The organism is Nostoc sp. MS1 (assembly GCF_019976755.1).
Taxonomy (GTDB): domain Bacteria; phylum Cyanobacteriota; class Cyanobacteriia; order Cyanobacteriales; family Nostocaceae; genus Trichormus.
Genome location: NZ_AP023443.1, coordinates 173015 through 230685, shown reverse-complemented (window position 1 = coordinate 230685; position 57671 = coordinate 173015). Strand labels below are relative to the sequence as shown.

The window sequence follows — 57671 nt, the reverse complement described above, 5'->3', positions numbered from 1 at the left end:
AAAAGACTCAGTTTTGAAAAATAGGCAAAAAAATACACAAAAAAGCCGTAATAGCAGAGTAGAAAGATTCATAACTAAAAAAGTTATGGCAATAGCGGTGAAAGAAGTATGAGGAAGTTTAGCCATAACTCTACCAAGGCTAAATCTTCGTTTACCTTGTCCAAACTTGCCCTCAATACAATTACGAATCCTTTCGTCATAAGCGGCTTGTTTCTTCTTTTCAGGGCTGACATTTTGGGGGGGTCTACCTAGTGGTGGGCCACTAATTCTAATTCCCCTTTCTTGACACCAAGCTCGATTCTCCCTCGTCCGATAAATCTTATCAACATGAACTGATTCAGGATAATATCCGGTGTAGTTTTTGTATGCTTCTACTTGTGATTTTAAGTCTCCTGATTCGTTAAAGTTGTCCCAACTAATATGGTCTAAAAATACATAGCCATCATAGTAACTAGCTGAAAACTTAGCCCCAAACTCTACTGTTCTCCCGGCTTTACCTCGGATAATCGGACGAATGTGTGGTTGGTTTAAACTGACAATGCGGTCTTGTATACTAATTTTTTGATTTTCATATAACCATAACTGTTGACGATAAACTTCTGCTACTACTAGCAACATCTTATATTGACTGTTGCTCAGTTTTAATAGTGACGCACCTAAATTTATTAGCTGCTGAATATGAGTTAAATTTCTGTTGATATATTGCAGTTGCTTTCTGATAGCTTTCCTTCTTTCTTTAACTGTTGGTTTTCTTTTCTTGGCTACTGCTAAATAATCCTTTCTTGCTTTGTTTCTGTAGGTTCTTGGTTTGTTGATATTTCTTACTAATAAGGACTTATATAATGTATCTATGATTGTTTCTGTTTGCTTTCTGGCTTGATTTAATAATCCTAAATCTGTCGGATAACTTATGTCTGCTGGCGCACAACTAGCATCTAATATTAATTTTCCTCTATTGGCTGGCTTACTTTTTGAATCCTCGACCTCTGGCTTTTTTGCTCTTACTTCTACCTCCTGTTTATTTTCTAACATCTTCCTGACTATTTCTTGATTGATTTTATTGACTAATTCTATATCTATCCTTTCTCTAAAATGAACTAGCATTGACGGGTCAAATGCAGATTCATTACTATATGCTGACATTCCTATAAAGTATTGCAGATACGGGTTCTCCCGAATTTGTTCTACTGTCTCTCTGTCACTTATTCCTAATTTTTCTTTAATTATTAATGCTCCCAACGCCATTCTAAATGTTTTGGCTGGCGCTCCCATTCTTGCTGAAAATATTTCTGCGTACTCTGCTTCAAATTTTGACCAAGGTATCATGTTCGCCATGATTACCCATCGGTTATCTGACGCTAGTTTTCCCCCAAAGGGTAGTTCAAAGTTTTCTGCTGCTTTTTCTTGCTTTTGCGCTCTTCGATACATTTTAACGCAACTTGCTACAAGGATTTTTACTTATCTTACCCTTTTTCTTTTCACCTTATTTTTCTTTCCTGACCCTGAAACTCTTCATTCTGCTATCTTTCGCCCTTATTCAGCCAGCCCTATTTAGTACAGCATTTGGTAACGTAGCAACAAGGGTTTCAGGCTGCAAAATTCAGTGAAGTTTAAATGGTACAGCTTTAGTCTGATTTATTGTGTTCCTCTGTTCAGTACGATTGTCGAGAGGGGTTTATACATCCTTAGTTTTGTTGCTGGAGGGAACCCACACTATGGTGAGCGCTGCCGCAGCAACGCACACTTTCTGTTCAGGCTGCTCTAGTGTCCCAACGCGCCTAAAGGACGCAGCGAGTACCGTCTGCGGGGATTTTGAGACCGATGAGGTAGTCGGCGACGATGTTGTTGACACACGCATTGTCGGCGGTGAGGGCTACACCGTGCTGTTCGCCCTCGACGGTCAACAGGCTCGCGCCGAGCGTCTTGGCGAGGCTGATGCCGCCCTCGTGCGGGGTGGCCGGATCGCGAGTGACCGACACGACCAAGGTTTTAGGGAGTCCTTTGATGTTCTGAGCGTAGGGGTAGCTGAGGGTGGGTTTCACGCGCCAATGCTCACAGAGGTCACGGGCGTTGACGGGCCTGCCAGTGTCTAGGAAGGGTGCAATCTTGAAAATGTCGCGCGTCATCGCGCTCTCCTGCTCAGGCGTGTGGCGTTCCTCGTCGAGGCAGTTAATGGCCAGCAGGGACTCTGTGCCATTGCCGTAGCTACCGTCGGCACTGCGCTGGCTGAGGATGTCGCGCAAGAACAGCAGGGTTTTACCGTTTCCGGCCTTGAGTTCGGTGATGGCTTTGATCACCGCAGGCCAGAGCGTCTCGCCGTAAAGTCCACTGGTCACGCCGTCAATTACGGCGGTGTAAGTGATCTTGCGTCCGTCTGCGGTGATGATCGGTTTATCAATCAGTGGCTGCACGATCTGCTGGAAGGCGGCGCTAGCTTGCTTGGGATCGGTGCCTAGCGGACAAGTCGGGTTTTTAGCGCAGAAGGCCGCCATGTTGTCGAAGGCACGCTGGAAACCCGCGAACTGGACGAGGCGACGCTCGGTGGTGCCGGTAGTGGGGTCGATCGCGGCATCGAGTACCATAGCCCGCACGTTCTGTGGGAAGGTTTCAGCGTAAATCGTGCCGAGCCGGGTACCGTAGCTGGTGCCGAAAAAGGAGAGCTTGTCATCGCCGAGTACCGCGCGGAGTACGTCCATGTCGCGGGCGACATCGCGCGTGCCGACGTGAGCCAGCACGTCCTCACCGCCGGAATGCTCGGCGCATTTTTGGTACAATTGACGGGTCTCGTGGTCGGTGTAGTCCTTGCCCCCAGAGTTGATCGAGTTGACCAACAAGTCGGCCTCTCGTTCGGCATCGGTGAAGCAGTCTAGGGCTGGTGTCGAGGCCGCAACCCCGCGTGGGTCGAACCCGATCAGGTCAAACTGCTTGGTGATCGGACTGTCGGCCAAGTCCTTTGCCACCATAGCCGCGTAGCTCATCCCGGAGTAGCCGGGGCCGCCTGGGTTGAGCAGCAGGGAGCCGATTCGTTTGCTCGGCTTGCCCTTCGCCGGTACGCGCAGCAGTGCAATCTGCGCGGTTCGCCCGCCGGGGTTCTGGTAGTCGAGCGGCACCTCAAGCCGGGCGCATTTGAAAGTGTCGTTGGCGAAAGCCTTAGCGTCGGCATCCGTGGTGGCGTAGCCCTCGCACGAGCCTAAGGTTAGCTTCTGGTCGTAGAAGCGTTTCAGATCCGTAGGGACTTTTCCTCCTGGCTCTGAGTGGTACCCGAATGTGGGCTGGCCGCAGGCACTAAAAACCAGTATCACTGCCCCAATCATTAGCGAGCTTAGGACGTGGGGCTTTTGAGCAAGCATGGTTCTCCTCTTAGCGGGAACTGTTGGCTCTAAGGCGTGCGTGGGTAGGTCACGATCTTGCTTGTGGTTAGAGAAAATGTGAGACATAGGGATAAACTCCTTCGAGCTAGTTATTGATGGGTTCAGGTATCAACGGGGTCATCGATGACCCCACCAAAACGCGGACTGTAAATTAGTTTGTTAGGACTTACGCATTGGCGGAAATAGAGTGGTGTGAGGCGTTACGCTTCCTCGATTAGTTCGATGTATATATGTTGATTTGTTTGACGCGATCACTTCGATCTAGCGTTAACTTCCGGGTATTGAGCAACCCTTCGATCTGCCAACCTTCGTCGCATTTAGTTACATTGATTCAACTTTTTCTACAAGCTTGCTTCATCAAGATACGGTTGTTTTTATACACCTCTAAAGTTCCAGACTGCGGGTTATCCAACGTGCCATCCCATACCCAATATTCATAAATTCCATTCCGAAACTTATACACTCGAACACCTTCTGTTGCTTGGCTAGTTCCTTTACCCAAACTTAAATTACCGTTGGCACTGGTTGCGCGATAAAGCAGTTCACCGTTCGTATAATTCTGCCAAATATTGATGTTGTACCCACCCTGGCATTGTGTACTCAGGATGATGCCAGCAGTAGAATCAGCAGAAGCTCTTAAGGAAAAATTAGCTAAGATACTGATTGGCAGAGCCAAGAGGAAAGCAAATGTTTTCATGAGTGTTGTAAAATTAATGAGTTTGACATTAAGCTAATCGTCATTCATTTTTTTAGACTGGTTAGCTTGTAGTAAGGGCTTCAGCCCTGTGTTTATGCAACTTAAATGCTGATTAGCTTACTTGATTGCTACTACAATGCTGTTTCAAAAACGCCAAGGTGCGATCGCCTTTTGGGCGGGCGCTTTGCGCCATCGCGTGCTAATTCTGCAACTTATTTGTGATCGACGTAACTAAGTGCTTCATTGATTAAAGGTGCAATGATAGCGATATTTTTCACCAACTCATCCGAGAGAGAAAATCGCTGTTTTAAGTAATTAGGATCGTTGTAACTCACCCACACCTTGCCGTTAGTCGCTTCCCATGCCAGTACTTTCAGGGGTAAATCCAGGGCGATCATTGGTTGTGCCACCATGAGGGAAGAGGCAGAGCCTCCCAGCCTGGGCAAGGGCTGTGTCTTAACGAGCGTGCCATTCGATTTAGACACTAATGTTCAGGGTTCACTCGCCATGTAATCACAATGATTTCTGCAAATATTAAGACGACTAATAGCCGCGAAAACGCTCCTAAAATGGCTTCCATTGTCCAGTTCTGACTCTGAAGCTCCCAGATCGTCACAATAATGTTCACTCCAATCACCAACCAGGGTAGAATTACCGCTGAATTCCGTCTGCGATAGACGCGGAGCGTCGCCTCCCGCCAAAAAGGGAAGGTACTGAAGAGACAAACAAGGTAGGAAGCTCCTGCACTGGCGAACAAGCTTGTTTGAAGACGCGAAGGCAGGTTTGGGTATCCAAGCGCGATCGCCGTCAAACAAACTCCGAGCGCAAGATACAGGAAAGTAAACAAAGTAAATCGTTTCATTTTTTCTCTTTCCAATAAAGCTTATTCTCTGTACCACACACGCACACATTGAAAGCAATTGATTGCCCCTGACTGATCATCACTGGGTGGAAAGCATTACTAGTCGTCACTCCGTAGACATCATCACTTGTGCCTTCAATCCGATCGGGTAAAACAACGGTTTCAACATTGATTACCTGTATCGTTGTACTTTCGATCCACTGATTTACAGTACTAACAACATCAGAGAAGGATTCGTAATCGGAAGCTCCGCCGAAGGGCCCCCGCTCAGTAATCCGAGGCGCAAAATCTTTGCACTGAATCATTTGATTTACCACCTGAAAACTGTAAAGTTGAGCATCAATTCCAGTAGTGGGCATCGCCCACCATTTTCAAAACCTTTCTTTTTAAAACCTTTCACCGTAAGGCTTTGTGGGCAGTGCTAGCCCTATGATATCTATTCCAAAACTTAAGCCAACCTTACCAGTAAACCACTAAGAACAAAGGCAAAAGCATGAAAGCTGATATGGGCTAACATTGCAGCATTAGTGCGAATATTGCCAAAAGAGCCAGCCAAACGCAGTCCCCGCAATTCCATTCAGTAACAACGCCCGAATAATCACAACTGGAGTGAGGGGAACGATCGCGGCAGTCGATGGCAGGTGTAGTAGTCCGAATACCAATGCGGCTAGAACGATCGCACCTTGATAAATTCCTTGGCTCGGCAACGTAACGCCTTGTTTTAGTCCTTTCCACGCTATCCAAACCAGCAGCGACATTAATCCCCAACGCATCAGAATTTCCTCAGTGATGCCGCCATAAAGCATTGCTGTAAGTGAACTCAGCCAATTCGGTTCTGTATGACTGGATGCCTGTAGCGCTTCAGGTAGAGCAGGTTTCATGAACCGATCAAGCAACAGGACAGTGATTGTTGTCGCTGCACCAACACCCAAGCTCCATTTCATCTCAATGACAGAATATGGAATCTTAGGGGTATGAAGTACCCAGTAGTCAATCAAATGTGAGCGTAATCCAACGCGATAGGCACAGCCAATTCCGATCAGAATGCTGATTGCCAGTAGAACTGTAGGCTGTAGTCCTTGTAGCAGTATTAAAACCCTCAGTGGCGGAACTTTTGCCAGTCTTTCTGGAGACAGTTTCGCTAACTGTTGCTCAACTACTGGAACCGACGTAATCGCAAGCATCACAATTCCCACACTGCCCAATACAAATAAAATCCCAAATTGTTTCAGAATTGCCATTGGTTTAACCTCCAGATGATCCGTCCTATTGGCCCATGCCAATCCTGGACATTATTGGTGTTTCCGGTGAGCTGAATCCAGCCCAGAACTGCTAGTCTGATGGCTTTGGGAAACGGGTTCAGATGCCTCGTCGCGTTTGAACACCCAGAAAACGATCGCCAAGAAAACGGGAATCAGCACGAGAGAGATGATGTCGTAGAATCTCGCATGGTACTCGCTGATGCTGAACAAGGCTGGCGCGGCAAAGAAGCTTCCAGACCAGTTGAACAAGAGAAAGTACGCGATGTTGTTGGCGAAGTGCGCGCCGATGGCAAGTTCGGTAGTGCCGTCGATCAATGAAACGATTGCATACAGCAGACCCGTGCCGACGAAGATTCCGAGGAACATCCCGATCCAGCCGCCCTCCTGTGACTCTGGATTAGTGGCGTGCGGCAGCGTGAAGATCACAGCCGACACGATTGCCAGAAAGACGCGGTTAGACCAGATCAGGCTCGCGCCCTGCACGATGTACCCACGAAAAAAAAGCTCCTCGGTGGTCGTCTGGATTACAGTGAGGATTAGTGCGATTGGCACGAAGAGCGCGAACGTCTTGAGGTCGGAGTTGAAGGAGAAGCTATCGGGGTAGAGGAGGTACTGCCCCAGTCCGGCTAGCAGCACCCACGGCACAAACCCAGCCACAAAGCCGTGACCGACGCGAGTCCAACTGATCTTCTCCCGCGCCGTGATGAGCGTTCGGGGATGACGCTGGTGGATGAGGGTGACGGCGATGAGAATTCCTGCGAGGAACACCGGAAAACCCGCCATGCTCACGACAAAGCCCCCCACCCGACCGAATGCGGCATAATCCAGCCGACCGAAAGCCGCGACCCCCTCTTTGCCGCCGAGCGCAAGCGCGACGAGCGCACTGGCGAAGTTGGCAACGACCATCCAGGCAAAGAGGATGATCATCAGCCCCAGAACATACCGCCACCACCGATACTTCCCCCACCCAGCAGCCTCGACGTAAGTCGCGTCTTTCACTTCTGTTCCGATTCCCTGATGTCTTTTAATTGCTTTAATCTTCATCTTTGTCTCCTTTACTCGTAAATATATGTAGTACTTGGAAGTTAGCGAACCTGTTTTGCGGTCATTCCAGTGAGGCGTTTAAATTCAACAAAACAGGCAAAAACTAGCGATCAAATGCGCGATCGCCGACTAGCACTCACAAACAAGTCAGGTATAAATAGAGCTTAGTGACTTGCTGCAACAATGGCTGTCATCAACTCTGTCATTCTCCAGCGTGCGGCATATCGAATGGTATTGATAAATAGGACTGGGGCAGTTGTTACTCCACTGTATATTCCACTTTCGATATCTTCGTGGATGCGATCGACATATACTTGTTTAGATAAGTCTTTGAGAAACTGAGGAATATCAAGCCCCAAATCATTGGCGTACTCTACAAGATAACCGTTCTCTAACTTCTGTTGATAAACAAATAAAGTATCGTGCATTGACCAAAATTGCCCTTGGGCAGCGGCGGCTTCAGCGACTTCGGCGGCTCGTTGAGCATGAGGATGAATCTGTGTTTGCGGAAAATGACGGAAGATAAAGCATAAATAATCTTCTCCAAAAGAAGCACTCAGCTCTTGTTTGATTCCTTGAATCATCCTGTAAACGTCCGCACTTCTAGAGCATTGATAGTCTCCATACATCACCAGCACGACCTTGGCACTCAGCACACCTTGCATCCAATCTTGAGTTGAAGGGGGTACAAGTAAGGAACTGTAGCTGCGATCATCGTTCATTTTTTTTACGTTTGCAGTAAGTATGGAACTTTGCAATTGACTTGCTCAATCCATTGACTGCATCTCTATTTGCATACATTCAATATAGGAAATTGCCTTCAAGCTGTCTTCTATAGCGAGTTAAAATTTTTACAGTATAAATTGATAGAGAAACCATGCCATCGTGAAGTAGAAGGCTAGTTATAACTCAAGTTAGAATCCCAATTCTATCGAAAGTACGCCTCATAAATTAACAATGCCGCGTTTAACGGCAACAATTACAGCTTGGGTGCGATCGCTAACATCTAGTTTATTCAAAATCCGATTAACATGAGATTTGACAGTGCCTTCACCAATACTGGGGTATAAGTATCATCGGAACAGAAAACCGAGTTAAGCTTAAAAGCCTTGTTAGATAAGGATTCTCATGATAACGAAGGTCATTGACGCTTTGCTGATCATCGAGTCACTACTCAACGAGAAAGTAAGGGTTTCAGCTTTTTAAAATGCTTGTATTACTCATGTAATATCTCTTAAACCAGTTTTCTGCGCGAATGCTACTCATAGAATGGCGCTAAGAAATGCTTTTTGTTTGGCATAAGCGATAACTTCTCTACGAGACGCTACGCGAACGTTAAGCTTCGCTAACGCGGTTGCTCGACCGATGCCCGATGTTCCGCCAGTCACCAAAGCAACCTTGTCTTTCAGCATTATGATAGTTACCTCTTGTTGTGAATGGCTGTGTCACTTTGTCAAAAACTCAATGAGCAATACGTGTAGGAGCCAGCAATAGGAAGCGCCTCCTACAACCAGGATGAGTACGATCCTGGTTGCAAAATGGCGGGTTTAAGCATTGATATTTGCCGGCTCCTGCACTTAGTTGCGATCGCTGGCACGATCGATCAGTGCGTTTGAGGGCAAGCTCGGATCAAGTACCTTGCGCGCACTGTCAACCCCTACAACAGGCAGTGTACCCGGATCAAGCATACCGAGTTGAACCAATATACTCGCCTGATCCCAGTAGAGATGTTCGTGGGCTAGCTTGTTGTCACGAAACTGAACAATTGCTACCAATGCCACTTCAACCCGTTTAAGAGTCGGAGCAATGCCAGGTAGCATCCAGTCCATCTGGATGGTATGAGTGAACTTAACTAGCATTTCATCGACTAGTTGATTAGTGCCGATTGTGCGCGAGACCGGAGTCAGCTCCATGTCCGGCGGCATCTGTGGAATGAAGTACTTGGAATAAAACTCGCGCAGTGCCGGTTTCCCTACTCCCCCAATCATTACCGGAATGCCGTTAACGTAAGCATCCTCAACCATCGTGGCGAGGGTATCTTCAGTGTTGTGAGCGTCAAACTCAAGCCGCAGATGCTCATCCCAGAGTTCTTGCAAAAACTCCTGGGCTGGTGTCAGGTTGCTAGTTGCCTTTCCATTTGCTTGTTCGTCTACAGATTGCTGTTTGACCATAATTGGATTCTCCTAGTTCTATTTATTTAAAAAGTGTATTGAGTTCCAAGGCTCGACTTCTTTCAAATTCTTACAATGATTTGTCAGATTCTTGTGGAATTAACGAACCTGCTTTGTTGTCATTCCAGTAATTCGCTTAAACTAAGGATTTGAGCGTTTGCGATCGCCCGCTTCCGTCCCCTTTACATTTCTTTAGAGACAGCCTCTTACCGCTCTCAAGGAGCATGATTTGCCTGATTGGATGCACTTCTATTTGCATAAACTCAATATAGGAAATTGCCTTCAAGCTGTCGTCTATAGCAAGTTAAAATTTTTACAGTATAAATTGATAGAGCAACTATGCCATCGTGGAGTAGAAGTGTGATTTGAATCATAAAATAAACTTTTAGCTCATGATATGCTTCAAAAAATATTAACCATTTTATGCTTCAAAAATTAGCGCCAAAGTAGAATACATCTTGCATGTAATACACGGTTAGGACTAGACTAACGCTGTATTACATGGGAAGGTTTATGCTGAAACGGGATATACAAGGGAAGTTTGCTTTTCAAACGATGATTAACATCAAGTGCGCTCTTTGAGGTTGATCTCGGAAACCTGTAACTTTTTACTGATTTTTAATTGTCTTCTTAAGTAAGGGTTTGCAAAGTATGAAAGATATTTTAAGAGAAAAACTATTTAATCAAGGAGTTGAGCCAATATTCCAAGCCAACAATTTAACTAAATATTCAGCACTTAAACAAAGAGAAGATGAATTTAAGTCGTTGTTTAAGATTGAACTAGCAGAATATATTGACTCAAAGAGAGGATTTAACTTCCCTCTATTTATCCGCGATTTTTTGAGTGAAGATAGCTTGCCATATAAGGATGCAATTTTGCAAAAATATGGAGAGCGTGCAGCACATTTGATTGGAGAATTAATTTGTATTTGAAATACTGACTTTTTCAAGTTCAAAATGATTTGAAATGTAATCTTCAAATTGGGAAGTGCTGTTGTAAGATTGGGTACAAAGAAGCTGCGATTGCCTCGAATTTATCACCATCTGGATAGGGACGAGAAATTTCTTCACCGTCTTCGTTCAACCATTCTTGCCGTATTGGAGTATACTCAAGCGATAGAATAGCATTTCTCCACCAGCCCGATAATGCTAGATGTTCACTCCCCCAAAATAGCCGAAAATCAACCTTATTATTTCGATAAAATTCATTAACAGGATTAGCATAAGGACGGTTTTTCGGATCAAAAGTTTCGGTAAAATAGCCTTGAAAATCAATTGCTAAAAACCCTTTTTCAATTTCTGCTGTCAATTTAAAGCGAGAGTGTAGATAATGAGTAGATAAGATTTTGGCAGATGCTAATTCAAATTCTATAGGTAAAGTAGACAAATTCATTAATTAATAATTTCCTTGAATAACAATGCGAAGATTATTGAAAAACTGAGGACTTGGATAAAAACTGTTTATTACTGAATTTTTTAATGTTCATTCAAGTCCGACAGTATCTCGTTTGGGTTTGCGTTGCCCAACACGCCCCGAAGACTTTTTAGGGGTTTTAGGCATTTCCTGTTGAGTTGCTTTTTCATCTAGTGTCTTCTCTTCTAATGTGGGAGTGTCGATAATATTTGTCTTTAGTGGTGCTTCACTAATTGAAGAATCAGCAAGTTTTGTTTTCTTACGAGTTTGTTTTTTCTTGGGTGCTGGCTCTATAGACGTTTCATCTGGTGTTGTAGAAGCCGTTTCATCATCGCTCTCCCTGACAGGCTTTTTACGAGTTCGTTTCGCTGGAGACGCGGGTTTGTCAGATTTTGGGAGCGATGCAGCCGTAGTCTCCCCGCCCTTGGATAAATCCACCGCCGCTTTTGGTACAGAGGTCGAACCCATGCCCATCTGTAGCAAATGCCATAAGTGTTCACGCCGGCTTTCCATGTAAGAGAGTTTTTGTTCACCCTCAGTGGTATCCAAAGCCATACGTTCACATTGGGCTAGTGTGAGCGTATGTTCATGCAGTCGTTCTAAACTCAAAGTATCGTGACCATCATGCAAAGCTGCTGCCACAGCCCGGATGAGCCAGTCCTTGAGTACCCCAACACAACCAATGGAACGCTCATAAAAGTAAAGCCAATGCTGCATTAGCTCTTTGACATCCACATTCAGAGGTACTTGCATCAGCAGTGCCAATAATGCAGCTTGAAAATCCTGGCGGTCAAGTTCATTCTGATACAAATAGCGCGGAAAATGGATATCCAGTCCCCTTCGGGATGCTTGACCACTTAAATTACGAAAATTCAACAGTTCGTAAGTCCCAATCAGAATGTGTAGCACTCCCGTAACATTGGTCATGGACTTAATCCAGTCCAACTGGTCTAAAAGTTTACCAGCACTTGCACCAGTTCCAATCTTCATTAAGTGCTGTGCTTCATCCAAAATCACTGCCCGTACACCACGCTTGGTCATCGCTTCTTCTAATGCGTGGCGCAGTTCAGGCGAATCATTAAACTGAGCTGTTTTAGTCCGCCCACGCCCTTTCTTCTCCCAAGTTTGTTCCGCATCAATATCTATCAGCATCCGCCGCTCATAGAATGGTTCTCCCAAAAGTTTCAGCGCAGTGCGGTAATAATCTGCCCGATTAAACACCCCACCATCCGGTGGTCGTGTTTCTAACAGCAATAACGGCATCGGGGGCTGAGTGCCGTTACGATAGCTTAAGGAATTGGATACACTGGGTAACTGTTCGGCTACATTTTCATTTAACCGTTTAGCAATCTGCCGAATCATCGTTGTCTTACCCACACCGCTTGGCCCATAAACCAACACATGAGCAAATCCGGCGGGTTCTCGAATCGCACGCATCAACAGCATATCTACCCGTGCTAACTGGGGATGTAAAACTGCATACTCCTTAAACTGAGTAAGTTTGAGGTGTATTTCGCCGTTTTGATTGCCGGTTAAAAATTTGTCCATTAACGGTATTCCCCTAGTATTGGCAGTCGCGTGAGATCCAACAGTTCAACGTTGTTTTGCAGTGGTGGCAATTGTTCGTCATCTTGACTGTGTGCTGACATCTCTGGCTCAAGAGTGCTGACTCTTGGGAACTGGGGTATACCTTCGGTATTGGGTGTTACATTCTCTAGTACCCCAACCGCTTCCAAATCCCGTAACCGTTGCAAGAGCAAGGTTTCATGCTCTTGCACTGCCGCAATGAAGTCAGCAAGGCGTTTGGCAGAGATATTTGTACTCACAGCATTACGCTTATCTTGTTGTCTAATTTCTTGGGCAGCTAATAGCACTTCTTTCTCTGTGCGTCCAGCAAAGGTGCTGTAATACTGGGAGATACATTTGACCCATCTTCCCTCCAGGTACGCATAAGCTACACCCATATCAAAAGGGTCATAACGCACACTGACTTTGGTTTTTTCGACAACCGGATTGCGGAAAGCATCGTTCCAGTAATAAAGATAATTGACTTTAATTCCCTGTCCTGGCTGGACTTTAGCGTTACCTTTGGGTGTACTAGGGCGTGTTGCCATGAGGAAGTCTTCGTTGTATGCAATGCGGCGGTGTTCCCTCTCCCCTGTAGCAACGATTGCGTCGGTATAAACTTGTAATGGTGTCTCACCCAAGGAATCATGTACGCTCGTGTCATAAATGGTGTATGCCCACTCACACAGGTAGGTATATAAATCTGCCAATGTCCAAACGGCAAGTTGTTTGGGGTCAACAAATGAAGTCAATTGGCGCGGTTGTTTACTGGCTTGAGTGTTGCCCAGTAAGTTAAAGATAAATTCCGTATTGGTTGTACCGAATAATCGCTCAACTACTGAGCCAAAACGAGGTTTACCACCAGGACGAGTCTTTTTGATGCAGTGGTAACGTGCTAATAAGGTATCAAAGTAAACGCTATGAAATTCCTTGCCACCATCTACAACTACAGATTGGGGAAAACGACCCTCACGCTGAACACACAACCGTAGTGCCATCATGCAAGACCTGTAAGAAGGTGGGTCAAAGGTGAGATAAACTGCTAGGATGCGTCGGGAGTAGGCATCAATCAGTAATGTCAGCCAAGGTCGTCCTAAGTTCCGACCAGTCACTTGGGAGCGTAACTCGATGTCGAGTTGGGTGTGGTCAAGATGACAGATAGCAAAGGGGCGGTCTCCGTGCCGGGGTGTAGTTTTAGCTAGTTCTAAAACAATCGGTTCGGTTGCGTATGCGGCTTTTGCCCCCTGACGTTTTAAAGTCTGCTCATGGATGGGACGCTTTTTTAGACGAGTATAAAATGTACGCTGACTCAGTGGTGTGATGTTGGCAGCACAGCAGGCTCTTGTATAGGCGCGATAAACGGAAGCGGCGGGAGCTTGTCTTGGTGTCTCGAAGTGTTCGGTAATAAATTGATCTAATAATTTGCTTGCATCTATTGGTGCTTGGGAGCAACGCGATTTGGTGAGGTGGGATCAAAAACCAGCGATCGCTAACAACTTTCTTCAGTACTAAAAAATATTTCTTATATTAGAAGCCGTATTAATACGTAAGCTATCAACCAATTTCAAGTCTGGTGATGTGTGCAAAAATTTATAAAGGTCAAAAACAAGGTAGGATTCCGGTTAAGTAATCTTTCCAGAGTTTTAACGTCTACCTTTTATGGCAAAAAATATAAGTGCAACTCTTGATTTAAACAAGTCAGTTAAAAGTTTTCACTTACAGGTCACAAAACTTTTAGAATTTACAAATATCACAGAGTGGGATGGAAAAAAGCTGAGAGAACGAGAAAAAGAAATTAGAGAACAGGCAATGATTTTAGCAGGTCAATGTATAGCTGTTTTATTATATAATCTTTCCGTATCCCCAAAAATCCTAAACTATTCTGTTAGTCAAACACAGGGATGGAGAAATTTAAATACACAAAAACATGGTTCTAAAAAGCGAAAAATAGTAACAATTGGAAACGTCGAAGTAACTTTAACTTTACCTTATGTACTTGAACGGAATCCCACAAGTAAAGAATCTGATAATCCTCTGCTCAATGAGCCAAAAATAAAAACTTCAAATCAAGGATTTTGTCCGTTTTTAAAGTGGCTAGGGATGTCTGAAGGTATTACCCCTCTAGTCTGGTCAATAATCGCAAAATATGGTGCGATCGCTAGTTCTTTCGATGCAGCACGTTCGACGCTAACGGATTGGGGAATAAATGTTAGTTTAAAACGAATCGAACGCCTGACTTACCTTTTTGGTGAAATTGGTATTAATCTACGCCAATCAAAAATATTAAATCTGGAGATGAACCACTTATCTAATAGTAATGTTCTCAAAGGCCAACGAGTTGTAATCGCTGTAGATGGTGGAAGAACTAAAATTAGGTTTAATAAAAAAGGTAGACGCAGTAAGAAAACAAACCGTCATGGCTTTGTTGGTGAATGGATGGAGCCAAAGTTACTAACAATTTATGTAGTAAATGAAGAAGGTAAAAAAATTAGGACATCGACAATACCTATTACGAATGATGGCACATATTCAGGTTATAAAGAATTCCTCAAAATTTTAGAGATGTATTTAGTAAATTTGGGTATAAGTGAAGCCAAGCAGGTGTTATTGATTGCTGATGGTGCAGAGTGGATATGGATACACATTCCTCTTTTACTAAAAAAATTAAAATGCCCACTTGAAACTTATCAATTATTAGACTTTTATCACGCAGCATCACATTTACAAGATTTTGCTGATGCCGCTTTTAGTACAGATAATGAGCGTCAATCCTGGTTTAAAAAATCTCGGAAAATTTTAAAGAAAGGTCAGGCACTAGATTTAATGAGAAATATGGGTGAATTTATTTCCGAGGCAACAGGAGAGCGCTGTAAAATTATGGTAAGAGAGCGAAATTATATTTTAAAAGCGTATAGAAGGAGGCTTTTAAAATATAACGAAGTTGCAGCTCGAAAATTACCTCTCGGTAGTGGTGCAGTTGAAAGTTTAATTCGTCAAGTTGTTAATTTACGCATGAAAGGAAACAGTAAGTTTTGGTTACAAAATAATGCAGAAATTATGTTACATCTGCGTTGTCAATGGATAGCTAAAAGTTGGGATAATTTTTGTGATTCTATCTTTAATTCTTTTATCAAACCCCAAACTGGTTGATAAATTTTATACTTTAATTCTGCCTTCAATTTATTTTCTGCCGTAATTGATACTAAGTATCAAAGACTTGTTGCAGAGATTTTTGGAAATAATCCTCAAATGACTTGCTAGCAATCTTTTTGAGATATCTCATCAAGATGATTTTTCGTGTAAATCAATATTTTATTTGTAAATAAAATCACTATTAAATTAAGTATGATTTTTAGCGATCGCTTGATTTTGATCCGACTTCACAAAATCGCGTTGCTCCCTTGGTGCTTTGGGTTGGCGATTTCCTCTACTAGCGGTACGTGGCAGTAACCCAACATAACCGCAACCAAAAGTGGCTTCGGCTTCTCGAAACTGTTTGACCCATCGAGACAAGGTGCTTTGAGGTATGTCCTTATATATGTCTGTGCGGTGCTGGAAATATGCTTGTACTAGATGAAATCTGTGATTGGCTCTTTGTAGATCCGTAGGCGAGGCGGCATCCATCAATTCATGCACTTTTTCATTGATGGTTGCGTGTGTTTCTGAAGTATGAATGTTGATAGTGCCGCTATCAAATAATGAATGAAAAAATGCTGTGGGCAATTGCATTGGTTGCCCGACTTCGGGTAAAAGTGTGGTTGTCTTCTCGCCCAAGTTAACTAAAGTCCAAAGTTGTGCGTCCCAGACTAATAAGGTATTGGGCAAAAGTGTTGTGGGCGAGATGATTTGTTGATGATGCCCAGTTGTCCCTATGGCTAAATGTGTATGAGCAGTATGAGTTTGTTGGTCTGCCCATAGCTGTACTCGCCAATGCTCGACTAAGGGAACTGCATACAAGTCTACGTAGAGTTGCTCAGTAGCAATCATGGCGTAAATATCGTTAGCACGTACTCCCCCGATGGTTGCAAGTGTAGTGGCTATGGTTGTTCCTGGACTGGCTTGAACTGACGACAGTATTTGTTCTGTAATGGAGTGGGGGATATTGGCACTGAACCTAAAGTAGTCTTCTAAAAACATTAGGTTCTGAGTGAATATGGGATTTAGTTCGGTATCGGTGCGAACATGGTATGTGAGTCCAAATGATGCGGCGTAAGCTTCTCCTGGGGGGCAATGCCAATGACCAGTTTCAGTTTTTTGGTAGCGTGAAGGGTATTTTTGGGCTAGTCGTTTTAATTCGGTTTCGGTTTTCCATTCTTCCCAGGCTGCACCCGTCGTCCGCAGCACGAAGAAGTCTGGGGTATGGTAATGACCTATTTTCCGTCCGTTTTGGTTTTGGTAATGAATTTTAAATGGCGGTGGTTGGTCGTAGAACTCTAACACAATAGGGTCATGTTCCATTTGATAAATCGCCCACAGTTCTACTGTGTGGCTCTCAAATTGAATGGTTTGACCCATTTTGCGGCTAGGGTAAACTCCACTGACGTTCTTGGCGCGTCCTTGTACTCTGCGAGAAGGTGGCGCAGCGCGAATTGCGGCGATTAAGTCTTTGCAGGATACCGTTAGTTGCTGTTGCCTACACCAATAATCAAATTCGTCGTCTGTCATGAGAGTTTCTCATCCAAGAAAAGAGTGTTTCTCTTTGCCAGGAGGCAGTTTTAGGATTTCAGTACGCCAGAAAAAACTACGGAGTCATGGTTTTAAGTGAAGCATATCTTGGAATTTTGAACCATATTTTGAATTAAAAGTTCAAGTTAGAGCAATTTTTTCTGAGATTTTTTGTCCAAGTTTTGTCTCTTTATGTTTTTTCAACTCATTCTTTAATTATGCTTTATAACTTCAACTTTATCTCATGATTTGATTCAAAGTTTGATGTTGTGATTGGTGAGAAAGCCTGAAATTGCGTTAACTTTTTTTCGCTTTATGGTTCAAAATTTTTCCCAAATTATGATTCAAAGCATAAGAAGGCTGGTTCTAACTCAAGTTAGAATCCCAATTCTATCGAAAGTACATCCTATAAATTAACAATGCCGCGTTTAACGGCAACAATTACAGCTTGGGTGCGATCGCTAACATCTAACTTATTCAAAATCCGATTGACATGAGATTTGACAGTGCCTTCACCGATACTCAAAGCAGCTGCAATATCGGCATTGCTCATTCCCTGAGCCAGTGAACGGAGTACTTCTAGTTCTCGTTCACTCAGTTCAGGATTGCTGAGGCGCTGTACCAACTTTGCTCCTACATCAGGCGGAATATACTTCTGACCCCGATGAACAGTACGAATAGCATTCAGAAGCTCGTCAGGTTCAGTTTCTTTCAACAGATATCCTTTTGCGCCTGCCTGCAATCCCCGATAAATATCTTCGTCACTATCATACGTGGTCAGTACAATAATCCGAGCAGATTTAGCAGTAGCACAAATTGCACCGATGGCGGCAACTCCTTCCACTTCAGGCATTCGCAGATCCATGAGCGTGACATCCGGTTGGTGTTCCCCAAATAGAGCGATCGCTTGTTCCCCATTTTCGGCTTGGGCAATTACCTGCATATCTGGGTCACGGTTAATAATGGTGGCTAATCCTTGCCGAAAAATAGCATGATCGTCTGCAATGAGAACCCGAATGCTTTGGCTCATTGTGATGCCTCCTGATCGACGGTAACAATCATCTCTGTTCCTTCTCCAGGTTGACTCCGAATCGTGAGTTGTGCGCCGATGCGCTCTGCCCGTTCGCTCATGCCTAGTAAGCCAAAACCCTCAGAGGCTGGAATACTTCCAACTCCAAAGCCCTGTCCATTGTCTTGCACGCGCAAGCAAACCTGATCGCGATCGTAGATTAGCTCCACTCGAATTTCATCAGCATTGGCGTGTCTAATCGCATTGGTTAAGGCTTCCTGCCCAATCCGCAGTAGATTACTCTCGACTTCAGTCGGCAGAGAATATACTGCACCCTCAATCTCATAATATAAAGTGGTATCCATTGCGGCAGTTCTGAGTTGAGCGACGAGACGATGTAGAGCGCTCTGTAGACTGCCTTCCTCCAAAAGCTGAGGACGGAGCGCTACTACCGATCGCCGCGCTTCAACCAGTCCAGTTCGCGCCAATTCTTTGATCAGGTCTATGTGTGCCTCAGTTGCTTCTAAATCATCCGTTAACACCTGTTTTGCCGCTCCTACCTGAGCCAGAATGCCTGTAAACGCCTGAGCGAGTGTGTCGTGAATTTCACGCGCCATGCGGTTGCGTTCTTCCAAAATTGAGGCTGCTTCTGCTCGCTTTTGCAGCGTAATATCTCGCGCTATCCAAATCACCTGTTCGTGCCGAATCGGTGCAATGCGCGCTGAAAACCAGATTTCTCGTTCAGCTATCCACTGGCTGTATTCAACTGTGAGTACTTGTTGGGTTCTCAGCACCTGCTGAATGTAACTCAGGAATTCATCAGCTTGTTTTGTAGCATAGATTTGATGCAGTGTTTTACCAAAATACTCCTCCCTATGCAACTCTCCATATGACGGATTCCCTTTGATTGCACAGATCAATTGTCCCTCACCATTGAAGATATACATTGGATCGGGAATAGCTGAAAAGAGCGCCCGTAGCTCTGCTTCAGAGGCTTGTAATGCTACTTCTGCCTGTTTGCGATCGCTAATATCCGCAAGCACCCCTTCGATGTAGTCATCGTCTGCATTCAGATAAGAAGAGAAAAGCCCCCAAAACACTGTCCCATCTCGTTTTCGCATCTGTGCTTCAAAGCTTCGCACTTCCCCATCCCGCTTCATCACCTCAATGCCTTGTTGGCGATCACTGGGATTGACCCAATAGCCTATAGTGTGTTCAATCCCAATCATCTCTTGGGGTGAATCAAAACCAAACAGATCGGCAAAGCGTTGATTGGCATTGAGAATTAATCCATCACAGGTGCGGGTGCGGTAGATACCAACCTGCGAGTTTTCAAAGATAGCTCGGAACTTGGCTTCACTGCGTTGTAATGCCTCTTCTGCTTGTCTACGCTGGGTGGTGTCATTGCCAACTGATAAAATTTCAATGACATCTCCCTGTTCATTGAAGATGGCTTGATTTGACCAAACAACCCAAACTCGCCGACCGTCTCGACACAAGTTTTCACCCTCGCCTTGCGGGTACGATTGAGGATTACGAAGTAAATCATGGACAAAGGGTTTGACATCGCGTCCAGAGATTTCGATGTCTGGAATGATTGTTTCAAATAAGGTTCGCCCTAAAATCTGATGTTCTTCATAGCCAAGAAGCTTTACCCCATAATCGTTAATGTAGTGAATCCGTCCTTGCGGATCATAGCGAATGATAACGGAATTTGCGGTTTGTAGCAGGTTGCGGTAGTTCGCTTCACTTTGTCTCAATGCGGCTTCGGTTTGTTGACGTTCCGCGATCTCCTGCTGCAAAGCTTGAGTTTGCTCTTCTACCTTCCTTTCCAGTGTTTTGGAATAATCCGATAATCGTTCATATAACCGAGCATTCTCCAGTGAAATTGCTGCCTGAGCAATCAACAGTTTAAGGACTTGCAAGCGATCGCTAGTAAACACTCCGGTACTGAAATTGTTCTCCAGATAAAGTATGCCCATCAGATGATTTTGCTTGAGAATGGGCATACACAGGAGCGATCGCGTCTGTTGATGTTGAATATAAGGATCAGTTGAAAAAGACGATTCGCTGATTGCATCATCAAGCACCAGAGTTTCAGATGTGCGTTCTACTGATTGGATGACGGAGACAGGAATTGTTGCACAGTCAGCAACAGCGATCTTTTCTAGGTTACACTGTCTACTCCCACTGCACTGAGCCACAACAGTGAGCCGATCATCTTCCAGGAGAACCAGAGCGCCAGTTTCGGCTCCTGCATTTTTTATCACCACCTGCATCAATGTTGCAGTTAATTGATCGAGATGAATCATTTCTGAGATGGCTTGAGCCGCTTTCATCGCCGCAGCCAAATCGATCGCCGCAGTTGGATGACGGATCGTTTCATCAGTCACGATTGAATGTGATTGCCGAACTAGGTTGGTGTTGAGGAGTTGTGGATAGCGTTTTTCTAAATCTTTAACTTTAGCGGTTGCGCCCCAGCGATCGTAGCAATAGTGTGCCTCTTTCATGTAAGTTTGAGCAATTTTTGACCGCCCTCGCGCCAGATAATGTTTAGCCGCTAATTCATAGGCGAGTGCTTCTTCCTGGATACACTCATTTTCAGCAGCCTCCGCGATCGCTCGCTCATAAAACTCTTCAGCCTCAAAAAATTGCCCTAAGACTCGCGCTTTTTCTGCCTCGAATAGATGAAATTTACATGGATAATTCATGGGGCGCGTTCTGCCCATTTCTGCATCTTTTCTTGATTGATGTTAACACAATTTAGTCAAGCTAGCTACTTTTTGGGAGTTTGAAGCATCGAGCGGTAGGCTTTTGGTTATAAACCTGCCCAAAAAGCCTTATCCCTCTTTTTTACTTTAGAAGAAAAAAAACAATAAGAGATTCAACTAGCAACAAGGAAACTGACTGGAGAAGCGCGAAAATCATTCATAAAATCGATTAATTTTAGAAAACAGCGTTTCATACCAGGAATGTGAAACACTGTGAGCCAAGGTTGAATCAAACAGTAAAAAATATATGGTTGAATGATTAATCTCAGGTTATTTAAGGCACTCTTCCATGTTGTACCAGTAGACTTGTCCGAAATATTAACTTAGGAAAAGAAAAATGGTAAAACGTTAAATTGAGTATTGACAGACTTTTTGTTTTTGGTATTTACAAACTTTTCTCTGAAACTTAAATCTCTACACATTTATAAATTCGGAGACAATCTATGTCAGTTTATATAGGCAACCTCTCTTACGAAGTTACCCAAGACACCTTGACTGGTATTTTCGCAGAATATGGTTCTGTCAAGCGTGTTCAGTTACCTACTGACCGCGAAACAGGACAACTACCTGGTTTCGGTTTTGTGGAAATGGCTTCGGATGCTGAAGAAACAGCAGCTATTGAGGCTCTCGATGGTGCAGAGTGGATGGGACGAGACTTGAAAGTAAACAAAGCTAAACCCAGAGAAAATAGAAGTTCATTTGGTGGCAATCAAGGTAACTATGGTGGACGTAGCCGTTACTAAGGTTCACTCTTTGGGCTATTTGAGCTAATTTGCTTTTTTCAACAAATTAATTTCATGTAGTTGAGGCTCAAGTATTTCTACTTGAGCCTTTTTGAGTTAAAAAGCGCTCAATAAAACACCGATAGTAAATAGTAAGAAGATCCCAAATATGATCAAGAAGATTGTGGGGTAGGGAGCATGATTGAGTTTGTCCAGATATTCATTTCTCTTGCGATCTTCTTCAGTTAAGGGTTTAAAATCTATATTTCGCATGGTTGGTTGCCTCCGGAAATATATTATGTTTAAGGAAGAGGTTTTGGCTTTAATTACTCTCATTAAATAAAAGGCAAAACTTCTTAATCCTAAGACTTTGATAAATTTATGGGTAAGTTGGATTAATGGCTGAAATCCAAGACGAAAGATTCATGATTTACTTAAAATCAAATCATGAGATTAAACATCTAGTTATGTATCACTTGTATGGCTTGTACGGAAAAGCTTAGATTTTTCCTTACTTGGTTTAATTAAACTATAAGCAAACAAGTATTATCAGAAATTGATAGAAATATATATAAATATTCAATGACTTTAATTATTATTAAGAGAAGCAATCACATCTAGCAAGTTGGTGATGTGGTGTTGATTTGGAAATCTGAGGATCAGGCGAGGATATATGCGACGATGCTCCGCCCCGCTTTAAGAGCGATCGCCCAGATTATATTGAGCAGCCGAGGATAATTACTAGCCTACCTGACATTGGTTACTGGATTGAAGCCAGCCGCATTTGCCCATCCTCAGCATTTTTAATTCTAAGATGACTAACTGCTGTTGCTCATCCAGGGCTAGTATATCGCAGACTTCGTTTTTAACTATATACTGTCGCTTGAGTGGGGTAAACCCTAGCAACTGTTGTAGATTATCCCAGATAAAATCTTCTAATGCAGCAACAGATGCAAAATCCCAGCCCGCGCTTGTTTTTCTTAAAGCTGCACCAGTCAGCAGACGGTGTTCACTTGTTTAAGAAGTAAGAAATTAGCTACAACTAGCTTATCTTGAGATTGTGGGCGATAAGTTAATAAAAGTAGAAAAATGTTATGACTGCAATAACACCGATGACAATGGACAATTTTACCATTCGACCAATGAAGAGGTCAGAATTAGATGTGGTAATTGATTGGGCAGCGATTGAAGGCTGGAATCCAGGAATTTATGACGCTGAATGTTTTTACCAAGCTGACCAATGCGGTTTTTTCGTGGGGGAATTAAATGATGAACTTGTAGCAAGTATTTCTGCTGTTGCTTACTCTCAACACTTTGCTGTTATTGGTTTTTATATTGTCAAAGAGCAGTTTCGGGGGCGAGGTTTTGGCATAAAGATGTGGAGGAGAGCAATGGCATACCTTGGTAGTGAGCGTAACATTAGTTTAGATGGAGTAATTGCTCAACAGGAGAACTACAAAAAATCTGGTTTTCAAATTGCCTACCGTCATATTCGTTATCAAGTTGTAGGCGGTGGCATTGGGCCGGACGGCATTGTAGAACTGAAAACTGTGCCGTTTGATCAGTTAGTTGCTTATGAGCAGAAGCTTTTTCCGGCAGAGCGCGAACAGTTTCTAAGACTTTGGATAAAGCAACCAAACAGTGCTGCATATGCAGTTGTTAGAGATGGGCAAATTGTAGGTTATGGAGTCATCCGCCAAAGTCACACAGGTTTGCGGATTGGGCCATTGAATGCTGACAATGAACAAATAGCCGAGCAACTCTTACTCGCCTTGCTTGCTTTTGGTGGTGATGCTTTGGTGTTTGTTGATGTGCCAGATGCTAATTTAGAAGCAATAAGGCTGGCTCAACGTTACGGGATGAAGCCAGTCTCCGAAGTTGCTCGGATGTACAACAAAGAAATTCCTAACTTGCCTATAAATCGTGTATTTGCTGTGACTTGCCTAGAGGTTGGTTAGCTAAGTATTATTTTACCAATCAGTCATTGCTTCTAAACTTGTTTACAAAATGCTGTAACCATGAGCAAGAAAAATTTACTGAACAATGAAATTTTTACTTTAGACAATATTCTCTGTCCACAAGAGTGTGCTGAGTATATTAATTTGACTGAAAGTATTGGTTATACAGAAGCTCCAATCAATACGATTCGAGGGTTCCAAATGCGTCGTGATATCCGTAATAATGAGCGAGTTATTCTTGATGATCACCAACGAGCTTTTGACTTATGGCAGCGTGTGTCAGATTATATTCCTAAAACAATTGGCAGGTGGCAAGCAGTAGGATTGAATGAGCGTTTTCGTTTTTATCGTTATGACCCAGGACAGAGATTTGCAATACATCATGACGGTTCTTATCGGCGACCGAATGGGGAGGAAAGTCTGTTAACTTTCATGATTTACCTAAATGAAGGTTTTGAGGGTGGTGAAACTCGTTTTCATCTTTCACCTCGATACCATGAAGAATTACCTAATATTAGTGTGGTTCCAGTCATAGGTATGGCTTTATGCTTTGTTCATGAGCTTGTGCATGAAGGTGTTACTGTTGTTCAAGGACGAAAGTATGTTTTGCGCTCAGATGTTATGTATCGTCAACAGTCAAGAGTCTATTAGTGGAAGATATTGAATATCTAATTCTTGATACCCAGTTTGCTCATCAAAGCTTCTTCCAAAGCAAAAATCTTGAGTAGTACCAATAACTATTTCCGCAGTAGTATAGATTATACATCCATCGACAAGATGACCACCAATAGTCTTACCTTGTTGATCTGCTAGAGCAATGTGCAGATGTATCCCTTCATTCGATAAAGTTCCATTGAGAGCTAAAATTTCAAATTTTTCATCAAAGGTTGTACTTTTATCTTGATTAGCAAAGCGAATTGCCGCTTGTTTTAAACTGCCGATACCACTTAAAATAAATCCTGCTTGTATATTTTGCTCTATGGCAAAGTTTTTTAGAGATTGTCTTAAATCTTCATTAGGTTTGAGTCTAATTGCCGATATTTTCATAAGTCTTCATTCTTAAGTAAATATTGCTATAACTGAAACCGCCGTATGGTGATGTTGAAGCACTCCCGCGTCTTAGGCATTGGTAGTTTGTACAGTTGATGAGTGCTAACAAAGTAATAAAATAGATAATTTGCTTCTGTGAAGAGAAAGCAGCCGGGTATTCCTTTCTCAAGATTGCTGTGGGTTTCAAAGAAAGCGTAGGTGCAGCATTATTGTAGACATCACTCAATTGAATTTGTTTGCTGTCTTAAAAAAGGTTTGTGTAGAGTCAGTTAATTTTTATTAATCACGGGTCAAAAGTTCCAAGTTATGACCATTTGGGTCATAAAAATAAAATCCACGTCCTCCTTTCCTATGGTTAATTTCTCCTTTATTGTGGTGCATCGGGTCGCTACTATACTCCAGACCAGCTTGTTTGATTCTGGCAAAGATAGTATCAAATTCTTCATCGCTGACATGAAAAGCATAATGGTGAGACTCAAATGTTTCTCTGTTATCAAAATCTAGTGTAAGTGTGTCATTAACGCGCACAGCAGCAAAATGACCGACAGGCTCAACATTTAAACCAAAAATTTGTGCAAAAAACTGTGCAGATGCTTCTTTATCATGAGCAGGGACTATAGTGTGATTCAAAGATATTGTCATAATCTTTGGCATCCGGAATTTTCAAGGTTTAACTCTAGAATGCCTTGTAAAATTTGGTTTTGACCTCCTCATTCTGGTAGGATTTGCTAAATAATTCTGAGTTGTGAGTTGCGCTTGCCTGGGCTTAAAGTATAGTGTATAGCTGCTTTAAATTACCCGCCCGTTTAAGACAGTCTTACAGCATGATTGTTATAGGAAACCTAAGCGTAAGTGATAGCTTTAACTCTCAAAACGCTCATTTCCAATAAAGCTGTTCCTTAAACCCTGCTTTAATAAATGATCATCTTCAGATAATGTTCGCATATTAACTAGTGAGCAACGAAAGCTCTGTATTAGTTTTTCAATTTTTTAGAGAGAGAAAATGAAGAAGTTTAGCAGTTTGATGATTGTCGGAGCAATATTGTCGATGAGTGCGCCGGCCTTAGCTGAAAGTCGTGCGGTTAATGTCAGTATTGGTAGTATTGGTGGTGCATTAGATAATGCCGCCTTACGAACAGTTCGCCAAGTAATCGGGTTTGCAGTTGGTACTGGTACTGTTGATAAATTCATTGTCTATAGTCCTAGAAATGGTTCTCCTATTCCCATCGAAGGAGGTTTGTCTGCTTGTGCTGAAGCTGGCTTCGGCATAACTGATGCCAGATTTAATGCTTTTGTCCAGCAATTGCGTTCAATTACACCCCGCTCAGGAACTTTCTTAAATGTAGAACTTACTACAAGTTGTAGACTCAACTAAAAATGTTGGTACTTAACCCGCTTGTATCACTTTTGGAAAACAATTATCAAAGCTTGATTCTGAAAATGAGAGCAATGGGGTTCTCTGCATTTGGTACAAGAGGGTTAAAGATAAAAGTGGCTGTTAGTGCAAGTAGTTGCCGCCCATGACTTCAGTTGTACGTCAGCACTTGGACGGACAACTGAGGGTTGGGCTTTATACAGCAAGAACTTTAGCTCGCTTGTCGCTTCTTGAAGTAAATACCATCTCATCATATTTTCAAAGATGCCGTGCAGACGATAATGGAACAGACTCAAGTAGCCAACTGAGCAGGAACAAAGCGATTACTTTAAATCTCTGTTAGCGATCGCAATCAATTAAGTATCAACATAAATCTTAACTTTGTAATCGCTACCAAATAAGCTGAGTCATTACCAATTCTTAAATATTGGCTTTTATGCTGAAGCTTATTTATGAGCAAAGGTAGACTCAATGAGTTTCAGAAAAATTCTTCTTGCTGTTTTCGGACTGCTAGTAGCAATAGTAGTTGGCATTTTTACAGACACAAAAGTAATTGCTCAATCTGCTAATGATTTGGCCTTAGCTTCATATCATGCACCTATTCACTATCAAGATACAGATAGCACTAAGTATAGTGGAGACTATATTACGCGATTTGATTATGATAACGATTGGCGTGGAATAAATAACTGGGATAATCTATACCTATATCCTCTGTCTGCCCATGCTTACTATTCTGTAGCTGAAACTTGTACCCATTGGTTTATTACGTATTCTTTTTTTCATCCTCAAGACTGGACTGATACTCCGTTTGATCAAGAACATGAAAATGATTTAGAGGGTTTACTAGCAATTGTCCGCAAGGATGGTTCAGCTTTTGGGAAATTAGAAGGTATTGTTAGTGTATTTCATACGGATTTCTACTCCTTCACTCCAACTGGTAGTCCTTTACGAAATGGTGCAGAAACTATTGATGGCACACTGACGATGAATAGTTACAGTGGTTCACTACATCCATTAACATCTCAAGAAGCTAAAGGTCATGGACTAAAAGCATTGCCCTATGCTGGAAATTTTCAAGGTGCTAGCAGTGAAGATGGAATTATTTATTATCCTTCACAGACTACCGCAGAACTTCCTGAATCGGGAAATGACAGATTTGTACAGTATAGATTAACTGATATTTTTGCTACTAATGGAATGTGGCAACATCAATTAAATGAAGCTTCTTTATCAAGTTCTTCTGCCTCGACTTTTGCAAGTTGGGGAACTTTTAAGGGAGATTCTAGCGGTAGTTGTGGTGCTGGCACACCTACTTGCAGTAACAATTCTGCTAATGCGCCTTGGGGTTGGGATGATTCTAATGACGGTGCAGTATATAAAGGTGAAATGGCTCTAGATCCTGCTCACTTAACTGATGTTTATTTTGATGGGTTGGGGACTTTTGATACTACATATATCCGCAATCAGTTTATTCAAGGTTTAAAAGACCGAGGATATAATTCTGCAAATCTTCCTCAAGGTTGGCCTACTCAGATTAATCTTAATTCTCTAATTGGTAAACTCAAAGCTCAATGCTCATAACTTAAATAGGCTTACGAATAAAGCAGTAGATTACTTAAACGGTTGACCCCACTGCTGCCAGTTTTCCTTGTTAAATGGACTACGCCACTTCAAAATCAAGCTCAACTCTAACTGCTGTCGCGCTCGACGCTCAACAGGCGTATCCCACCAAAAACCAATGTTAACTGCCGTCTCCATTTGATAACGATAGTGCAGGTCTTGGTAACTGCTGATGTAATGCTTGCAATCATGTGTCCCTCGCCAACGCTTGTTACTCCGCTTGGTTTCTCCCACATAAAGTAACAGCAAAGCAGCAGAATCAATCACAAAGTACAAAGCGGCTTGACCAAAATCATCAGGCATTCGGTAAAAGGCCATCGGTTGTAAATGCAACGTGAACGGATCTATCTCTTCTGGGTCGCAATGTGTTGGTGTTAGGTCAAACAGTGTAGCTTGTTGAGGTGATTGGTTTACTCTTACCTGTTGCTGATGAGTCAGTATGCGCGACTTCCATTGCTGTAAAGCATCAGCACTCATCAGCAGAGTCTCTGATTTACTGCTGTAGCTGGGCGTAATTGTATTTTTGGCGAAGAGGTTGAGTTGCTGTGGTTCCAATGGCTTTGGCTGAATGCGACCAGAGTCATGATAAGGCATCATGGCACAGAGATGACAGTGGTGATGGAGTAAGCGCCAACGCTAGATGCGATCGCTCAGACTAAGCACTCATGGATTGGGAACTCAACAAACCAGACAAATCTAAAACTCGCTGTGACCAACCAGAAGCAACATCTGCAATGTTTGCCGTTTGGCTTGATTGAGACTTAATGTTGTCCCAATTGCGTTGCCAATCTTGTAATATCAATTGAAGTTGATTTAATTCCCCGTCATAGATTTGGGTATTTTGCTGTATTAAAGACAAATACAACAGGCTTTCGTCTAGAACTACCGGGACTACTTGATGACAATCGCTACTTTGTACCCAAGACTTCAGGTGTGCCAGACTTGATGCTAATTCACCCAGTTGATGTGGTTGGTCTAAAGCTAAGAAACTAGCTTTAATTGCACTCCAGTTAGGCATTATGAACCTCCTAGCAATTGTTGGGTAATTTGGCTTACTTGCTGCCGAATTTGGGTAGATTGTATGATCATACTTCGATTGTTTTGACTGGGGCGAATGTTAATGATAGACTCAAATACCAATTCCTGTGTAGAAGGCGACCAATCAGCACCCCAGATATCGCGTTGTCGGCTTCCATCCTTAAGTAATTCTTGTTCACACTCATAATGGCGAACACCGCCGCCTGCTAAAATCTTGCGCTCGATGTCTACTGCTATTTTAATGAAAACATCCCAAGTTTTTAGCATGGACTCTATTTGTTGGGGAGTAGCAGGCTCACGAATAATTAAAACCAATTGCAATTAGCCCTACTTAGCAAGTAATAATATCAATTTATACAATACTTGGATTTACGAAACAACTATTTTAGCGTGAAGCATCTATCTAAAAGAGTTAATGGTATATTAGTACAAAAGAACTATAAGCGACTTTGTAATAGCTTCAAATTGCAACAGCTATTAACAGTTTGTTATGGAAAAATTGAGGAAAGTTATGACAGACTCTAGTTCCTTGTTTTTGAGTTATGAAGAATTAGTGCAAAATCATGCTAATCAATTTGACCCACAGATTGCTTCTTTGCAACAGTTAGTGGAAATAAGAATGCAAGAAATTCGGGATGCAGAACAGAAGTTAGTAGAAGCACAAGTAATAGAACTCAAACGAATTACTGATGCTTTGGCTAGTGATGCTCGTTGCTTGTTACAAATCCCAGAATTAAGAGCATTTGTGCAAGAGTTAAAACAGACTCGAAGTAATTATTGGTACAATAGCGAACCTAAAGTTAGTATTGCAGAAGATCCAACTACTTGGTTATTAATGTCGCTGGAACTACCAATAGGTTTGAGTAACTACCAAATTCATGAAGACCTTGATGGTTACGATGACGAACGTCACTTTATTGGGTATAGCTATAGTTTGTCTTTAAGATTAGGTGCAGTTGAGGATGAGATAAACATCCCTCTAAAACGCATATATAACGTGAACGAATATAGTGAAACTTCGATAAAACAACAAATTGAGGGCTACATTTGCGGCAATATAAAATATTTGCTTAGAGATATGGAAGCTCCAGACGCACAAAAACAGCAGTTAGCGATTGAAATCAGCACATTAATAGGGTATTCCAGCAAAATATTTGCTCTTAAACCTAGAACTGCAATTTTTGAATATTCATCAACATTGGAGGACTGATGGAATTGTATTTGAGCTTGTCAGCCTATGGTGGAGTTTCAACCCGTGAAGCACTAACAATATTTTGGAATGCAGGAATCCGGTATACTGAACTGGCTATTGGCCCTCGTCCTGATGCTGATGCCACACAAGCAATTGAAGACTTTAGACAAATGGGAATGGTCTATCGAGCGCATCATGCTTTTGTTTGGAGAGATCGCCATTATCCTTTTAACCTAGCTCAACCTCAAGATTGGAAATATTTTGAGCATTTGACAGACTATCTAGCCAGTATCGGGATCACAGCTTATTCAGTACATGGAGGAAACTTTTCTAAGACTACTGAACGTGCCAAAGCATACACAACATTCGTAGAAAACATTGACTATCTTTATCAGCTTTGTATAAAGCGAGATATTGTTCTGGGTGTAGAGACAATGTATCCTACACATCCCATAAGTTCTGTAGAGAATCTTTTGGATAATGCGACCGAGTTGGCCCAATTTTGCCAAGATATGCCACAAATTAAGATAGTTATAGATTTGGCGCATGTCAACATTTGGCATCATAAAAACCAAGTAAAGCTAAATCAATGGTTGGGACTCCCATTAGAGAGACTTTTAGAAATCCACATTTCCGACAATGATGGACGACAGGATATACATTCGCGGATTACGGACAATACTTGGTGGTTATCTCAAATTCCCAATTTTCCAATGGGGATTCCTTTAGTGTTAGAGAGCCGATTAAATCGACTGCCTGTTTCAATCGTGCAGGAAGAATGCGAACGGATCGCTGCTTTAATTCTCAGGTAGTTCAGCGATAATAGTTTGTAGCAAACCACTTATATTTTTTGGTTGCCAAGGCCAAAGCCCTACTGACAAAAATCTTTGAAGTGCTGCTTGATATGACTTTTCACCATTATATTCTTCTTCAATATACTGATTATTGTGATAACCATAAATTAAACAGCTTGCATCAATCGCTTTTAAAAATGGTTCAGGTGTAGTTACAGAATTTAAAGTTTGAAAGGACTCAATAATATATCTATGTATATAGCTGAAAAAAATATTAATTTCTTGATGTGTAAACTCCGACTCAAATACTTCATTTTGGATTGTCTTAGGTATATCTGATTCATCCTCAAATATTTTATATATTCGATAATATATTGAGCCTTTACAATCAAAAATATGTAATAAATAGAAAAATTTATCTATTGTCTTATTAATAGTTAGTAAGAATGGAAAACTAAAAGAGCTTTGGGTACTATCAAATGAATCACTACTATTGCCAAACAGCCAAGTTAACGTGATAAAAGCCTGCGCTAGTTTCAAATTATCTCTATTGTTACTTTCAAACAAGTAACCATTGTAGTAGAATGTGGAGTAATCTTTAATATGGATACTATTATCTTGAAGTTTTCTATATTCATAATCATCTAATCTCAACAATTCATATTTAATTGTTTCCAATTCAAAATCGAATTTGACTCGCTCTTTAATCTGTCTAACTACTTGTCTCATATGTTTTGAATCAATTTAACTGAAGTCTCATAGTATTAATGTACTATAATACCCTTTAAATTTATTTTTTCCGATAAAACTAATGGGGGTAAAGCCGGAATACGTATCCCGGCTGTACTACTATAGGAGACTCATAGTGGTCAGAACACTAGGAAGACTAAGAAGTTGCACGAGACAGACGGCGGTAATTTTTGTGTTATCCCAGTGGAGGCCAGTTGCGATCTGGCTGTTGTCGCTAAATGATTTGCACTTTTTCGCTTAGGAGCAACTGGCTCCAAATGCGACCAGAATATAATATCAACTTGGCTTAAATCTGATTTGATTTGCTTGTAAATAAATGATTTGCTCCTTTAATCCTTGGGCTTCAGTCGCGGTTAAACCCTTCCATTGTTGCTGTGCTTGTTTAACACTTGGTACTGGTTTAAGAACTCCTGCTAAATCAAGTGTCTGTCCTGGTTTGATTACAACTTTGTTTTCCACAGTACCTTCATCTAAATTAGGAGCTAAAACGACAAATACTCGTTGAGCATTACTTGAGCCTACCCAGAAGGTGCGATCGCCCACGACACTTTGAACTTTAACATTTGTAAACTGTACTGGTTTATCTATAAGTGCTTGTTTATTGGCATTAGTAATTACTAATACATCAGTAATTGGTTCAGTTTGAACAACTGTTGTGACTTGGGGGGTAGGAGTGACGACAACAGTAGTGGTTGCCTGTGGTGTAGCAGTCGCTGTGACAGTAACGGTTGCTTGCGGTGTAGGAACTACAACAACATCAGGTTGCTTTGGTTCGGAAGCACAAGCAGTCAGTCCACTGACTAAGAGTGTTAAAAGCGCTGTTTTATTAAACCAAGAATTTTTGTTGAGAAAGCTAGTATTGTTTTGCATGATATTTAGAACCTACTTGCGACTCTATATCTAGCTTTTAATAGATAGATATAGAGTCTATATACTTATTGGGAGATAGACCATTTAGTAGATGTGAAATGTTGACTTTACGTCGTAACAACATTAGATAAATGGTGTTAACTTAATAATATGTTACTTTAAATAATCATCGGATGAGTTTGCTTCTATCTGATGGGATATTCTATGATATAGGTAATTATAATACTTATTAAATCAGTAAGATTTGTATAAATGAAAGATATTATCTCAATTATCTCAAAGAGTCTTTTAAACCGACCTAAAGAATCTATTTTATTATTTGATTCAACCACTGGAGCTAATGAAATCGCTCAAATGCTTAATGGTAGTTGGGATGGTTGTAATAGTATATCTTTGATTGAATGTGATGAGATAGCTGTTAATACTGCTGCCAACTTATTAGAAGTTACATGGTGTTATCAAGGTGCATCTCAAGCAGTTCTAAAGCGAGTAACATCTGAGGAAATTTTCCGACGATATGCAACAGGAGAAAGAAATTTTATTAATGCAAATTTGAGATGTGCGGAACTGGTATCCGCAGAGCTAACTGAAATTAATCTGAGTTATGCAAAATTGAGTTGGGCAGATTTAAGGCAAGCCAATCTAGACAAAGCCGATTTGACAGCAGCAGACTTGAGCCAAGCTAATTTAAGTGGAGCCGAACTGAGCGGCGCAAACCTAACCAGAGTAAACCTCAAAGGAGCTAACCTAAAACAAGCCTCATTATGTGGAGCTAACTTAATTGGAGCCAATTTAGCTGAAGCTGACCTGACTAATGCAAATTTAACTGGAGCTAATCTGTCCTTAGCAGAACTAAGAGGAGCAAATTTACACTTATGCAATTTGAATGGGGCAAACCTAACCGGAGCGAAGTTTATTGAAAGTCAGCTAGATTTTGCTCAGTTCTGACTCAGACCAAGTAATAGTTATAAACAAGTATTTCATGAGAACTAACAAATCCCTCTCAAGTTAGAGATAAAATATTTGTTATGGTAGAGAGTTTGTTAATTCAACTCTAGTAAAGTATTGAGTCTAACAAACAATTTGTGATTCTTTATTGATATAAAATTTATCTTTATTAACTCAAAATAAACAAGTTTCTAATTTTTATTTTATGTAAACAAAAGTTTATAAAACGAAAGAGGAATTATGGATAATATCAACCCAGTTGAAGATGATAGAAATAATTTGAGAAAGCGGAAAATTGTTAGCAAAGATGGGATAATTTCTGAATCCTTATCTAAGGAACCGGAACAAGCGAAGAAAACAATTAATATAGATGGTCATCGTCCAGTTGATCCTAGTGAAATCGAAATCAAAGAGACAATTGACATAGATGGTCAACGCCCAATTGAGAAGACGGAAAATTATTCAGACATAACAATTGACATAGATGGTCAACGCCCAGTTGCTAAAAGTGATTTCCAAGACAGGGAGATGCTAAACATAGACGGGCAACGTCCAATTGATCCCAATGAATTAGAAATAGAGGAAATTCTTGAGATAGATGGTCAACGTCCAATTACTAAGAATAGTTTTGAAGTTCAAGATACCTTAGAAGTAGATGGTAGCCGTCCAATTTCAGATAGTGTTGTTGAACAACAAATATCAACGGATTATATAGATTAAATTAGGAGTTTTTTAGCAAATCAATTGATAAAACACAATGTGTTCATGTCAGAGATTAGTCTGTAGTATTTAATCCAAACTGATCCTCCATAACCCTTCTAGGGCATTGGACTGCTGCAACTGACTACCACTAGCATTAATCCAATCATTATCATATACCAAGCCAATACTTAATCCATTAGTGACTCGATATTGTCCTAACTTTCCAAAACCTTCAATATTGTTGGAGTCAGTGATTACTGAATTGTTCAACTGTATAGTAATTTTGTTACCGTCTTCAAAAAAGATTGTAGCTTGTTGTTTGTTAAAGATTACCTGAACTTTGTATACTCCACCAGTTGCATAATAATAAGCTTTAGCTCGAAGCCTTTGACCATCAATATTCTGCCCTTTAAACTCAACTGTGACCGCAGGTGCGCTAAATAGCAATAATGCAGATACAACCAAACCGAACATTTTCATTGGTTTGTTTAGAAAAACTGTTTATCAACCTATCTTCTACTTTAGAACATAAAATTATCTATCTACGAAGCAGATAAAGGCATCGCTTGCAAATTTGATACCAACTTGTAAAACAAAAACATTTTTGGCAAATTGGCACTCAATCTATTGCTGTTGCAGTTTCAATAGGGATATCAAAACACCGGGAAGACCAAGAAGTTGTACGAGACGGAAGGCGGTACTTTTTGTGTTATCTCAGTGGATGCCAGTTGCATGAGTGCTGTTGTCACCACATTATTAGCACTTGTTCGCTTAGGAGCAACTGGCTCCAAATGCGACCAAAACGAATAATTTTCGGTAGAAGAAGCAAGAAATTAGAGATTGCTATATCTAACTTACGTTAAGCTTAGTTGTTAGTAGTGAATGGCATACAATTGTAACCAATTATATGAGCTATCTAGAGCAGGGATTAAATGCTTACAATGCACGAGATTACGAGACTGCTAAACAGATTTTTACAAGATTAGCTAACCTCAACCAAAGTCCTCAAGCTCACTGTTTATTGGGGCTAATGCACTCTAATGGACAGGGCTTTGTTGCAGATCCAGCCGCCGCAGCATATCATTATCAAATTGCAGCAGAAGCTGGGCATCCGCAAGCAGCATACAATCTCGCAGCCCTTTATGCTCAAGGACGCGGTGTAGAGAAGGATTATACAGTAGCTTTATCGTGGTATATCAACGCTTCCCAAGCAGGTGAGATAGAGGCAGCATTTATCATTGGAACAATGTATGCCCAAGGTGAAGGTGTAGCTCAAGATTTTGATGTAGCTCAACAGTGGTGGATGAAAGCCGCCGCACAAAATCACGAATTAGCTTGCTTGTACATCGGACATTTATATAACTATGGTGACGGGCGTGAAGTTGACCCGATAAGTGCAGCAAATTGGTATTTAAAAGCTTGGGATACAGATTTTGATGAAGCCGAACCCTACATTGTCAATTTATTGCCCAAGTTGAAAGACTTGGCGGATTTAGGTTCAACTCAAGCTCAAGCAGCGTTAGGGGCAATTTACCTAATTGGGTATGCAGACTACTCGCAAGCAGTAAGTTGGTTAACCTTAGCCGCAGCACAAAATCATCCAGAGGCGATGCGATTATTAGGATATTGTTACCTGCAAGGGGAGGGAGTGAATCGGGATGAGACACAGGCTTTAGACCTGTATCGTCGGGCAGCCGAACAGGGTGATAAATTTGCTCAATTCAAATTAGCCGCTTTCTATGCTCAAGGATATGGCCACTTAGAGCAAAATATTGATGCAGCCATCCATTGGTGTCGTCAAGCAGCACAGCAAGAAGTATTCGATGCTCAATACGCCTTAGCACAACTATTAGCCCAAAGAAATCGGAATCGTGCCGATGCTGTGGAAGCAATTAAGCGAATTTGCAACTATGCTCAACAAAATCCCACACAGACTGAATATCAACTGACAGCAGGTGATGGAGAATGGAGTGTAGTAGTGGCTGCTGGTGGAAAAGTTGTGTCTTTGGTCGGTATTGAGTTTGATGAATTAACGGCCCACACAACAGCACAAGAACGTACCCCTGATTGAACAACAGGCCCCAAGCGACCAACATACGATAGCCGCAAATCAATTTTGTTTAAGAGTTTTTGATTCTGAAACTCAGCACTTGTTTATTAATGTGCTACTTGATATTTTGGCACAAGTAATATTATTCATTAGAGATTTTAAAGCTTTCTTCCAGAGATGGATACTTGTAAGACTTAACTAAAAATCAAATTAATTAATATTTTATAGAAATTAAATATTATGACAAATACCAAAGTGTCACCTAATTAGGGCTTGCTGAAAAAGTCATTTCAAAGGAAGAGAAAAATTGATTAAGTAGTCAGTCCAGAAAAAAGATAAGTTTTTGTTGTTTAAGGTTGAATGAAATATCAGTTTCGATAATAGAAGAAGTAAAAAAAGACTCAGTTTTGAAAAATAGGCAAAAAAATACACAAAAAAGCCGTAATAGCAGAGTAGAAAGATTCATAACTAAAAAAGTTATGGCAATAGCGGTGAAAGAAGTATGAGGAAGTTTAGCCATAACTCTACCAAGGCTAAATCTTCGTTTACCTTGTCCAAACTTGCCCTCAATACAATTACGAATCCTTTCGTCATAAGCGGCTTGTTTCTTCTTTTCAGGGCTGACATTTTGGGGGGGTCTACCTAGTGGTGGGCCACTAATTCTAATTCCCCTTTCTTGACACCAAGCTCGATTCTCCCTCGTCCGATAAATCTTATCAACATGAACTGATTCAGGATAATATCCGGTGTAGTTTTTGTATGCTTCTACTTGTGATTTTAAGTCTCCTGATTCGTTAAAGTTGTCCCAACTAATATGGTCTAAAAATACATAGCCATCATAGTAACTAGCTGAAAACTTAGCCCCAAACTCTACTGTTCTCCCGGCTTTACCTCGGATAATCGGACGAATGTGTGGTTGGTTTAAACTGACAATGCGGTCTTGTATACTAATTTTTTGATTTTCATATAACCATAACTGTTGACGATAAACTTCTGCTACTACTAGCAACATCTTATATTGACTGTTGCTCAGTTTTAATAGTGACGCACCTAAATTTATTAGCTGCTGAATATGAGTTAAATTTCTGTTGATATATTGCAGTTGCTTTCTGATAGCTTTCCTTCTTTCTTTAACTGTTGGTTTTCTTTTCTTGGCTACTGCTAAATAATCCTTTCTTGCTTTGTTTCTGTAGGTTCTTGGTTTGTTGATATTTCTTACTAATAAGGACTTATATAATGTATCTATGATTGTTTCTGTTTGCTTTCTGGCTTGATTTAATAATCCTAAATCTGTCGGATAACTTATGTCTGCTGGCGCACAACTAGCATCTAATATTAATTTTCCTCTATTGGCTGGCTTACTTTTTGAATCCTCGACCTCTGGCTTTTTTGCTCTTACTTCTACCTCCTGTTTATTTTCTAACATCTTCCTGACTATTTCTTGATTGATTTTATTGACTAATTCTATATCTATCCTTTCTCTAAAATGAACTAGCATTGACGGGTCAAATGCAGATTCATTACTATATGCTGACATTCCTATAAAGTATTGCAGATACGGGTTCTCCCGAATTTGTTCTACTGTCTCTCTGTCACTTATTCCTAATTTTTCTTTAATTATTAATGCTCCCAACGCCATTCTAAATGTTTTGGCTGGCGCTCCCATTCTTGCTGAAAATATTTCTGCGTACTCTGCTTCAAATTTTGACCAAGGTATCATGTTCGCCATGATTACCCATCGGTTATCTGACGCTAGTTTTCCCCCAAAGGGTAGTTCAAAGTTTTCTGCTGCTTTTTCTTGCTTTTGCGCTCTTCGATACATTTTAACGCAACTTGCTACAAGGATTTTTACTTATCTTACCCTTTTTCTTTTCACCTTATTTTTCTTTCCTGACCCTGAAACTCTTCATTCTGCTATCTTTCGCCCTTATTCAGCCAGCCCTAATTAATTTCTGATTGTGAAAGTAAAATTTTATAGTTTGTTATATATTACAACTACAGTTAGGTACTAGTAATAGCTAATAACGAGTAAATTTTACTAAGTTTTTATATGTTTACAGGCATCTCAAATAAAAAAGCAATATTAGCCTTGTCACTGCTAGTGCCAGTTCCTAGCCTTGGCGTAGCGACTGGATTATATCTTCCCGGAATTTTAGGTTCTTCAGTAGCTTTGTTCTCTAAAATTTGGATATTACTATTACCGCTTGTCTGGTTAATATTTGTAGAATTAGAGGATTTTCCTCCAAAAATTCAACAGGCTAAAGGGCGTGATTTATTAGTTGGGTTTGGATTAGGATTATTAATGTTAGGTATCATTTTAATGACTTATCAGTGGCTAGGTTCACAATGGATAGATGTTGAATATGTTCGTGAACGTGCAAGAGAAATTGGATTGAATAATTTTGTAATTTATTTGATAGGTTCAGGGTATTGGGTATTTATTAATTCCTTACTTGAAGAATTTGTTTGGCGTTGGTTTGTCTATCGCCAATGTGAAATACTAGTGTCTAGTCCATTTGCTGTAGTTTTATCAGCATTGTTTTTCACAATTCATCATATTGTTGGTTTAGCAGCATACTTTGACTGGCGTGCGACAACATTATGTTCATTGGGTGTGTTCATTGCCGGGGTGATATGGTCATGGTGCTACTTAACTTATCGCTCAATCTGGCCTGGATACATCAGCCATATTTTTGCAGATATCGCAATTTTTATCGTTGGCTGGCAACTTATATTTACGTAACTATCTCGGTTGCTCAATCCCGTTATATCTTTCTTTTCCAAATTGCTGCACTATTGAGAGCAACGCTACAGTCTCACTATCAAGCCTTTACACGACCCACCCGCATTGCCAGTACAATCAGGTGTTCTTGCTCTTGTCCCAAGAAATAAACAAATTATTACCTTAACTGACAAGTGATTGCTCGTAATCTAACCCTTTACGCCAACCATTCAACCCAATCAGGAGCCTGTGCAGTTAATTCCTCGAACATCACAGGCTCTTGCTCATCAATTGCCATCATCACGCCCCAGCGCTCGTCACTGCTGAGGGTACTGAGGAATTGTTTGACCGAATCCACCCCATGCTTTACCCGTTTAATCGCCAACGTTGCATAATATTTTACCTGCTGCCACCATGAATAACAGGGGTCAGCCTGTCCGTCCATACCCCCACAATTATTATCCCCAATTACATTAGCGGGGGGTGTGGACGGAGTATCAATGCTATACATAGTCTGCATTCTAGCCACATAAGCCGCTTGCTGTTCCCGTTCCTCTTGCCGTCGCCTTTCCCTCTCTTCCCTCAACCGTTGTCGATACTCAAGAACCTTCCGAGCAAACGTTACATCCTCAGTACTGAGCCGATAGTATCTCACCCGCTTACCATCCTCAACAGGCCGCCGCGAGTTCATAGACAAAGCAAACTGCGAAAGATACTGGCTTAAAATCCATACGGGAGACTCATCAAGCGGTATAGTCAAATTGAGAATCCCTTTGATGTGGGTAGCATTGCGCTTGGAGAAGTTAGCCAATGCTTCAATAGTCGGCTCATCCCCCTTAATCTCCACCCCATCCATCAAGTCTGTTAACACCGCGCTCAAACCCAATCGATGACGCATGAGCCACGATGTGGAGTGATTGCCCCAGTCGGTACAGATAGATAAGCGATCGCGCTCCGATTTATCCCGTTCCGCCACAACATCCGGCGGCATAACAAACTCCCGCCCATGCTCATCAGCCACAACTTCCCCCGGTGCTGCTAAGATGGCTTCAAGAGCAACAATCTTCTTGATAAGCCGCCCCCCGTCATCCTTCTCAACTAATTCAGGGGTAACAGCCATGCCGTAGGTATCCCGAATACGAAACTTCTCACACTCTAGCGCTTCTTCCGGTTTCAAATAATCCTGGTGCTGTCTAGCGTCGTAAGTTTTCCTATCGATGTCTTTGGCATTAGCAACCTGACGGTAATGCTCAGAATCAATGGCATTTCCCGCCGCCTTCATCAAGTGCCGCGCTGCTTCGTCGGTATTATCCCCGGCTGAGACGATAGTATTACCCATTTCAACGAGGAGCGATCGCAAATCAGCACGTAAATTATTAATAGACCAGTTCCTCTGCGCCTCAATCTGGCAAAATGTATCCAACGCCCAATCCTTCTCAGCACCACGCTTACCCGTTTCCTTGTCGATGCGGATGAGGAAAGCAGTCATCTCGTTTTTCTGGAGAATTTTCTCTTTGATATGACGGGGGTTAGTCTCGGCGTACCCAAACGGAGGACGAGGCGCAACCCAGACGTGCATGGGGACATTAGGACGATACCGCCACAACTGTTGAGCGCATTCGGTGGCAGATTGGGAAACTGCGTGAAACACACCAAATATTACATCAAAATGATAGGTAGAAATATCAACACCAGTGCCAAGACTGGGTGTAGTTAACAACGCATCAACTGATTTAATGGCGGTGTTAATCTCCCTGATGAAAATAATATTTTCTTCGCTACCGCTATTTTCCGAATGAATAGCCCATATCCTAAGCTGTCGGTCATCTTCTGATTCTGGCGTATTATCCTCTGGTAATTCACAATTCTCTAAATTGTCCTTTTTCTTCTTACCCCTCCGTCTTTGCTGTTCTATTTCATTCAAAGCGCGTTCTAGCTTTTTGATGAACCGTTTACTATCGCTGACGACAATTGGCTTCAAACCCAGCATCAACTGAAGGTGAATTTGGGCAACGATGGCGCTGCTGTCTTCACCCTCGTACCAGTGGACTTGGCGATCGCCTGACCGATATTCGTTCTTGATGATGAAGGGTTTTTCGCCTTCTGGTCGCATCGCCCTAAAGAAGTCGATGGTCAAGTCGTCCAGGTGAGCATCAGCCAAAACAACGAGCTTGGCGTTGTACACCAGATACTCCAATACCTCTAGAATCAGCCCCCGGTGTTCTTTACAGGTTTTCGACTGGAGCAGGTGAGCCAAATACTGACAAGCTTCATCTATAAATATGACATCATAAGCCCGTAAATCATTCGCCATCTTATACAAAGAGTCTACGGTGATACTGAGAGCTTGGACTGTTGCCCAATCACCGCAAGCGATCGCAGAATACATCGCAGTCAGCAGGCGATCGCTGAGATTCTTAAGCAAACTCACCCGATGCCCGTTGTTCAAAAAGCTCAAGTCTGGGTTATCTTTTCTGACGATGGCCATGATTTCGGTCTTGCCAGTCCCCATATCTGAGGCAAGTCCCACTAAACCAGATTGAGGTAAGGAACCAATTGCTTGGGACAGGTAACGAGTGTTAACGGTGACATTAGGTTTATATTTACGCAGTCCTCTAGGCTTTTTGTAGAAAAATCTCTGGTGATATTCTTGCAGGGTAAGAGCATCAGCAATCATCGCTGATACAGCCTTGTCAGCTTTTTTACCTAATGCTACCACCCAGTCATCAATACCTTTCTCTGGCCCTGGCAATAATGCGATACTACACTCACAGCCAGCGTCTAAGATAACGTGAGCGGTGCGGCGTGTGGCTTGAAATACTTGTAGTTGCGTTTTGGGTTTGGTTTCGTAGTCAAATAGGATGATGAATTTGCGACCCGGTTGAGCCATTGGTACTAGGTCGGAGTGCAGTCTCTCAAAGTCTTCCTTGCCGATGCGGCCATTCCAGATACCAGGAAGTGCGATCGCGGCATACCCCAGAGATAACAGACAAGCCCCTTTCTTCTCACCCTCAGTAAGAATAATCGGAATTTCGGGATGAGCCATCACCCAAGCCCAAAATCCTAATGCTTCACCTTCTGGCGTAATGACGATGTTCTCTGGCATCGGTACGTCATAGCGCAGAGATACCAACTGCCAGATGTTCAGGGTAACTCGGAAATAGCCCAGACGGTTGGGAGTTTTCGGTGGCGATTCGTATTTGATGGGCTTCGGCGAAGAAGCAGGGGAGGAATGAATACTAAATTCTCCCCCTGCTCCCCTTGCTGCATCCCTCTCCCTGCTGTGTTGTTCCCACTCCATGCGCGGACAATCAGGCTTCAACCGTCCCCAGTTCATCGGCAGCCAGTCGTTGAGCGGGTCGAGTCCACTAGCCCACCAAGCATTAGTGATGTGAGAGTATAGTCTTAAATAACCATCTCGCAGTCGCCCATCATTGCGTCGTGCGGTTTGAGGTAGCGCGTACATTAGATATTCGTATATTTCGTCTCCTAAAAGCGATCGCACATTCAGCAAAATCAATTCTTCATCAACGCCACTGTTGAGCCATTCTTGCAGATGATGAGGTTCGAGATTCATATTCCCCTCCTATAAACGCATGAAAGAGTTAGCGGTATGACCCCATACCGCTAGAAAATGTCCGTAATGAAATTGGTTAGATGCTTGAACTAGTTGATGGTTAGTTTTGCTCCTGGGAGAAAACCTCAATCAAAATACTTTCGGGATACAGTCCGACTCTGCCAAACCTGGGATCACGAATACGCTCTATCTCAATCCCTTTTTTGCGGCATAATGCACTAGCTTTGCGTCCTTTAGCTCCAGCTTCTTTGACTGATATCTCTAAACCCTGAAGATTGGCGAAACCAACAATGCTGTATTTATGTCCACATGGAGTATTAAACCTATCCTGCTCGACTTCTACTCCTTTGAGCCGAGATAGTATTTCATGCTGGCGTTGCTCATGCTCTAACAAGCGTTGCTCTTGTTCGGCCATCTGAGAAGCGATCGCGGCGAGTAACTGGATTTGGGTCATGCTGGTTTCGTCAGTTGCAGGTTTTGTCCAACCTAACTTTTCCTGAATCCAAGCGCGGATACCGATGGTGTTGAATGAACGGCAGACCAACCTTGCTTGTTTTGTACAATACCGTCCCGCATCGAAGCCGTAATATTCTAAAATGATGGCGATCGCCATATCTGGGATGCCTTCAGTTTTCCACCCTAACAGGTTAACAGCTTCAAACCCAGATTCTAAAAGCATTTGAGCTAATTTGGATGGCTCTTGGTTAACACTATCTAAGGTTTTGAGAATTGCTGTAGCACTTACCCCAGCCAATCTTGCGGTTGCTCGAAGGCTGGCTTTAGCTTTACCAGATGCGTCAACTTCAATCTCTTGTTTTATCTGTTCAATGATTTGTGCAATTTCGATTTGTGACATAGGGTTAGTTGTGTGATTGAGGGAACAAGTTAAAATCTGCTGGGGCTGGTGGAGAAATTCAAACCATCACCTGCACCAAGTCTGCTTCCTTCACCAATGAAAATCTGCGGGGCATCATGTCTATTTGTGGAAGAGTTGGGGATATAGTTTCGATTAAATAAACCAACTCACCACGAACCAGTGCAACTCCCAAGACTAGCCTCTGTCTTGGGGCGTTACAGCAGGACGTGAGAATCACGCGATCTCCTAAATTGAAAGCGGGTTTTTGTAAGTTGGTAGGTTTAAACCGACCAGTGCCGATAATTTGATGCTTGGTGGCGTGTACAGCATCATCAGTAATCTCAATAATGTAATGCCAACAATCCCGCCACCACTGAATGCCAGAACAATAACCGAAGGTTTCGAGACTTTTGAGATAGACTTTTTCCCACAATTGAATCTCAACAGGTGGCATTTCCCCATGCCAGGGCGGAGATAAATACCAACATCTTTGTAGTTCTGTAATTTGCTCTGTCATACTTTCTTCCCCAAAAGATAATCAACAGCTTTGGTATCCAAGCTGGCGATGCGTTTCTTAATTTGTTGTGGTGGATTATTTAGAAACTGGTTGAAATGAACCAACAAAGTCTCACTCAGCCGCTATTCCCCAAGGCCATCGCTCACGGTCGGGGTGGTGTGCGTCAAAAAAAATGAACTCGTCTTCGTTCCAGTCGAGATGCAAGCACAGGTGAATTTCATCCGGGTCAACTTTACTAGCGTGCCTACCCTCCCAGTAGTTAGCCCCAGTTTTTACCCACTCGTAGCTTTCTCCGTAAATTTCGGCGCGTACTGCTTTGGTTGCTGCCTCTTGCACTGCGGCGGGGTTAGCAGGAATTTTTTTCTCGTCTTGGTCTACTAAGGACAGGTTATATGTCGGTGGCATTTCCACCAGTTGCAGAAAATATTTGATGATTTCTGGGACTGCATTTTGAAGTGTTAAGCGATCGCACTCCAGCAATGTCAGCTGATCATCGGCGGCTGGGTAAGAGAACAGGCGATCGCGTATGGCGATGTGCCGGAGGCAAACTCCAGATATGCCCAAGTTCTTTTGTAGTTGGTGGATATTGTCGTTGATTCTGCGGTAGAGAAATAAGAAATCAAAGGCTTCTTGTTCTGTTAAGCAGCCGTTTATCTCCCAAGTTGCTGGACTTGCGTTAAAACGGTGGATGATTTTTTCGGTCTGCGGGTCAGGATTACCCGTTTGGGCTAGGGCAGGGTAAATGCTTTTGTCTTTTAGTAATGACGGGTAAGTGAATTTATGATGCTGGGTGTATTTAAGATGAATACAATCGACCAGCAGCGCAGACAAGCCCTCGGAGGTGAATAGTTGGGGGTTGTCTTGAAGCAGTTTTTCAAATGGTAAGCTAGACATGGCTATACCTATATGGGTTAGTTACGGCGATCGCGCTCTTGGCCGGGAGCGATCGCTTTTAATTAATTCATTTCACTGAATGCGCTTTTAACCTCTTCAATAGCAAGTGATTTTATGTTGTCCTGGCCTTCAAGTCCAAGTATTTTCGCTATTCGTCCGAGAGAGAGTTTCGACCTTAATTAAAAATAAGAGTGAAAACAGATGATTATACTCTCATGTATAAATTCAATTAACTCTATTCACTCCTCTTTCCACTTTTACGCTGTGTTTCAATAAAAGATTCAGCTAGTTCTTCAAGTGTGCATTGGTAAAGACGAATTAGCTGCAATGTCTCACTAGGGCTAAGGTTAGGGATATAAGTCCCTGCTTCCCAAAATCTAATAGTAGACACAGATTTGCTCAACTCCACTGCTACCCGTTCAGCTGACAAACCAGCTTTCTCGCGCAACTCCTTTAAATCCATAAAAATCAATAAGCTCAAGTTGAATCACCTCCTTTAGATTACTGGTCTTGTTGCCTAGTCTAATCTAGTTAACTAGTCTAGTCAATAGTAACTAGTCTAGTTAACTAGTCTAACTTAGTTGACAAGTCTAGTTAACTAGAGTATATTAATAAATAAGGGCAAAGGAAAAGCAAACCGCCTGCACCAACGCAATCAAGGGTTTGCAAACCAATCAAAGGAACACGTATTTCAAGAAACCAAAAACCAACAGCCACCGGGATAAGCAGCCGGAAGCCAAAAACTTGTAATGCTCAAGCCACCGGAGATGATTCCGATGACCCGCCAAGTCTAAAAACTGGTAATGAAGGCAAAAATCCCAATAAATCAAAGCGATTGCTTCTCCTTAGTAGCAATCGCTTTTTGAACATAAACACATGGTTGCACAGAGGACAAATCCTCTCTACAGCCTTGTGCTGTTGGTTATTAAAGTTTTGCTACAAGCGATCGCTTGAAAGGGGTCGCCATCTCAACTATTACTGCTTGCATTGACTGACATTAAAACGGCTACGCCAAAGCGAAAGTGAGAGCGTTGTGGCTACCCCACAACGTAATCAGCAAAAAAAGGCGATCGCTCTGTCTGGTAAACTCAGCGACCGCCCTTTAATCGAAATAAGGTTTTTATCATGACATATACAACAATCAACAAGCAAGCCCAAAGTCCGCTAACAGACCGCGATCGCCAAATCATTGCAACCATCATCCAACGCACCCCTGAAGAAATCCGCACCATGTGGATAGAAGGCGGAATAACGGTCTGGATACAACTGACCGATGGCGGACGATTACCATTCGAGCGCAATTGGTTCGCTCAAAGAGTAGCCGAAGAAAAGACTTCTCTAGATGCTCAAGAGAGCCTCCACAGGCAGAACCAAAGACTGGAAGCCGAGTTAAAACAAGCTTGTACAGAATACGGTCTGAACTATGGGCAGATAGACTATTTGTTCTTCTCCACAAAAGTCTATCAAGGGCGTGATTTGCTAGGGATAGTCGGGTTTCACAGATTCAGTCAAATGTGGACATACAGGAGCAGAGAAAGAGGTGCTGACCAGTACGCCAATAGTGCGGCTGATGCGCTATCACGGCTAGGAATCAGGCAGTTAGCGATGGTGTAGATAAAAGTGCGATCGCTTGGGTTCCATACAAGCGGTCGCACTAGCAAGAAGCATCTAATTAACACTCTAATAACACTTTGTTAACAGCATACTATATTTATGTGTTAGCGATACACAACAGTCAAAAAAGTCAATCATTGTGTAATGGAAAATTTTGAATATGCCCGACGCTACAGGAAACGAAATCATGGCACAGATAGCCTCTGGCTGCGAAAGCTTGGGGCTAGAACTGCTGGAAGACGGAATTTATCAACAGGAAACAAGACTAGTCGAGTTCGTTCACTCCAATGGTCAATGCTATTATGTGCAGACTTTAAAAGAACAACCGCAAATTTCGTGTGAGTCTGTTGATCTGCTAGATATGCCGATAAGTCAGCTTACTTCTGAGCAGCGTGAGATGCTATTTAGGGGTGGTGAGGAATTAGCGGCGTGAGTTTGGGAAGATCGATCGCATACGTTTGAAGCGAATTTTTGATTTGTTCAGAGTTAGCTTAGATAAAAAAACATTAGGTTGAAAAATGAAAATTACGAGCTATGAACAACTGAATAAACTAGTAGCCCAGTCTTTAAGCTGGCAAACAGGTATAGAACTTATTGACCAAGAGGAATTTCAAGCTGAAGTTGAGTTTTATTATCCTGCCGATATTGAAGGAGATAGGCGAGAGCGTTGGTTTGATGAATTTGGAGTAGCGCCGGATTTTGCGAACGAATTGTGGAATGTTGAAGCGTTTTTACTTCCAGAGTGCGACCGACAAAGATTAGTGACACAAATAACGATAACACCGACTATGGTGAGTTGTGGTATTAAGCCTTTAGTCGATGATGAGAGAAGTACAGGCATGGCTGTTACTGGCGACAAGGGGATACCAAAATCAATAGCTTTAGCCGTTTGTCTAGCGTGGTTAAGATTTAAAGGAATTGAGTTTGAATTAGAACTGCCAGCAGAAGAGGGATTGTAACAACACTAGAGAAACTAAAAATTGCTACGCAGAAGAAAGGTGCAATTCAGCCTTGAACAAACTAAGAAAGAGCGATATCAGCATCAAAATAAAATGCGATCGCTTGTTTTTATTTCAGGCGATCGCTTAGTAATTGTATGCAAAGTATTTAATATCCGTAGGACACCATTTCACTTTACACGAAATGACACCATCTCACGAACTTGCGGTTACGCCATCGCCACAGAGCAACAGGTAATTGAGCAAATGGACAAGTATAATACTTCCCGGTTAACAGTGAAATTATGACAACAAAGCCGCACGATCAATTTGCAAAGGATTTCTTGGAGGAATTATTGACTCCTTTAGGAAGGGTAAGGGTTAATTCGCCGGTGAGGGATGAAGCTAGGTTTGTAGACATACTTTTCACCCCCCAAATCTCAGCACAACAACCAAATTTAGGTTTACTAGGTAAAATTGCTTTATCGAATACAACCTTATTTGAGCCGTTCAGTACCCAACCTACTCGAACAGACATCCGTAATTGTTTTCTGAAGTTATTCGCTGTCATTGCCAAAGAACAACGCGAAGCGAAAAAACAGGAGCGAAAATTGCCGGAAGAGAGGTTGCCGCACCTATGGATTATATCGCCCAGTCGGAATCAGTCCATGTGGGCAGAGTTAGAAGTTAAACTAGATTTAGAGAATTGGCCAAGCGGTGTTTACTTCTTTCAAGGGTGCTTTAGAGGTGCGTTGATTACAGTTAATGAGCTACCAGTCACACCAGAAACCTTATGGTTAAGGATTTTAGGTAGGGGAGAAACGCAACGTCAGGCAGTTAATGAATTACTAGCTCTTCCAAAAGATAACGCACTCAGACAGAACACACTCAAACTGATAGCCAATTGGCGTATTGTTTTAATTCAGCAGGAAGACGATTTAACAGAGGATGAGCGGGAATTAATTATGAATTTGTCACAAGCATATCAGCAGTGGGAAGATACTACTAGGCAGCAAGCAAAGTTAGAAGAACGTCGCCAAGTTGTAGAAAATTTGCTCAAAGTTAGATTCGGTTCAGTAGATGAAGAACTGTCGAGAGTTATTGATAGTTTACTACCTTTGCCTCCAGAAGAATTTACTCGTTTGTGTTGGCAATTATCTCGTGAAGAACTGTTAGAAAGATTTGCACATTAACAAAAACATTCCTCAACCAGATTAAAATTACAAGCGGTTTGTCCAAGACAGACCGCTTTTTGTATGGTGACATTATGACCCAACAGCACCAGCAGCAAACATTAAACAAAGCCTTGACAATAGATGGTATTTCTCAGCAAAAAGCACGTTCAGAACTAGTAGAAATATCTGGGCTTTTGGCTAAGTTTCAACAAAGTTATCCCACAACTTATCAATATCTCTGCACTCAAGGACAAGATGCAACATTAGGTGATGCTATCCAAGCAGTGGCAGAAAGTATCAATTTGTTCAATTAACAAACAGGAAATAATCAGGAGAAAATCATGCAAGCGACAACTAAAATATCCAGTTCATTCACTGACCCCTTATACACTATTGGAGATCGTGTAAAGCAGGGAAGAATCATAGGTATAAATCATGTAATGCGAGATTGGCAGTACACTGTGTTAAATGAAGAATCCAAGCGAACAGTCAAACTAGCAGAATCAGAAATTAAGTTATTGTCTCAGCAAGAAAGAGAAGCGCGAATATTGGCAGAGATTGATTCACACATGATCCAATTAGTCCTGTTGCAAAAAGAGTTGAATACAGATTTAGAAATTCGCACACCGTTTGGAGAAATTCAACCGCCAAGAAAACCAAGTAATTCTATTAATGGCACATCTAGGTTATCTGAGCCGAGAAAGAAGAAAGTTAGTGCTTAGAATTACTGGCTAACTAAAACGGCTACGCCAAAGTCAAATGAGACTCAAACCTCATTATCTAACAGGGGAGTTAAGAACAAACTCTCCTGTTTTCTTTGATTTAGTCTCAAGAAACCTAACTTCAATATCAAAATATATGGCGAAAACTAAACAGATTCGGCAGGATTCAACGGCTGTATGTTTGCAATTTCTGCGGCGTTCTGGTGGAAAAGTAAGGCTCAGTCAAATTAGCTTTAGCAAAGATACAGTCCAAAAACTTTTGAATCAGCAACTAGTTAAGGTAAAGAAGACTGAAACTGGTTACTACCTGGAATTGAAGGAGGTAGAAGTATGCAGCTAAACCGAGTGTATGACAGTACATTGTTATCTTTCTCAAAAGTATATCAAATACAAGGAACACTGTACCGCTATTTATATCAAACAGGGACAATCAAACATCCCCAATACCACTTTAAACCAATGCCAGGACAGCGTAAAAAGACGAATTTGGTGATTAATTACAAAACCTTGATTAATCGGTGTGAAGAAGTTGTGGGAATGCAGATTAACGCAACAGTGATTGATGAAAGCGCAACACAGATGAAGTTGTTTTAATGCCATGAGCAAATACAAACCCCGCACTATCAAGCATCCTGTTCGGCTGCAAAAGAATAACGCTCAAAAAATAGTCTACCGGACGATTAGAGATATTCAACAACTCAAGAATAGCCAGCAGTTAGGGACAGTCACAATCAACAAACAATTAGTCATGGTTCGCAAAGAATCAACCTACTGGGTTGTGATGTAGTGATGAATTGATGTTGTACAAAGCGTAGACGTTATGCCCGAATACTATGAAAGCTACGCTTATGCGAAGTGAAAAAATGAGGTATTGAACAATGGTACAAGCAATAGTCAATGAAACATTTCTAGCAGATGCAGTAGTTGAACATTACAACTTTTCTAAACTAAATAAAACTCGTATTCGTTTCAAAATCCAACTCAAGAAAACCACTAAAAGTAATGCGCCAAAGTGGACAGATGTTTTGCAAGCTGATAATGAAGAAGAATCAGATTTACTCAAAGTCAAATCCTCTGAAGTTGGGTTGAAGGGTATCAAAGTCTTCAAGGCGCTGGACGAAGCGGCGGCACAATTACGCTCAGAGATTGCTTCAGTTCAAGAGTGGATGAGCAATGACAACGGAGATTGGGTCTGTCCAATAGACCTAGCGCCCCTGGTGTGGAGTCAGTTGCTCAATATTAGAGATGTAATTGCTCCTGGTTTACGTGCTGGTTTAAAAGATAGTTATGAGGAGGGACTAGCAGATTACACCGCACGTATTGACAAATTCATTTCGTTGAATGTTTGGGATCTACCAGCAGATAAGCGTGATGAAGTTAAAGCGAACTTGCTCAAAGCTTTCCCACTACTGTCAGATTTGGAAGAATATCTGCAAGTTGTAATTGGTCGTCCGGTGATCATTCCGGCGCTCTCTGAACAACTCAACTCCGAGCAAGCCAAGTGTTTGCAGCAAATTACTCAGTTCATTCAGCAGTACGACCAGAATCTAGAGCAACGGTTGAGGGAGTCAGCGATCGCAGGGGGTGAACAACTAGCGGCACAGTTGTTAGAAGAGTTAGCTGATTGGGAACCAGGACGCAAGCCCGTACAGTTCAAAAAGAAGATGGGTGCGATTCGTTGGTTAGTGAATCACGGTAATCAGTCCGTAGATAACTAACCCAGCCATAACCCGATTACGGGGGCGGGCTGAACTCTCGGTTAGATGTAGGTGAAAGCCCTACCAATCAGACTCAGATTTGACTCCTTATCTGCCCACACTGACCAGACTCGGTTTCTGGAGGGTGAAGCTGGGAACAGGGCGCAATCAGACATCCGTTATGGGGTGACACTGGCGCTAACAGGGAGTTCCTACGGTGAAACAGAGCCTTAAAAAGCGATCTACTTTTAAGCGGGACATAACAAACAAAACCCGACTTGACTGGAGCTTATTCCCGCCGCATTTCCATCTGATAGCGGTAAGAGTTTAGGGATTTCAGTGGTCGAATTGGCTACACCTAACGGAACGAAAATCTCACCGAGGGAACGAATAAAAACGAATTGGAGGTCTAAGGGGAGGTCGAAGCCCTGCGTAGGCTGGACGAGTAGCGGAACTCCTTCAATTCGGGTAGGACAAACCGTAATTGGTTTGAGGTGTTCAGAATACACAACCTGGAGCAGAGCATGATTAGACACAGTGATAACACAAGTGAATCATGGAAAACGTTACCTTGGAAGCAATTTCGCCGTAACTTATTCCGCCTACAAAAGCGCGTGTATAAAGCTATTCAAGTTGGCGACAAACGAAAGGCAATGTCACTACAAAAGCTGATTCTGAAATCTACCGCAGCAAGATTACTGGCTATCCGTCAAGTAACACAGCTAAATGCTGGGAAAAAGACATCGGGAATTGACGGTAAAACCGCACTCTCATTTGAGCAAAGGTTTGAACTAAGTGAAAAACTTAGAACCGAAAGTAATAACTGGAAACACCAGGGATTACGCGAAATACCCATTCCAAAAAAGGATGGCAAAACCCGAATCCTCAAAGTCCCAACTATTGCAGACAGGGCATACCAATGCCTTATCAAATACGCATTAGAACCAGCACATGAAGCAACCTTCCACGCCAGGAGTTACGGGTTCCGACCAGGGCGTTCAGCGCATGACGCACAGAAAATTCTGTTCACTAACCTACGCTCTTACGCGAATGGAAAAGATAAACGAGTCATAGAACTCGATATCGAAAAATGCTTCGATAGGATAAACCACACCACCATCATGGATAGGCTCATTGCTCCTAAGAGCATAAGACAGGGAATATTCCGATGTCTCAAAGCCGGAGTCAACCCAGAATTTCCCGAACAAGGAACCCCGCAAGGTGGTGTGATAAGTCCGCTTTTAGCTAACATTGCCTTAAACGGCATCGAAAGCATTCATAAATACAAAGGTCGAGAAAAAGTAGTAGAATCATCAGTCCGCTATGCAGACGACATGGTAATAATACTTCGACCACAAGATGATGCTACCAAAATACTTGACGAAATCAGCCAATTCCTAGCAGAGCGGGGAATGAAAGTCAGCGAGAAAAAGACAAAGCTAACCGCTACGACAGATGGGTTTGATTTCCTCGGCTGGCACTTCAAAGTCCAGAAAAACGGAAAGTTTAGATGTACTCCCTCAGAGGATAACTTCAAAGCCTTTCGCAAGAAAGTAAAAGCCATCGTCAACAACTCGAATTATGGTTCTACTACAAAGGCTCTTAAATTAGCCCCAGTAGTTAGAGGTTGGAGAAATTACCACCGCTTCTGCAAGATGGACGGAACGCGCAACTCGCTATACCACATTCAACACAGAGCATTTAAGGTATTCAACAAGGAAACGAAGCAGAATCGCTACACTAGCAAGCAATTACTAGATAAAGCATTCCCAGCAGTTCCCTACTCCGAAAACAAACACATCAATGTTAAAGGTGAAAAATCACCCTACGACGGAGATTTGAATTACTGGAGCGAACGTAACAGCAAGCTCTATAACAACGATACCTCTAAAGCCCTCAAACGGCAAAACCATAAATGTGGACATTGTGGGTTAAAAATGCTCAGTGACGAGAAGGTACACTTACATCATTTAGATGGAAACCACCAAAACTGGAAAACTAAAAACCTTCTAGCTATTCACGAAAGCTGCCACAAGTATCTTCACATGAGCAAACGCGAAAGCTAAGAACATCGGAAGCTGGGTGCGATGAAAGTCGCACGCCCAGATTTAACAGAGAGGTGCGGAGCGTAATAGCTCCCATCGACTCTACCAGAAACATCTTCAGAAAGTGCGTGTGCTGCTGGCGAATGCCTCACCGGAAGCTGGTGGTAGTTTGCAAGAGATGATGAGCCATTTGGACTCGATTGTGAGTGACGAAGCGATTACCCAGAAGAACTTAGATTCACAAGGGCGAACACAGCTTCAGCAAAAGATGGACGAGATCCGCACCAAGCTACTTGATGAACAGCGTAACTTGCAGGAGTTAGCGAGTGAGGATGTAGGTTTGCGGCGTGGAACTGTACAGGCGTTCAAGTTCAGTTGACTGCTCTCCGCTTTAAAAAGACGGGGATTCTAAAACGATGCTACGCGACGGGCTAAAGCCGCGTCACTCCGCTTCTTTTTAGCTGTCACCCAGACGTAAATCCGAGTGGGGTGAGTCAAAGCACCCCTAGACACTCCACTTAAATCAAGTCCAAGTGTTGTGCTTACTTTGCCCATGATATTAGCTGCACCATTGCAATCTGCATTGATGTACCAATTCATTGCCGTTCTAAACAGTCCGCGCTTTACTCTGCGTCCAGAAGATTTCCACCCTTCGGGTTTTTCACCGTGTTTTGGGAGTGTATCACCATCAACAAACGACGCTGCTGAGGTGTTAGCTTCTTCTGTTTCTACAAACTCAATACCGTACTGTTGACATAGTTGCTCAATTCGTTCTTTGAGTCTAGCGGTTGGGATTTGGACAAACTGTTGATTGCGTTTTTTCCCTAAATTAATTTCTTTTTTAATGCCTTGACCCCAACCAAATACAACTCTACCAATACGGTTGTTTAGGCAATGGTTAAGAACGATTCTTGCTGTTTTGTTGATAGCATCTCTGATTTGACGGTTACGCTTCTCAGTGAGAGTAGCAAGTTTGTTTGACCAAAACCCTTGAGATTTGTTCTCTTTAATCGTTGCTACTTGTTTGTTGTACCAACGATTCAAACTTTTAACGTGCTTGCCATCAACAATAAAACTTGTCCCCACATTAGAAACACAGCTTAACCAATTGTTTATTCCGTGGTCAATACCTAACACTTTACTTTTATCTACATCCGATTTTATGGCATCGTTTTTATAGACAAACTCTGCGTAAAAACAACGATTTCTAGGTAGAATCTTTAACTCTTTGATGTTTTCAAATCTTAAATTTGACGGCATCGGTAAAGTAAATGAATCCAACTTAAACCATGTCTTTACCAAAGAACCAAGAGGTATTCTGATTTGTCCATCTTTTAACTTTAGTGCTTGTTTTGGGTAGGTAATTAAGTTAAAACCATCTTTTCTGTATTTTGGTGGTTTTGGTTTATCGGCTAATTCACCACGTCTGTACAAAGCATTAAGCTGTTTAAACGAAGCAAAAGACTCATACACAGAACCGCATACTTGTTGCGCTGCTTGAGAGTACAATACTTGAAAATGACGATTTGACTTTAGTTCGTTGTTTAGCTCAAACTTATTGATATAGCGTTTAGCTTTAAACCAGATTTGACGAGCATAGTATATAGCGCAGTTAGAAAGTTTATTTGACTCTGAACAAATGAACTCTAAAATAGATTTTAACTCTTTATCTGCATGAATTAAAATTTGCTGACAGCCGTACAATAAAATCACCCCCTTGGTATTATCAATTATCTCATTATTTGCGCCTGGATAATGTTAAGATTACGTAGGAATTGCTGATTAAAATCCGCCATTTGCTTATATCTCCCACACGAATGATGGGGGTTTTACGCTTCACGACTCATAAGAAACGGTGATGCCCTTGGATATCAGGGGCATCGCTCTAATAACAATATGTTGATTACAAATATGTCACATTTCTCAAAAATTGCGGTCAAATTCAAAGACCAGTCGTGTCTGGTCGAGGCGTTGCAGAGATTCGGCTTTTATCCACAAATACACGACAAGGCAGTACATCTGTACGGCTACCGAGGAGATCGCAGGCAAGAAGTCGCCCATATTGTCGTACCCCGTAATCAAATCAGCCGAGCTAGTAACGACTTGGGCTTTTGGTTTAATGGCACAGATTACGAATGTATCATTTCCGAGTACGACCAACGCCACGGGCAAGCCCGACAGGGTAATGGGCTAGGGACACAGTTCTTAACCAGATTGCAAACACAATACATCAACTTGTACCTGCCAAAGATTGCTTCGCAAATGGGAGGTGAAATACAGGAAACCGTAACCAATGGTTCTGTCACTACTGTTCGGGTATCGTTACCAACTCAGACAATTAGGAGATAATTTATGTCGCATTTTTCAACAATCAAAACTCGACTAACAAACAGAGAGTGCTTAGTACAAGCGTTAGAGGATCTCAAACTCCAGCCTGTGGTGTACGAGCAGCCGCAGCCATTGACAGGATTTTACGGTGATGACGATGAGCAAAGTGCAGAGATTGTAGTTAAAGGCTGCACAATTTCTGCCCGTGCAGATATCGGGTTTCGCTGGAATCAAGACAGTGCTGTGTTTGACGCTATTTACGACGAGTATGAAACCTCTCCCCGGCTGGGTGAGAATTTCTTCACCCACAAGCTTATGCAAGCATACGGCAAGCGCATGGTGAAAGCCAAAGCCATTGAATTACAAGAGAAATTTGGAGACTGCACTATCAGCGAAAAAACGTCGGGGCAAGTGCAGACCCTACGCCTGACCTTTGCGGGTCATCAAGAAGTTAAACAGTACGCACGGAGATAATCAATGGAACGCTCAATACTGATTCACTTTGACAAAACTACTGGTGAGGTGCGAGTAGAAGCCGAAGGTTTTGAGGGACTTTCTTGCCTGGAAGCGACCCAGCCGTTTGAAGAAGCGTTGGGGGTTGTGGAGGGCGAACGAGAGTTTAAGCCCGAAGCGCAATCTCAGCAGCTACGGACAAATAGCAATCATCAGACGCGCTTGCATCAGTAAATTAAAGAAAAGGGGGTGAAAGAAGAGAGCAGGGGGAGCAGGGGTGGCAGAGGGAGCAGGGGGAGAGAACCCCTGCGTAAGCGCAGAGGCTTCAAAAAGGACGTATTGTTTCTCGTGCTTGCGCGTCTCAAAACAAGTGTTTCTTTGTTTCTTCCCTTTGAAAAAGGAGGCTTCCGACCATTTACGGAGGGCAATTCTCCCCCTGCTTCCCCTGCTACCTCCGCTCCCCCTGCCCTCCTTTGCGGTGAAATTCCCCCTAAGCATTTATGGATTTACCGAAAGAATACCCTTTTATTCACGTTTACGCACAACCAGAAGCACATAAACCCGTAATCATCAAAGGTAATACTGAGGGGTTATGCGTATTGATTAACGCGCTAGTTACAGCGATAGCACAGGGAAACTGTAACGGTGTAGCAGAAGTATTCGACGGCGATGCCGAAGTTTATGAACTGAGAGTTCAAATGGTGAACAGTCACGACGAACTCGCACCAGTACCGTATAAGGATTACAGCAATGAACTTAAATAATATCTTTGCCACTTTAGATTCACAAATTCCCATCGTGGCGTTAGAGGTACTCGCGCCAGAAGAAGCCACAATCATTCAGTGGCTGACTACACAGGCTCATGAGAAACTAGAATCTCCCACGTATTTCTGGAATCTAGGAGTATCAGGACTGGAACAATGTCGAATTGCCCCAGATGGCGGACTAATATTCAAGCCAGTGGCAGAGTATAAACGCCCAGCCCATGCAGATCCATTGGTGTACATTTTCGAGTTTATCAATAACTATGACGGTGTAGGAGTATTTGTCTTAGGCGATATTCATCCATTTATTGGTAATAACTCGCCGCAACTGAGTTGGGAAATCCTCACCAGGGTCAAGAATCTATATCATCGGCTCAAACCCACAGAAAAACGCATTATATTTCTGGGTCAAAATATTGAACTACATGAGTCGCTAATTCGGCTAATTCCCTACGGTGAAGTGCCATTGCCAACGGTTGAACAAGTCCAAGAGCATATCTATTCTTATCTCAACTATTTGTCAGAATCTGCCACCCAACAAGAAGTACCATTTCGTGTCCTGTTAAACACTGAACAGAGGGAAACTCTAGCAAGGGCAGCGTTGGGATTAACTCTGGAGGAAATTAGTGATTTCTTGCGCTTAACTGTCAAAGAGCGTTTGAGCAGCGATGGTATTACGATTGATGCTACTGTTACGCCGATGGTAGTGGAGTACAAAACTCGGCTGCTTTCTCAAATGGGGATTGAGTTAGGTAAGCCTGCAACAATTCCCTTTGGCGGATTAGACCTGTTGCGCGAATGGTTGCAACGGCGGCGGAGACTGTTCACACAAGAGGCGCGATCGCTGCATCTGCCACAACCTAAAGGTGTGCTACTAGCTGGCCCACCCGGAACGGGTAAGTCGCACTGTGCCAAAAACATCGCCAATATCCTCAATTTACCACTACTACAACTTGATATTGCATCAATGTTGGGTTCTTTGGTTGGGGAAAGTGAGGGTAATGTTCGCCGCGCCCTCAAGACGGCAGAAGCGATCGCTCCCTGCGTGTTGTGGTTGGACGAAATTGAGAAAGCCTTATCTGGACAGGGTGATAGCTCTGGAGTTTCACAAAGAATCTTGGGCAATATACTCACATTCATGAGTGAGTGTACAGCCGGGGTGTTTGTTGTGGCAACTTGCAATGACGTGACCGCACTACCAACGGAGCTAAAGCGCAAGGGCAGATTTGACGAAACCTTCTTTGTGGATCTACCCTCAGAACCAGAGAGAGCGCAAATCCTCAAGATTCACCTGGAGCGATTTGGTATCAGCGTTGAGGAGGAATACCTCGAAGCGATCGCATCCAGCACCGCCAAGTTTAGTGGCGCAGAACTCGAAACCCTAGCCTCTGAAGCCGCACTACTGGCATTCGAGCGAGATCGACCTCAACAGGTAACTCTAGGGGATTTGGAAGAATGTCGTCAA

Annotated in this window: 60 protein-coding genes and 4 pseudogenes (2 of these 64 running past the window's edge); 31 read left to right on the top strand and 33 right to left on the bottom strand. The window is 42.3% G+C overall.

All coding sequences use genetic code 11. The features are described from left to right. The 11 genes and pseudogenes from NSMS1_RS33515 to NSMS1_RS33465 form a co-directional block, all read right to left on the bottom strand. Positions 1-1428: the 5' portion of an IS5 family transposase gene (locus NSMS1_RS33515; protein ID WP_224095762.1), read on the bottom strand. Its footprint begins 75 nt before the window's first position; the window shows 1428 of its 1503 coding nt (coding positions 1-1428); it begins with the start codon at positions 1426-1428; its stop codon lies off the left edge, out of view. A gap of 350 nt (positions 1429-1778) precedes the next feature. Further along, the gene (locus NSMS1_RS33510; RefSeq protein WP_224095791.1) at positions 1779-3314 is read right to left on the bottom strand and encodes an alpha/beta hydrolase; all 1536 of its coding nucleotides are present in this window, start codon (positions 3312-3314) and stop codon (positions 1779-1781) included. A 388-nt stretch (positions 3315-3702) separates the two neighbouring features. Further along, positions 3703-4068, bottom strand: a complete 366-nt coding sequence (locus NSMS1_RS33505) for a hypothetical protein (RefSeq protein ID WP_224095790.1) — start codon at positions 4066-4068, stop codon at positions 3703-3705. Between the two features lie 212 nt (positions 4069-4280). Next, complete coding sequence (locus NSMS1_RS33500) at positions 4281-4514, bottom strand: DUF302 domain-containing protein (RefSeq protein WP_224095789.1); 234 nt, start codon at positions 4512-4514, stop codon at positions 4281-4283. Between the two features lie 38 nt (positions 4515-4552). Then, the gene (locus NSMS1_RS33495) at positions 4553-4930 is read right to left on the bottom strand and encodes a hypothetical protein (protein ID WP_224095788.1); all 378 of its coding nucleotides are present in this window, start codon (positions 4928-4930) and stop codon (positions 4553-4555) included. Positions 4931-4951: 21 nt separating this feature from the next. Continuing rightward, positions 4952-5235: pseudogene (locus NSMS1_RS33490) on the bottom strand (hypothetical protein). Positions 5236-5378: 143 nt separating this feature from the next. Further along, positions 5379-6171 (bottom strand): annotated as a pseudogene (locus NSMS1_RS33485) (CPBP family intramembrane glutamic endopeptidase). Positions 6172-6222: 51 nt separating this feature from the next. Next, entirely contained in the window at positions 6223-7236 is a 1014-nt protein-coding gene (locus NSMS1_RS33480) for a CPBP family intramembrane glutamic endopeptidase (RefSeq protein WP_224095786.1), read from the bottom strand. A 164-nt stretch (positions 7237-7400) separates the two neighbouring features. Then, complete coding sequence (locus tag NSMS1_RS33475; protein ID WP_224095785.1) at positions 7401-7958, bottom strand: DsbA family protein; 558 nt, start codon at positions 7956-7958, stop codon at positions 7401-7403. Between the two features lie 222 nt (positions 7959-8180). Beyond that, positions 8181-8297, bottom strand: a pseudogene (locus tag NSMS1_RS33470) (LuxR C-terminal-related transcriptional regulator); the annotation flags it as partial. 516 nt (positions 8298-8813) lie between these two features. Next, positions 8814-9407: an ester cyclase gene (locus tag NSMS1_RS33465; RefSeq protein ID WP_224095784.1), complete on the bottom strand. Its 594-nt coding sequence runs from the start codon at positions 9405-9407 to the stop codon at positions 8814-8816. Between the two features lie 651 nt (positions 9408-10058). On the opposite strand from NSMS1_RS33465, the gene NSMS1_RS33460 reads away from it, so the two are divergent. Further along, the gene (locus NSMS1_RS33460; RefSeq protein WP_224095783.1) at positions 10059-10340 is read left to right on the top strand and encodes a hypothetical protein; all 282 of its coding nucleotides are present in this window, start codon (positions 10059-10061) and stop codon (positions 10338-10340) included. A 43-nt stretch (positions 10341-10383) separates the two neighbouring features. Here NSMS1_RS33460 and NSMS1_RS33455 read toward each other — a convergent pair whose 3' ends face one another. The 3 genes from NSMS1_RS33455 to NSMS1_RS33445 form a co-directional block, all read right to left on the bottom strand. After that, positions 10384-10800, bottom strand: coding sequence for a hypothetical protein (locus tag NSMS1_RS33455; protein ID WP_224095782.1), 417 nt, complete (start codon positions 10798-10800; stop codon positions 10384-10386). 90 nt (positions 10801-10890) lie between these two features. Next, positions 10891-12369: an ATP-binding protein gene (locus NSMS1_RS33450; protein WP_224095781.1), complete on the bottom strand. Its 1479-nt coding sequence runs from the start codon at positions 12367-12369 to the stop codon at positions 10891-10893. Next, a complete protein-coding gene (locus NSMS1_RS33445) occupies positions 12369-13499 on the bottom strand; it encodes a transposase family protein (RefSeq protein ID WP_263432607.1) in 1131 nt (376 codons plus the stop codon). The genes NSMS1_RS33450 and NSMS1_RS33445 overlap by 1 nt, the downstream gene beginning before the upstream one ends. A gap of 547 nt (positions 13500-14046) precedes the next feature. On the opposite strand from NSMS1_RS33445, the gene NSMS1_RS33440 reads away from it, so the two are divergent. Further along, complete coding sequence (locus tag NSMS1_RS33440; protein ID WP_224095587.1) at positions 14047-15537, top strand: ISLre2 family transposase; 1491 nt, start codon at positions 14047-14049, stop codon at positions 15535-15537. A 189-nt stretch (positions 15538-15726) separates the two neighbouring features. On the opposite strand, the gene NSMS1_RS33435 is transcribed toward NSMS1_RS33440, so the two are convergent. From NSMS1_RS33435 to NSMS1_RS33425, 3 genes are all read right to left on the bottom strand, one after another. Next, positions 15727-17052: a TnsA endonuclease N-terminal domain-containing protein gene (locus NSMS1_RS33435; RefSeq protein WP_224095780.1), complete on the bottom strand. Its 1326-nt coding sequence runs from the start codon at positions 17050-17052 to the stop codon at positions 15727-15729. Between the two features lie 406 nt (positions 17053-17458). Continuing rightward, positions 17459-18082: a response regulator gene (locus NSMS1_RS33430; protein ID WP_411908706.1), complete on the bottom strand. Its 624-nt coding sequence runs from the start codon at positions 18080-18082 to the stop codon at positions 17459-17461. Continuing rightward, a complete protein-coding gene (locus NSMS1_RS33425) occupies positions 18079-20790 on the bottom strand; it encodes a PAS domain S-box protein (RefSeq protein WP_411908705.1) in 2712 nt (903 codons plus the stop codon). Before NSMS1_RS33425 ends, NSMS1_RS33430 begins: the two co-directional genes overlap by 4 nt. A 485-nt stretch (positions 20791-21275) precedes the next feature. Between NSMS1_RS33425 and NSMS1_RS33415 the strand changes: the two genes are divergently transcribed. After that, positions 21276-21575, top strand: coding sequence for an RNA recognition motif domain-containing protein (locus tag NSMS1_RS33415; RefSeq protein WP_224095779.1), 300 nt, complete (start codon positions 21276-21278; stop codon positions 21573-21575). Between the two features lie 720 nt (positions 21576-22295). Here NSMS1_RS33415 and NSMS1_RS35520 read toward each other — a convergent pair. Further along, a complete protein-coding gene (locus NSMS1_RS35520; protein ID WP_411908711.1) occupies positions 22296-22553 on the bottom strand; it encodes an endonuclease NucS domain-containing protein in 258 nt (85 codons plus the stop codon). Positions 22554-22696: 143 nt separating this feature from the next. Here NSMS1_RS35520 and NSMS1_RS33405 point away from each other — a divergent pair, with 143 nt between their 5' ends. Beyond that, positions 22697-23512 (top strand): GNAT family N-acetyltransferase, encoded by an 816-nt coding sequence (locus NSMS1_RS33405; RefSeq protein WP_224095778.1) that lies wholly within the window; start codon positions 22697-22699, stop codon positions 23510-23512. Between the two features lie 60 nt (positions 23513-23572). Beyond that, the gene (locus NSMS1_RS33400; protein WP_224095777.1) at positions 23573-24163 is read left to right on the top strand and encodes a prolyl hydroxylase family protein; all 591 of its coding nucleotides are present in this window, start codon (positions 23573-23575) and stop codon (positions 24161-24163) included. Here the strand turns inward: NSMS1_RS33400 and NSMS1_RS33395 are convergent. Beyond that, the gene (locus tag NSMS1_RS33395; protein WP_224095776.1) at positions 24149-24559 is read right to left on the bottom strand and encodes a PPC domain-containing DNA-binding protein; all 411 of its coding nucleotides are present in this window, start codon (positions 24557-24559) and stop codon (positions 24149-24151) included. The genes NSMS1_RS33400 and NSMS1_RS33395 overlap by 15 nt on opposite strands. Positions 24560-24841: 282 nt before the next feature. After that, the gene (locus NSMS1_RS33390) at positions 24842-25204 is read right to left on the bottom strand and encodes a VOC family protein (RefSeq protein WP_224095775.1); all 363 of its coding nucleotides are present in this window, start codon (positions 25202-25204) and stop codon (positions 24842-24844) included. Positions 25205-25565: 361 nt separating this feature from the next. Between NSMS1_RS33390 and NSMS1_RS33385 the strand changes: the two genes are divergently transcribed. Beyond that, a complete protein-coding gene (locus tag NSMS1_RS33385; RefSeq protein WP_224095774.1) occupies positions 25566-25937 on the top strand; it encodes a hypothetical protein in 372 nt (123 codons plus the stop codon). Positions 25938-26408: 471 nt separating this feature from the next. After that, positions 26409-27521, top strand: coding sequence for a hypothetical protein (locus tag NSMS1_RS33380; protein WP_224095773.1), 1113 nt, complete (start codon positions 26409-26411; stop codon positions 27519-27521). Positions 27522-27551: 30 nt separating this feature from the next. Here NSMS1_RS33380 and NSMS1_RS33375 read toward each other — a convergent pair whose 3' ends face one another. The 3 genes from NSMS1_RS33375 to NSMS1_RS33365 form a co-directional block, all read right to left on the bottom strand. Further along, positions 27552-28154, bottom strand: a complete 603-nt coding sequence (locus NSMS1_RS33375; RefSeq protein WP_224095961.1) for a GIY-YIG nuclease family protein — start codon at positions 28152-28154, stop codon at positions 27552-27554. 61 nt (positions 28155-28215) lie between these two features. After that, the gene (locus NSMS1_RS33370) at positions 28216-28578 is read right to left on the bottom strand and encodes a hypothetical protein (protein WP_224095772.1); all 363 of its coding nucleotides are present in this window, start codon (positions 28576-28578) and stop codon (positions 28216-28218) included. Then, a complete protein-coding gene (locus tag NSMS1_RS33365; RefSeq protein WP_224095771.1) occupies positions 28578-28913 on the bottom strand; it encodes a DUF5674 family protein in 336 nt (111 codons plus the stop codon). Before NSMS1_RS33365 ends, NSMS1_RS33370 begins: the two co-directional genes overlap by 1 nt. A gap of 196 nt (positions 28914-29109) precedes the next feature. On the opposite strand from NSMS1_RS33365, the gene NSMS1_RS33360 reads away from it, so the two are divergent. Together NSMS1_RS33360 and NSMS1_RS33355 are read left to right on the top strand one after the other, a co-directional pair. After that, positions 29110-29808: a hypothetical protein gene (locus NSMS1_RS33360; RefSeq protein WP_224095770.1), complete on the top strand. Its 699-nt coding sequence runs from the start codon at positions 29110-29112 to the stop codon at positions 29806-29808. Then, positions 29808-30602: a TIM barrel protein gene (locus NSMS1_RS33355; RefSeq protein ID WP_224095769.1), complete on the top strand. Its 795-nt coding sequence runs from the start codon at positions 29808-29810 to the stop codon at positions 30600-30602. The genes NSMS1_RS33360 and NSMS1_RS33355 overlap by 1 nt, the downstream gene beginning before the upstream one ends. Here the strand turns inward: NSMS1_RS33355 and NSMS1_RS33350 are convergent. Continuing rightward, complete coding sequence (locus NSMS1_RS33350) at positions 30588-31313, bottom strand: hypothetical protein (RefSeq protein WP_224095768.1); 726 nt, start codon at positions 31311-31313, stop codon at positions 30588-30590. The two genes, NSMS1_RS33355 and NSMS1_RS33350, sit on opposite strands and share 15 nt — an antisense overlap. Positions 31314-31610: 297 nt before the next feature. Beyond that, entirely contained in the window at positions 31611-32204 is a 594-nt protein-coding gene (locus NSMS1_RS33345; RefSeq protein ID WP_224095767.1) for a hypothetical protein, read from the bottom strand. Positions 32205-32456: 252 nt separating this feature from the next. On the opposite strand from NSMS1_RS33345, the gene NSMS1_RS33340 reads away from it, so the two are divergent. Then, positions 32457-33152, top strand: a complete 696-nt coding sequence (locus NSMS1_RS33340; RefSeq protein ID WP_224095766.1) for a pentapeptide repeat-containing protein — start codon at positions 32457-32459, stop codon at positions 33150-33152. Positions 33153-33392: 240 nt separating this feature from the next. Then, positions 33393-33872, top strand: coding sequence for a hypothetical protein (locus NSMS1_RS33335; RefSeq protein ID WP_224095765.1), 480 nt, complete (start codon positions 33393-33395; stop codon positions 33870-33872). Positions 33873-33941: 69 nt separating this feature from the next. On the opposite strand, the gene NSMS1_RS33330 is transcribed toward NSMS1_RS33335, so the two are convergent. Next, the gene (locus NSMS1_RS33330) at positions 33942-34334 is read right to left on the bottom strand and encodes a hypothetical protein (RefSeq protein WP_224095764.1); all 393 of its coding nucleotides are present in this window, start codon (positions 34332-34334) and stop codon (positions 33942-33944) included. A gap of 427 nt (positions 34335-34761) precedes the next feature. Here NSMS1_RS33330 and NSMS1_RS33325 point away from each other — a divergent pair, with 427 nt between their 5' ends. Further along, positions 34762-35925: a tetratricopeptide repeat protein gene (locus NSMS1_RS33325; RefSeq protein ID WP_224095763.1), complete on the top strand. Its 1164-nt coding sequence runs from the start codon at positions 34762-34764 to the stop codon at positions 35923-35925. A 298-nt stretch (positions 35926-36223) separates the two neighbouring features. Here NSMS1_RS33325 and NSMS1_RS33320 read toward each other — a convergent pair whose 3' ends face one another. Next, entirely contained in the window at positions 36224-37726 is a 1503-nt protein-coding gene (locus tag NSMS1_RS33320; RefSeq protein WP_224095762.1) for an IS5 family transposase, read from the bottom strand. 228 nt (positions 37727-37954) lie between these two features. On the opposite strand from NSMS1_RS33320, the gene NSMS1_RS33315 reads away from it, so the two are divergent. Further along, positions 37955-38647, top strand: a complete 693-nt coding sequence (locus NSMS1_RS33315) for a CPBP family intramembrane glutamic endopeptidase (RefSeq protein WP_224095761.1) — start codon at positions 37955-37957, stop codon at positions 38645-38647. Positions 38648-38843: 196 nt separating this feature from the next. Here the strand turns inward: NSMS1_RS33315 and NSMS1_RS33310 are convergent, their stop codons facing one another. The 5 genes from NSMS1_RS33310 to NSMS1_RS33290 form a co-directional block, all read right to left on the bottom strand. After that, on the bottom strand, positions 38844-42203 hold the full coding sequence (locus NSMS1_RS33310) for a plasmid replication protein, CyRepA1 family (protein ID WP_224095760.1): 3360 nt from the start codon (positions 42201-42203) through the stop codon (positions 38844-38846). Between the two features lie 100 nt (positions 42204-42303). Further along, a complete protein-coding gene (locus tag NSMS1_RS33305) occupies positions 42304-43059 on the bottom strand; it encodes a hypothetical protein (protein ID WP_224095759.1) in 756 nt (251 codons plus the stop codon). A gap of 58 nt (positions 43060-43117) precedes the next feature. Continuing rightward, positions 43118-43576 carry a DUF1392 domain-containing protein gene (locus NSMS1_RS33300; protein WP_224095758.1) on the bottom strand — a complete coding sequence of 153 codons (459 nt, stop codon included), beginning with the start codon at positions 43574-43576 and terminating at the stop codon, positions 43118-43120. A 111-nt stretch (positions 43577-43687) separates the two neighbouring features. Next, the gene (locus tag NSMS1_RS33295) at positions 43688-44470 is read right to left on the bottom strand and encodes a hypothetical protein (protein ID WP_224095757.1); all 783 of its coding nucleotides are present in this window, start codon (positions 44468-44470) and stop codon (positions 43688-43690) included. Positions 44471-44705: 235 nt separating this feature from the next. Beyond that, positions 44706-44951, bottom strand: a complete 246-nt coding sequence (locus NSMS1_RS33290) for a helix-turn-helix transcriptional regulator (protein WP_224095756.1) — start codon at positions 44949-44951, stop codon at positions 44706-44708. 644 nt (positions 44952-45595) lie between these two features. On the opposite strand from NSMS1_RS33290, the gene NSMS1_RS33285 reads away from it, so the two are divergent. The 13 genes and pseudogenes from NSMS1_RS33285 to NSMS1_RS33225 all read left to right on the top strand — a co-directional run bounded on the left by NSMS1_RS33285 (position 45596) and on the right by NSMS1_RS33225 (position 53040). Further along, a complete protein-coding gene (locus tag NSMS1_RS33285) occupies positions 45596-46084 on the top strand; it encodes a hypothetical protein (RefSeq protein WP_224095755.1) in 489 nt (162 codons plus the stop codon). 160 nt (positions 46085-46244) lie between these two features. Then, positions 46245-46517, top strand: a complete 273-nt coding sequence (locus NSMS1_RS33280) for a hypothetical protein (RefSeq protein ID WP_224095754.1) — start codon at positions 46245-46247, stop codon at positions 46515-46517. A gap of 85 nt (positions 46518-46602) precedes the next feature. Further along, the gene (locus NSMS1_RS33275; protein WP_224095753.1) at positions 46603-47043 is read left to right on the top strand and encodes a hypothetical protein; all 441 of its coding nucleotides are present in this window, start codon (positions 46603-46605) and stop codon (positions 47041-47043) included. A gap of 39 nt (positions 47044-47082) precedes the next feature. Next, positions 47083-47331, top strand: coding sequence for a hypothetical protein (locus NSMS1_RS33270; protein ID WP_224095752.1), 249 nt, complete (start codon positions 47083-47085; stop codon positions 47329-47331). Further along, complete coding sequence (locus NSMS1_RS33265) at positions 47328-48215, top strand: hypothetical protein (RefSeq protein WP_224095751.1); 888 nt, start codon at positions 47328-47330, stop codon at positions 48213-48215. The genes NSMS1_RS33270 and NSMS1_RS33265 overlap by 4 nt, the downstream gene beginning before the upstream one ends. 74 nt (positions 48216-48289) lie before the next feature. Then, complete coding sequence (locus NSMS1_RS33260) at positions 48290-48511, top strand: hypothetical protein (RefSeq protein WP_224095750.1); 222 nt, start codon at positions 48290-48292, stop codon at positions 48509-48511. A gap of 27 nt (positions 48512-48538) precedes the next feature. Further along, positions 48539-48919: a hypothetical protein gene (locus NSMS1_RS33255; RefSeq protein ID WP_224095749.1), complete on the top strand. Its 381-nt coding sequence runs from the start codon at positions 48539-48541 to the stop codon at positions 48917-48919. A gap of 136 nt (positions 48920-49055) precedes the next feature. Then, entirely contained in the window at positions 49056-49259 is a 204-nt protein-coding gene (locus NSMS1_RS33250; protein ID WP_224095748.1) for a hypothetical protein, read from the top strand. Next, the gene (locus NSMS1_RS33245; protein ID WP_224095747.1) at positions 49250-49513 is read left to right on the top strand and encodes a hypothetical protein; all 264 of its coding nucleotides are present in this window, start codon (positions 49250-49252) and stop codon (positions 49511-49513) included. Before NSMS1_RS33250 ends, NSMS1_RS33245 begins: the two co-directional genes overlap by 10 nt. 4 nt (positions 49514-49517) lie before the next feature. Beyond that, a complete protein-coding gene (locus NSMS1_RS33240) occupies positions 49518-49706 on the top strand; it encodes a hypothetical protein (protein ID WP_224095746.1) in 189 nt (62 codons plus the stop codon). A 91-nt stretch (positions 49707-49797) separates the two neighbouring features. Continuing rightward, positions 49798-50586 (top strand): annotated as a pseudogene (locus NSMS1_RS33235) (hypothetical protein); the annotation flags it as partial. 554 nt (positions 50587-51140) lie between these two features. Beyond that, complete coding sequence (gene ltrA / locus NSMS1_RS33230; protein WP_224095744.1) at positions 51141-52682, top strand: group II intron reverse transcriptase/maturase; 1542 nt, start codon at positions 51141-51143, stop codon at positions 52680-52682. A 109-nt stretch (positions 52683-52791) separates the two neighbouring features. Continuing rightward, positions 52792-53040 carry a hypothetical protein gene (locus NSMS1_RS33225; protein ID WP_224095743.1) on the top strand — a complete coding sequence of 83 codons (249 nt, stop codon included), beginning with the start codon at positions 52792-52794 and terminating at the stop codon, positions 53038-53040. 29 nt (positions 53041-53069) lie between these two features. Here the strand turns inward: NSMS1_RS33225 and NSMS1_RS33220 are convergent, their stop codons facing one another. After that, positions 53070-54365, bottom strand: a complete 1296-nt coding sequence (locus tag NSMS1_RS33220; RefSeq protein ID WP_224095960.1) for an RNA-guided endonuclease InsQ/TnpB family protein — start codon at positions 54363-54365, stop codon at positions 53070-53072. A 207-nt stretch (positions 54366-54572) separates the two neighbouring features. Here NSMS1_RS33220 and NSMS1_RS33215 point away from each other — a divergent pair, with 207 nt between their 5' ends. The 5 genes from NSMS1_RS33215 to NSMS1_RS33195 form a co-directional block, all read left to right on the top strand. Continuing rightward, a complete protein-coding gene (locus NSMS1_RS33215; protein ID WP_224095742.1) occupies positions 54573-55010 on the top strand; it encodes a DUF1257 domain-containing protein in 438 nt (145 codons plus the stop codon). 3 nt (positions 55011-55013) lie between these two features. Next, positions 55014-55463 carry a DUF1257 domain-containing protein gene (locus NSMS1_RS33210; RefSeq protein ID WP_224095741.1) on the top strand — a complete coding sequence of 150 codons (450 nt, stop codon included), beginning with the start codon at positions 55014-55016 and terminating at the stop codon, positions 55461-55463. A gap of 3 nt (positions 55464-55466) precedes the next feature. Further along, complete coding sequence (locus NSMS1_RS33205) at positions 55467-55676, top strand: DUF2997 domain-containing protein (RefSeq protein ID WP_224095740.1); 210 nt, start codon at positions 55467-55469, stop codon at positions 55674-55676. Between the two features lie 266 nt (positions 55677-55942). After that, a complete protein-coding gene (locus tag NSMS1_RS33200; RefSeq protein ID WP_224095739.1) occupies positions 55943-56206 on the top strand; it encodes a hypothetical protein in 264 nt (87 codons plus the stop codon). Next, a protein-coding gene (locus NSMS1_RS33195) for an AAA family ATPase (RefSeq protein ID WP_224095738.1) crosses the window boundary here: on the top strand, positions 56193-57671 show its 5' portion. The gene runs 147 nt beyond the window's last position; 1479 of the gene's 1626 nt are visible here — the first part of the coding sequence; the start codon lies at positions 56193-56195; the stop codon falls past the right edge of the window. Before NSMS1_RS33200 ends, NSMS1_RS33195 begins: the two co-directional genes overlap by 14 nt.

Bases quoted from the DNA above. Each gene is read 5' to 3' on its own strand.
- NSMS1_RS33285 (WP_224095755.1), top strand. From the start codon at position 45,596: ATGACATATACAACAATCAACAAGCAAGCCCAAAGTCCGCTAACAGAC.
- NSMS1_RS33260 (WP_224095750.1), top strand. From the start codon at position 48,290: ATGACCCAACAGCACCAGCAGCAAACATTAAACAAAGCCTTGACAATA.
- NSMS1_RS33480 (WP_224095786.1), bottom strand. From the start codon at position 7,236: ATGAAGATTAAAGCAATTAAAAGACATCAGGGAATCGGAACAGAAGTG.
- NSMS1_RS33370 (WP_224095772.1), bottom strand. From the start codon at position 28,578: ATGCCTAACTGGAGTGCAATTAAAGCTAGTTTCTTAGCTTTAGACCAA.
- NSMS1_RS33465 (WP_224095784.1), bottom strand. From the start codon at position 9,407: ATGGTCAAACAGCAATCTGTAGACGAACAAGCAAATGGAAAGGCAACT.
- NSMS1_RS33250 (WP_224095748.1), top strand. From the start codon at position 49,056: ATGGCGAAAACTAAACAGATTCGGCAGGATTCAACGGCTGTATGTTTG.
- NSMS1_RS33275 (WP_224095753.1), top strand. From the start codon at position 46,603: ATGAAAATTACGAGCTATGAACAACTGAATAAACTAGTAGCCCAGTCT.
- NSMS1_RS33455 (WP_224095782.1), bottom strand. From the start codon at position 10,800: ATGAATTTGTCTACTTTACCTATAGAATTTGAATTAGCATCTGCCAAA.
- NSMS1_RS33210 (WP_224095741.1), top strand. From the start codon at position 55,014: ATGTCGCATTTTTCAACAATCAAAACTCGACTAACAAACAGAGAGTGC.
- NSMS1_RS33310 (WP_224095760.1), bottom strand. From the start codon at position 42,203: ATGAATCTCGAACCTCATCATCTGCAAGAATGGCTCAACAGTGGCGTT.
- NSMS1_RS33295 (WP_224095757.1), bottom strand. From the start codon at position 44,470: ATGTCTAGCTTACCATTTGAAAAACTGCTTCAAGACAACCCCCAACTA.
- NSMS1_RS33265 (WP_224095751.1), top strand. From the start codon at position 47,328: ATGACAACAAAGCCGCACGATCAATTTGCAAAGGATTTCTTGGAGGAA.
- NSMS1_RS33315 (WP_224095761.1), top strand. From the start codon at position 37,955: ATGTTTACAGGCATCTCAAATAAAAAAGCAATATTAGCCTTGTCACTG.
- NSMS1_RS33405 (WP_224095778.1), top strand. From the start codon at position 22,697: ATGAAGAGGTCAGAATTAGATGTGGTAATTGATTGGGCAGCGATTGAA.
- NSMS1_RS33360 (WP_224095770.1), top strand. From the start codon at position 29,110: ATGACAGACTCTAGTTCCTTGTTTTTGAGTTATGAAGAATTAGTGCAA.
- NSMS1_RS33425 (WP_411908705.1), bottom strand. From the start codon at position 20,790: ATGGGCAGAACGCGCCCCATGAATTATCCATGTAAATTTCATCTATTC.
- NSMS1_RS33475 (WP_224095785.1), bottom strand. From the start codon at position 7,958: ATGAACGATGATCGCAGCTACAGTTCCTTACTTGTACCCCCTTCAACT.
- NSMS1_RS33450 (WP_224095781.1), bottom strand. From the start codon at position 12,369: ATGGACAAATTTTTAACCGGCAATCAAAACGGCGAAATACACCTCAAA.
- NSMS1_RS33325 (WP_224095763.1), top strand. From the start codon at position 34,762: ATGAGCTATCTAGAGCAGGGATTAAATGCTTACAATGCACGAGATTAC.
- ltrA (WP_224095744.1), top strand. From the start codon at position 51,141: ATGATTAGACACAGTGATAACACAAGTGAATCATGGAAAACGTTACCT.
- NSMS1_RS33320 (WP_224095762.1), bottom strand. From the start codon at position 37,726: ATGTATCGAAGAGCGCAAAAGCAAGAAAAAGCAGCAGAAAACTTTGAA.
- NSMS1_RS33280 (WP_224095754.1), top strand. From the start codon at position 46,245: ATGCCCGACGCTACAGGAAACGAAATCATGGCACAGATAGCCTCTGGC.
- NSMS1_RS33340 (WP_224095766.1), top strand. From the start codon at position 32,457: ATGAAAGATATTATCTCAATTATCTCAAAGAGTCTTTTAAACCGACCT.
- NSMS1_RS33460 (WP_224095783.1), top strand. From the start codon at position 10,059: ATGAAAGATATTTTAAGAGAAAAACTATTTAATCAAGGAGTTGAGCCA.
- NSMS1_RS33300 (WP_224095758.1), bottom strand. From the start codon at position 43,576: ATGACAGAGCAAATTACAGAACTACAAAGATGTTGGTATTTATCTCCG.
- NSMS1_RS33380 (WP_224095773.1), top strand. From the start codon at position 26,409: ATGAGTTTCAGAAAAATTCTTCTTGCTGTTTTCGGACTGCTAGTAGCA.
- NSMS1_RS33510 (WP_224095791.1), bottom strand. From the start codon at position 3,314: ATGATTGGGGCAGTGATACTGGTTTTTAGTGCCTGCGGCCAGCCCACA.
- NSMS1_RS33390 (WP_224095775.1), bottom strand. From the start codon at position 25,204: ATGACAATATCTTTGAATCACACTATAGTCCCTGCTCATGATAAAGAA.
- NSMS1_RS33400 (WP_224095777.1), top strand. From the start codon at position 23,573: ATGAGCAAGAAAAATTTACTGAACAATGAAATTTTTACTTTAGACAAT.
- NSMS1_RS33335 (WP_224095765.1), top strand. From the start codon at position 33,393: ATGGATAATATCAACCCAGTTGAAGATGATAGAAATAATTTGAGAAAG.
- NSMS1_RS33205 (WP_224095740.1), top strand. From the start codon at position 55,467: ATGGAACGCTCAATACTGATTCACTTTGACAAAACTACTGGTGAGGTG.
- NSMS1_RS33355 (WP_224095769.1), top strand. From the start codon at position 29,808: ATGGAATTGTATTTGAGCTTGTCAGCCTATGGTGGAGTTTCAACCCGT.
- NSMS1_RS33495 (WP_224095788.1), bottom strand. From the start codon at position 4,930: ATGAAACGATTTACTTTGTTTACTTTCCTGTATCTTGCGCTCGGAGTT.
- NSMS1_RS33245 (WP_224095747.1), top strand. From the start codon at position 49,250: ATGCAGCTAAACCGAGTGTATGACAGTACATTGTTATCTTTCTCAAAA.
- NSMS1_RS33440 (WP_224095587.1), top strand. From the start codon at position 14,047: ATGGCAAAAAATATAAGTGCAACTCTTGATTTAAACAAGTCAGTTAAA.
- NSMS1_RS33505 (WP_224095790.1), bottom strand. From the start codon at position 4,068: ATGAAAACATTTGCTTTCCTCTTGGCTCTGCCAATCAGTATCTTAGCT.
- NSMS1_RS33215 (WP_224095742.1), top strand. From the start codon at position 54,573: ATGTCACATTTCTCAAAAATTGCGGTCAAATTCAAAGACCAGTCGTGT.
- NSMS1_RS33430 (WP_411908706.1), bottom strand. From the start codon at position 18,082: ATGAGCCAAAGCATTCGGGTTCTCATTGCAGACGATCATGCTATTTTT.
- NSMS1_RS33350 (WP_224095768.1), bottom strand. From the start codon at position 31,313: ATGAGACAAGTAGTTAGACAGATTAAAGAGCGAGTCAAATTCGATTTT.
- NSMS1_RS33330 (WP_224095764.1), bottom strand. From the start codon at position 34,334: ATGAAAATGTTCGGTTTGGTTGTATCTGCATTATTGCTATTTAGCGCA.
- NSMS1_RS33345 (WP_224095767.1), bottom strand. From the start codon at position 32,204: ATGCAAAACAATACTAGCTTTCTCAACAAAAATTCTTGGTTTAATAAA.
- NSMS1_RS33240 (WP_224095746.1), top strand. From the start codon at position 49,518: ATGAGCAAATACAAACCCCGCACTATCAAGCATCCTGTTCGGCTGCAA.
- NSMS1_RS33305 (WP_224095759.1), bottom strand. From the start codon at position 43,059: ATGTCACAAATCGAAATTGCACAAATCATTGAACAGATAAAACAAGAG.
- NSMS1_RS33395 (WP_224095776.1), bottom strand. From the start codon at position 24,559: ATGAAAATATCGGCAATTAGACTCAAACCTAATGAAGATTTAAGACAA.
- NSMS1_RS33415 (WP_224095779.1), top strand. From the start codon at position 21,276: ATGTCAGTTTATATAGGCAACCTCTCTTACGAAGTTACCCAAGACACC.
- NSMS1_RS33375 (WP_224095961.1), bottom strand. From the start codon at position 28,154: ATGCCTTATCATGACTCTGGTCGCATTCAGCCAAAGCCATTGGAACCA.
- NSMS1_RS33200 (WP_224095739.1), top strand. From the start codon at position 55,943: ATGGATTTACCGAAAGAATACCCTTTTATTCACGTTTACGCACAACCA.
- NSMS1_RS33255 (WP_224095749.1), top strand. From the start codon at position 48,539: ATGCAAGCGACAACTAAAATATCCAGTTCATTCACTGACCCCTTATAC.
- NSMS1_RS33385 (WP_224095774.1), top strand. From the start codon at position 25,566: ATGAAGAAGTTTAGCAGTTTGATGATTGTCGGAGCAATATTGTCGATG.
- NSMS1_RS33435 (WP_224095780.1), bottom strand. From the start codon at position 17,052: ATGACAGACGACGAATTTGATTATTGGTGTAGGCAACAGCAACTAACG.